The organism is Actinomadura kijaniata NBRC 14229, from assembly GCF_001552175.1.
GTDB classification, from domain to species: domain Bacteria; phylum Actinomycetota; class Actinomycetes; order Streptosporangiales; family Streptosporangiaceae; genus Spirillospora; species Spirillospora kijaniata.
Genome location: NZ_BCQR01000044.1, coordinates 1 through 52,744, shown reverse-complemented (window position 1 = coordinate 52,744; position 52,744 = coordinate 1). Strand labels below are relative to the sequence as shown.

Here is a 52,744-nt window from a genome sequence, read left to right as displayed (position 1 = left end):
TGCGCGAGGTGCACCCGGCCGACCCGCTGGGGCCGCTGCGCGACGACGAGGTGGACATGCTGCTGACGCGGCTGCCGGTGGAGGAACCGGACCTGAAGGTGGGGCCGATCGTGCTGTCGGAGCGGCAGGTGCTGGCCGTTCCGGCGGGGCACCGGCTCGCGCGGCGCCCGGCGGTGCGGCTGGAGGAGCTGGCCGAGGAGCGGACGTTCGGCCTGACGGGGTCCGCGCCGGAGTACTGGTGGGACGCGCAGACGCCCCGCCGGACGCCCGGTGGGCGGGAGATCCGGCGGGGCCAGTCGGTGGGGACGTTCCAGGAGATGATGACGCTGATCGCCGCGGGGCAGGGCGTGTCGCCGGTGGCGGCGTCGGTGTGCTGCTTCTACGCGCGGCCGGACGTGGCGTTCGTGCCGCTGGAGGACGCGCCGCCGACGGAGGTCGCGCTGGTGTGGCGGGCGGCGGGCGAGACCGAGAAGCACCGCGCGTTCCTGCGGGCGACGTGCGGGGTGGTGCGCGAGAACGGCGGCCCCGCCGACTCCTGAGGCCGGGGCGCGCGCCCCGGCCCCGGCGGGGTCTCAGGCGTTCAGCCGGGCGAACTGGTCGTCGGTGAGCTCGATGTCGAGCGCGGCGAGGTTCTCGTCCAGGTGGGCGATCGAGGTGGTGCCCGGGATGGGCAGGACGGTGGGCGAGCGGCGCAGCAGCCAGGCCAGCGCGACCTGGGACGGCGTGGCCCCGACCTCCTCGGCGACCCGCGCGGCCGCGTCGAGCCGCGCCCCCATCGCGATCGGGAAGAAGGGCAGGAACGCCATCCCCTCCGCCGCCGCGTGGTCCACGACCTCCTCGTGCTGGCGGGCCGCGAGGTTGTAGACGTTCTGCACGCTGGCGATGGGCGCGATCCCGGCGGCCTCCTTCAGCTGCTCGACCGTGACCTCCGACAGCCCGATGTGGCGGACCTTCCCCTCCTCCTGCATCTGCCGGAGGGCGCCCACCTGGTCGGCCAGCGGGTAGTCGGGGTCGATGCGGTGCAACTGGAGCAGGTCGATGCGCTCGACCCTGAGCCGCCGCAACCCCAGCTCGGCCTGCTGCCGCAGGTAGGCGGGGTGCCCGTGGGTCACCCACTCGGTCGGCGAGGGCCGCAGCACACCGACCTTGGTGGCGATGACGACGTCGTCGCGGTAGGGGTGCAGCGCCTCGGCGATCAGCTCCTCGTTGCCGCCCAGCGCGTAGGCGTCCGCGGTGTCGATCAGCTGGACCCCGGCCTCGACCGCGTGCCGCAGCAGCGCGACCGCGCCGTCCCGGTCGGCGGGCGGCTTCCAGATGTGCGCCGCGGCCGGGTCGGCGGGCCGCCCGGGCCCGTCCGCCAGCCGCATGGCCCCGTACCCGATCCGCCGCACCGTCAGGTCGCCGCCGATGGTCAACTCACGCATGGTCGTTCTCCCAGCTCAAAGCCGTTTCTCAGGAACACGACCACTCTGCCGGGCACCCCCTCCCCCAACAACGCCCGATCCCGGAAGAATCGATCACCCAGCCTTATGAATAGCCGACCCCGCCGTCACCAAGGCCCGGCGTCACATGGCCCCACCACCACGCGGCCCCACCACCACGCGGACCAAGCGCCACGCGGACCAAGCGCCACGCGGACCAAGCGCCACGCGGACCAAGCGCCACGCGGGCCCAACGTCGTGGACCCAGCGTGGCGGGCCAGACGTGGCGGGCCAGGCGTCACGCGACCCCACCACCACGCGGCTTCTGTGTCACGCGGGCTCTGTGTCACGCGGGCTCAGCGCCACGCGGGCTCGGCGTTGTGTGGGCTCGGCGTTGCGTGGGGTCAGGGTTGTGTGGGCCAGGTGGGTTAGGGCGGCGGTGATTCTTGTCGGGGGTAGGCCGCGTTCTCGTTGGTGGGCGTAGACCTCTGAGGCCAGGGGTGCCAGCAGGGTGTCCACCAGGGCGTCGGGGTCGGGGGCGTCCGCCGCCACCAGGAGCGAGCGGACGTGCGCCCGCCAGAAGCCGTACGCGCCCGTGGTCAGGCGGGCGCCGCCCGACTCCGCGCCCAGGGCCAGGTCGATGTGGGCTTCGAGGAGGTCGACCATCGCGGCGTAGAACGCGGCCAGGCGCTCGCCCGGAGGCGCGCCCGGTCCCAGGGGCGGGTCGCCGCCGAGGAGCTTCTCCTGGAGGTTCCGCTCGTGTTCGTCGAGGAGCGCGAGGGCGATCGACCGGACGTCCGGGTAGCGCCGGTAGAGGGTGCCGCGGCCCACGCCCGCGGCCTTCGCGACGTCGTCCATGGTCACGGTGCGCGGGTCGCGTTCGGCGAACAGCCCGGCGGCCGCCTCCAGCACCCTGGCGCGGTTGCGGGCGGCGTCGGCCCGTTCGCGGGGGCGGTGGGGGGAGTCATCGGCGAGCAGGTTCATGTCGACGACTCTATCCCCGCGCCGGAATATCTGGACAGCGTGTCCGCTTTGATCTAACGTAACCGGACACAACGTCCACTTGATCCGGAGGTCCCGACATGGCCGGTCTGCTCCATCTCGACGCCAGTGCCCGCAGCCGCTCGTTCAGCCGCGAGCTCGGCGACGTCTTCGCCGCCGCCTGGCGCGAGGCGCACCCCGACGGGGGTTACGTGCACCGGGACCTGGCGGCCGAGCCCGTCCCGTTCATCGACGAGGCGTGGACCGAGCTGTGCGACAACGTGCTGAGCTCCGGGATCACCGACCTGCACCGGCTGAAGGAGAACGTGCGCACCCCGCGGCAGGCCGCCGCGTGGGCGACGCTGGAGCCGCTGTTCGACGAGCTGGTCGCCGCCGACGTCGTGCTGATCGCGACGCCGATGTACAACTTCGGCGTCCCGGCCTCGCTGAAGGCGTGGATCGACCAGGTCACGTTCCCCAAGATGCGGCTGACCGGCCGGCGTTTCGTGGTGGCCTCGGCCCGCGGCGGCGCCTACGGGCCCGGAACGCCGCGCGAGCCGTTCGACCACCAGGAGCGCTACCTGCGCGACTTCTTCGCCGGGCACTTCGCGGTCGAGGACGTCGCGTTCCTCAGCGTCGAGCTCGTCAACTCGCTGATCGACCCCGGCCTGGCCGGGCGGCGCGCCGAGCACGGGGAGTCCCACGCGGCGGCGCTGGAGGCCGCCCGCACGCTCGCGAAGGAGTACTGACGATGGGCTGGCTCATCCTGCTGGCGGCCGGAGTGGTGGAGGTCGCCTGGTCGCAGAGCATCAAGCCGACCGAGAACTTCACCCGTCCCCTGCCCACCCTGCTGTGCCTGGTCCTGATGGCCGTCGCGGTGTTCCTGCTGTCGGTGGCGATGAAGACCGTCCCGGTGGGGACCGCCTACGCCGTCTTCACGGGGATCGGCGCGTTCGGCGCGGTCACGCTGGGCATCCTCATCCACAAGGACCCGATGAGCGTGGGCCGCGTCGCGGCCCTGGCCCTCATCCTCGGCGGCGTCGTCCTGGCCCGCGTCACCGACCCCGAGTGACCCCGCTCCCCGGCGCCGGGCCCGCTCCGGCGCCGGGGACCGCCGGGTCAGGCGGGCGCGGCCGCGCGGAGGAGACCGGCCCGGGCCCGTATCGCGGCCACGGCCTCGGGCTCGTGCCCGCCGGTGAACGTGGTGTTGCCCTCGTAGGTGACGCCGGCGGGCGGCGCCTCGGCGCCGACCGGGTCGGCGTCCCAGAAGTTGCCCCGGTAGACGACCTCCTCCAGCGGCGGTGACACGTGCAGGACGGCCGTGCTGTCGGCGCGGACGACCACGTTCTCCTCGACCGTCACCCAGGCCGCGCCGTAGTCGGTGTAGAGGCCGAAGTTGTACGGCGTGCGCGTGTCCTCGATGACGTTGCCCCGGACGACCGCGCCCGAGTCGTGGGAGTCCCCCTGCGTCCCGGCCAGGTAGACGCCCCCGCCGTCGGCCAGCGTCCGCATGGTGTCGGTGACCAGGTTGCGCAGGATGCGGGTCCCCTGGCCGGGCCCGGCGACGATGCCGCAGTGCGGCACCTCGGAGATGTGGTTGTGCGCGACGGCGCACCCGGTCGTCCCGCTCAGCGCGACGCCGGGCGAGCCGGAGAACTCCAGGCCGACGCGGTGGACCCGGTTGTCCTCCACGAGGACGGAACGGCCGCCCTCGACCACCAGGGCCCCGGCCGAGAGGGTGTCGAAGTCGCACCCGCGCACCGTGACGTCCGCGCCGCCGGACACGCCCAGCCCGGTGGCGCCCAGCCGGGTGAAGCGGCAGCCCTCGACCCGCACGCCGGACACGTCCTCCAGCACCACGCAGGCGGGGATCGTGGCGGACTCCCCGGGGATCGTGACCGAGCCGACGCCCTCGCCGAGCGAGACGGTCCGGACCGGGCCGCCGACGTAGAAGCCGCTCCCGTGGTAGTGCAGGAAGCCGTCGGGGCCGCTCGGCCGGAGCCAGGTGGCGTCGGCGAACGTCAGCCCCCGGAGGACCACGCCGCGCACGCCGGTGGCGCGCAGCAGCGTCTCCAGGACCGGCGCGACCACCCGCGTGCGGTCCGGGTGCTCGCCGGGACGGGGCAGGTAGCGCAGCAGATGGCGGCCCGGCCGCGACCGCTCCAGGACGAACGTCCCGGGCTCGGTGAGGAAGGCGGCGTCGTTCTCGACCCGGGTCGGCAGGCCGGGCCCCCGGGAGGTCTGCCCCTCCCAGGTGGAGTTGTACAGGGCGAGCGCGCGGTCGAACGCGGGCCGGGCCATGGTGATCGCGGCGCCGTCGCCGTCGGCCGCGACCGAGGCCACGCCGCAGCGGGCCTCCGTCCACGGGTAGACGCCCCGGTGGACGAACTCCACATCGCCCGGGCTGTGCCAGGACAGCGGCTCGGCGCTGTCGGTGACGTAACCGGTTTCGGTGGCGGTGACCTGGCCGGGGAGGCCGTCGATTCCCGCCCGCTCGACCCGGCGGCCGTCCACGTAGAGCTGCCGGGTGTCCAGGTCGCCGACCTCGGCCAGCCACACGCCGTCCTCCACCCGCCATCCGGTGACGGGGCGGCCGCCGCTGACGACGACGTCCTCCTGCTCGGCGGTGCCGTACCCGTAGGGCTGGTAGACGACGTTCCCCGAGTCGGCGTCGGTGAGTTCCAGGGGCTCGTCCAGCACGTGCGTGCCGCCCCTGAGCCGGACGGCGACCTCACCGGCGACGGCGCGCGCGGCGTCCCGCGCGCGGCCGAGGGTGGCGAAGGGGTGTTCCCGCGTGCCCGGGGCGGAGTCGTCCCCGTGAGGATCGACGAAGAGTTCGGTCATGGGCCTGCCATCTCCGGTAGTGTTTATGGCGTACACAAGGTGTATACCGTAGACCAAGGAGGGCGGGATGGCGCAAGGCGGGAAAGAGAATCCGGATCATGTGGTGGAGCTGCTGTGGCGCGCGCCGGAGGCGCGGCCGCGGCCGGGGCTGAGCCTCGACCGGATCGTGCGCGCGGGCGTCGAGCTGGCCGACGCCGAGGGCCTGGCCGGGCTGTCGATGCGGAAGGTGGCCGAGCGGCTGGGCTTCACCACCATGTCGCTCTACCGGCACGTGCCCGGACGCGAGCAGCTCGTCGACCTCATGTGCGACGCGGTGGCGGGCGAGACGGCGGTCACCGGGGACGCCGAAGGGGACGGCTGGCGGGCACGGCTGGAGGCGTGCGTCAGGAGCGGCTGGGAGCTGCGCCGCCGCCACCCGTGGCTGACGGAGGCACGCGGCGGCCGCCGCGTGCCCGGCCCCCACACCCTCGCGGTCTACGAGCGGATGCTGAACGCGGTCGCCGTCACCGGGCTGCCCCCCGCCGAGGTGATCGCCGTGGTCGGCCTCGTCGGCCGGTTCGTCGACTCCGAGGCGATGCTGCTCCTGGAGTCCGCCAGGGCCGAGCGGCGCAGCGGCGTCAGCGACGAGGACTGGTGGGGAGGCCGCGACGCGCTGTTCGAGCGGCTGCACGACTACCCCACGCTCACCCGGCTGTGGGAGGAGGGCGGCTTCGACCGGCCGGAGGACCCCTTCGAGTTCGGCCTCGCGCGCCTGCTGGACGGCATCGACCTGCTGATCCAGCAGCGTTACGAAACTCGTGACGAAAATGCGGGATGCGTCGTGTGCGGCACGCCGGTGGGACGCTCCGCCTCCGGGCGTCCCCGGACGTACTGCTCGTCCTCCTGCCGCCAGCGGGCCTACCGCCGGCGCAGGACCTCGTAGCCGGCGGCCGCCGCCCTCAGCGGAGGCAGGCGTCAGCGTCCACGATCTCGGCGTGCATGTTGAGCTCCATCATCCTCAGCGCCGCCTCGCCCAGGTCGGGGTGCAGGGCGGCGACGGCGTCGCGCGGCACCTGGACCTCGAAGTGCCGCACGTAGGCGTCCAGCGCGGTGTAGAGGACGCACTGCTCGGTGACCTGACCGGTCAGGACGACCCGCTCGATGCCGTTCCGCGACAGCACGTACTCCAGGGACGTGCCGTAGAACGCGCTGTGGCGGACCTTGGGCAGGAACGCACAGTCGGGCGCGGGCACGATCGGCTCCACCAGGTCCGGCCTCGCCCCCTCGCACGCCGCCGCCACCAGGTCCTCGCGCGTGGCCGAGAAGTCGCCGTGGTTGTCGTTGACGTAGACCAGCAGCGCCTCCTTCCCCTCGCCGCGGCGTACGCGGTCGATCAGGCGGCTCAACGGGCCGATCATGCCGGCCACGCTCTCGGCCAGCGGTTCGGCGTCCTCGTGCCGGTAGGGGTTCAACATGTCGATGACCACGACGGCGGTACCACCCATGATCGCCCTGTTCCCCCAGGACGCCGGACCATTCGCGCAGGTTAGACGACCTTGGTGATCCGGCACTCGATGCCCGCCGGGCCGGGCGGCGTCCGGGCCGGGGTGGAGCCGCCGAACGTCCTGGTGTCGCGGACGTCGAACGTCTGCTGCCCGATGCTCTGCCTGGTCGCGGCGTCGAGCACCTCGACGGTCACCTGGTAACGGGACGAGTCGCCTTCGATCGTGCCGTTGACCGAGACGGTCCCGGCCCCGTTGACGGTGTTCACCTGGCAGTCGACCTGGGCGTTGTAGGTCCGGCCGCCGGGCCGGGGCGGGCCCTCCCCGGTGAGCGCCGGGACGAGCGCGACCAACGCGATGAGGCTCGGCACGGCCACGGCGATGAGGAGCGCCCTCCGGTTCCTCCTGCGGCCGTCCCGCCCGTGGGGGTCGTGGGAAAGCGTCCACTCGTGCGTGGGCATGCCACCTCGCTAACTCTGTTCCGGGTGATCATAGTTGGGCGTGCAACCATGCCGTCAGGCGGGCCAGGCGCGGGTCGCGTTCGGGCGGGAGGCGGCTCAGCAGGTGGTAGCCGGTGCCGTCGGGGACGAAGCCGAACGGCGCGACGAGGCGGCCCTGCTCCAGGTCGTCGCGGGCCACGGCGTACGGCGCGATCGCGACCCCCACGCCGGCGGCCGCCGCCTGGAGGGTCAGGTAGAAGTGTTCGAGGGTCTGCTCGGTCGCGGACCTCGCCGCCGCTCCCGTGACGCGCCGCCAGTCGTCCCACGCCTCCGGACGTGACCTGGTGTGCAGCAGGGGCACCGCGCCCAGGTCGTCGGCCGTGACGCGGGACGCCAGGTCGGGGTGGCAGACCGGGCCGATCCGCTCGGGGAACAGGGGGACGCGGCTCACCCGGTCGGGGAACGGGAAGTCGTCGCGGCGGATCGCCGCGTCGATGCCGTCGCGTTCGAAGAAGACCGGTCCCCCCGCCGCCGACAGGTGGACGGTGATCTCCGGCGCGGCGGCGGCCAGGTCGGGCAGCCGGGGGATGAGCCAGCGCATCAGCAGCGTGGGCTCGCAGGACAGGGTGAGCGGCCCGGCGGGCGCGTGGCCCGAGATCTGCTGGGCGGCCGCGTCGATCTGGTCGAGCGCGTCCCTGACGACGGCGGCGAGCTGGCGGGCCTGGGGGGTGGGGTGCAGGGCCCGGGTCCGCCGTTCGAACAGCGGCGTCCCGAGCGCCTTCTCCAGCTTCCGCACCTGGCGGCTGACCGCGCCGTGGGTGAGGTGCAGCTCGCGCGCCGCCTCGGTCATGCTCGCGTGCCGGACGGTCGCCTCGAAGGGCAGCAACGTGTTCAGTGGGGGAAGCGCCGGCCATCGCATGCGTGAAGATTACTCACAGATGGCGTGAGAAGTAGTCGTTTGTCCTGCGCCTTCCCCCCCGTGGACGATTGCCGTCGTCACACCGGATCGTTCACGGGAGGTTGGTATGCCGATCGGCATCGCCGTGCTCGCCGACGACCTCACCAGCGCGGGCGACAGCGCCGCGCCGTTCCGGCGGGCGGGCCACCGGGCGCGGATCCTGCTGTCCGCCTCGGCCGGGACACCCGACGGGGTCACCGCGATCGACCTCGGCAGCCGCCTGCTGGACGAGGCGGACGCCGCCACGCGCGCCGGGGAGGCCGCGCGCCTGTTCGCCGGTTCCGAACTGCTCGTCAAGACCGTGGACTCCACCCTGCGCGGCCATGTCGCGGCGGAGGTCCACGCCGCGTGGAAGGGCTCGGGACGGCGGGCGGTCGTCGTCGCCCCGGCGTTCCCGGCGGAGGGCCGGGTGACGGTGAACGGCGTCCAGCACGTGGACGGGGTGCCGGTCCACCTGAGCGCCTACGCCCGCGATCCGGTGCATCCCGTCCGGTGCTCGGACCTGGCGCGGGTGTTCCCGGCGGCCGTGCTCGCGGAGCGGGCCGCCGACGTTCCCGCGCTGGTCGACGCCGGAGAGATGATCGTCTGCTCGGCTGCCGGCGACGCGGACCTCGATCGGCTCGTCGCCGCGGTTCCGCGTCCGGACGAGGTGCTGTGGGTGGGCTCGCCGGGGCTGGCCGCCGCGCTGGCCCGCGCGTACCCGCATCCGGACGGGGCGACGCCCGCCACTCCCCCGCCGGCGCGGCGGCTCCTGGTCGTCGCCGGGTCCGCCAACCCGGTCACCCGGCGGCAGGTGGCCGAACTCCGCGCGCTCGCCGGCGTCCCGGAGGTCGTCGTCGGCGACCCGGCCACGACGGCACGGCGACTGCGCGAGCTGTCCGCCCCCGTCCTCACCCTGCGGGCCCCCGCCGAGCGCCGCCCGCCCGACACCATCACCCGCGCGCTGGCGGCGGTCGTCTCCGACCTGGTCGAGGACGGCTTCGTCGACGCGCTCGTCCTCACCGGGGGCGCGACGGCGGTCGCGGTGCTCCGCGCCCTCGGCGTCACCGGCCTGCACCTGATCGACGAGCCCGAGCCCGGAGCGGCCCGGTGCCTCCCGCTCGAACGGCCCTACCCGTCCGTGCTGATGAAGGCGGGCGGCTTCGGTGACGACGCCATGCTCCACCGCCTGTCCCGAGTGAGGGAGTCCCTGTGAAACCGATCGCCATCACCATGGGCGACCCCTGCGGCATCGGCCCGGAGATCGTCGTCAGGGCGTGCGCCGACCCCCGGCTCACGTTGCCCGTCGTCGTCATCGGCGACGTCGGCGTCCTCCGCCGCGCCGACCGGGTCACCGGCGCGGGGCTGGAGTTCCGGCCGGTCGCGTCCGCCGGGCGGGCCGCGTACACGCCGGGCACGGTGGACGTCCTGCCCGAGAGCGACCTCCCGGCCGACCTGCCGTGGGGCGTGCTCGACGCCCGTGCGGGCGCGGCCTCGTTCCGCTACGTCCGGCGCGGCATCGAGCTCGCCCTCGCCGGGGAGGTCCGCGCCCTGGTCACCGCGCCCATCAACAAGGAGGCCCTGCGCCTGGGCGGCGTGCCCTACCCGGGGCACACCGAGATCCTGGCCGACCTGTCCGGCACCGGCGACTACGCCATGATGATGGCGAACGAGCAGCTGCGGGTCGTCCTGGTGACCGTCCACCTGTCGCTGCGCGACGCGATCGGCTCCCTCGACGTGGACCGCGAGCTCGCCATCATCCGGCTGGCCGACCGCACGCTGCGGCGCGGCGGCCTGGCGTCCCCGCGGCTGGCCGTCGCCGGTCTCAACCCGCACGCCGGGGAGAACGGCCTGTTCGGCGACGAGGACCTGCGGATCATCGCGCCGGCGGTCCGGGCGGCGCGGGCGGAGGGGATCGACGCCAGCGGCCCGTGGCCCGCCGACACGGTGTTCATGCGGGCCCGCGCCGGGGAGTTCGACGCGGTGGTCGCCCAGTACCACGACCAGGGCCTGATCCCCGTCAAGTACCTCGGGCTGGAGGACGGGGTCAACATCACGATCGGCCTGCCGTTCGTCCGCACCAGCGTCGACCACGGCACGGCCTTCGACATCGCCGGAACGGGCGCGGCCGACCACGCCGCCCTGCTCACCGCCCTGCGCCACGCCGCCGACCTGACCCGCCCCTGACCACCCGACCGGAGGACCCCCGTGGACTTCATCTTCATGCTCACCCGCGACGACCGCACGGTCACCGACTGCCTGGAGGTGGTCGACGCCGTCGCGGACCTGGGTGTCGCGCACATCGGCTTCAAGGACGTCGGCGTCGACCGCGACACGCTCGTCCGCCTGCACGCGCGGCTCCGGGACCTGGGCGTCACGACCTACCTGGAGGTCGTCAGCACCGACCGCGACCAGGCCCTGGCCTCGGTGCGGACGGCCGTGGAGCTGGGCGTGGACCGGCTGATGGGCGGCACCTGGATCGAGGAGACGCTCGGCCTGCTGCGCGGCACCCCCATCGGCTACCTGCCGTTCGCGGGCGAGCCCTCCGGCCATCCCACCCGTCTCGCCGGGAGCCCCGAACGCGTCGCCGCCGACTGCCGCGCGGCCGAGGCCGCCGGGTGCGCGGGGGTGGACCTGCTGGCCTACCGCGCCACCGACGCCGACCCCCTCGCCCTCGTCCGCGCCGCCCGCGCCGCCACGACCGGCCACCTGGTCGTCGCCGGTTCCATCACCGGCGACGACCAGATCCGCGCCCTCGCCGCGGCCGGGGCCGACGCGTTCACGATCGGCTCGGCCGCGTTCGACGGCTCCCTGCGGCCCCGCGCGGGAACGCTCCGCTCCCAGCTCGCCCCGGTGCTGGCGACCGCCGCCGAGGTCAGCTGAGCCGGGCGAAGAACGTCCGGACGTCCTCCACCAGGCCCTCCGGGTCGGCCATCGCGACCATGTGGCTCGCGCTGGCCCGGCCCGACCACTGGATGATCCGGTTGCCGCGTTCGGCGAGGCGGCGGAACAGCGGCGGGCCGCCGTGCGAGACGCCCGTGGGGACCTCGGCCTGGTCGACCGGCATGCCCGCCGCGCCCTCGTAGTAGGTCCACGAGGACGAGCCGCCGGTGCCGGTCAGCCAGTACAGCGTCGCGTTGGTGAGGAACTGGTCGAGGTCCAGGTACTCCTCCAGCGGCTTGTCGGTGCCGTGCCCCCGGTCGAACTCGCGGAAGCGCTCCACCAGGTAGGCCAGCTGGAAGACGGGCGAGTCGGCGAACGCGTGGGCGAGGGTCTGCGGGCTGCCCGCCAGGTACGGGCCGTAGCCGCTGGGGAAGTCCATCACCCCGGCCATCGCGGCCAGCTCGGCCTTCTCCTCCTCGGTGAGGCCCTCGGACTCGGCCGGGTCACCGGTGGGGAAGCCGAGGCCCGCGGTGATGTGCGCGCCGGTCACCCGGTCGGGGAAGAGGGCGGCCAGGCGCGGGGTGACCAGCGCGCCCGCGTCGTTGCCGTGCGCGCCGTACCGGTCGTAGCCCAGGCGTTCCATCAGCTCCGCCCAGGTGCGGGCGACGCGGTCGATGCTCCACGGGCGCTCGTCCGGCGGCTCGGGGAACGGCGAGAACGCGAACCCCGGCAGCGACGGCGCGACCACGTGGAACGCCGGGCCGTCGCCCCCGTGCGCGCGGGGGTCGGTGAGCGGGCCGATGACGCGCGTGAACTCGGCGATCGAGTTCGGCCAGCTGTGCGTGAGGACCAGCGGGACCGCGTCCGGCTCGGGGGAACGGACGTGCAGGAAGTGGATCGTCTGGCCGTCGATCTCGGTCGTGTACTGCGGGAGGCGGTTCAGCTCGGCCTCGTGCCGCCGCCAGTCGTAGCCGGTGCGCCAGTACTCGGCCATCCGGTGGAGGTGGTCGGTGGGGACGCCCCGGTCCCAGTCGCCGCCGGGCAGCCGCCGGGCCCATCGCGTCCGGGCCAGCCGGTCGCGCAGGTCGTCGAGGTCGGCCTGCGGGATGTCGATGCGGAACGGGGTGATCTCGGAACTCATGCTCTGACCGTACGGACCATGTAGGTCAGTTCCCGTCCTCGACTACCGGACACGGGGCACGCCCACCATGATCGTTAAAGGTCGTCCCGGCGGTGCGGCCGGACCAGCCCGGACTCGTAGGCGGCGATCACCAGCTGGGCGCGGTCGCGGGCGTGCAGCTTGGACAGCAGGTTGCCGATGTGCGTCTTGACCGTCGCGGGGCTCACCCGCAGCCGGTCGGCCAGCTCGGCGTTGGACAGCCCGCGCGCGACCAGCGTGAGGACCTCGCGTTCCCGGTCGGTCAGCCCCGCCAGGTCGGGCGCGGGCACGGCGGCCGGGACCTGGCGGGCGAACTCGGCGATCAGGCGGCGGGTGACCGACGGGGCCAGCAGCGCGTCCCCCGCCGCCACCACCCGGACCGCCTCCAGCAGGTCGGCGGGCCGGGTGTCCTTCAGCAGGAAGCCCGACGCCCCGGCGCGCAGCGCCGAGTACACGTAGGCGTCCAGGTCGAACGTCGTCAGGATCAGCACCCGCGTCGGGAGGGAGGCGCAGATCCGCCGGGTCGCCTCGATGCCGTCCATCTCCGGCATCCGCACGTCCATCAGCACGAGGTCGGGGCGGCGCTCGGCCGCCAGCGCGACGGCCTCCGCGCCCGTCCCGGCCTCGCCGACCACGGTCAGGCCGGGGGCGGTGTCCACCAGCAGGCCGAAACTGCCGCGCACCAACGCCTGGTCGTCGGCCACCAGCACACGCAGATCGCTCATGAACGCCTTTCGTAGGGGATGCGGGCCGCCACCGCGAAGCCGCCCTCGGGGCGCGGGCCCGCGGTGAACGTCCCGCCGTACATCGTCACCCGCTCGCGCATGCCGATCAGCCCGTGGCCCGGCGGGCCGGACGGCAGGACGCGGACGCCGGGCCCGTCGTCGGCGACGTCGATGCGCAGGACGCCGTCGCCGGCCTCCACCACGACCCGGCAGCGGGCCGGGGCCGCGTGCTTCACCACGTTCGTGATCGCCTCCTGGACGATGCGGTGCGCCGACACCGCGACGCCCTCGGGCAGGTCGGAGGCGTCGACGCGCAGGTCGACGCGGACCCCGGCGAGGGCGGCGCGGTCGGCCACCGCCGCCAGGCCGGACAGGCCGGGGGCCGGGGCCAGCTCGGGTTCGGCGGTGCGCAGCACGCCGAGCAGGTGGCGCATCTCGGTGAGGGCCGTACGGCTCGTCTCCTCGATCACCGCGAGGGCCTCGCGCACCTCCTCGGGGTGCTCGGCGGCCACGTGGTTGGCCACGCCCGCCTTCACCGCGATGACGCTCATGTTGTGGGCGACGACGTCGTGGAGCTCGCGGGCGATGCGCAGGCGCTCGTCGGCGGCGGCGCGTTCGGCCATCTCGCGGGCGGTGCGGCCGGCGTGGGCGCGGCGTTCGCGGACCGCGCGGCCGAACGTCCACGCCACCCCGAGCACCGCCAGCCCGAACAGCACCTCCCCGGTCCGGTCCCCGGTGTTCTCCTTGCCCATGACGCTGAGCACGCACATCGCCAGCACGCTGGTCCCGCCGATGACCGGCGTCGGCAGCCAGACGCGGCGCGGCTGCGCCAGCGCCACCGGGTAGAGCGCGAACGCCGCCCCCGCGCGGTAGTCGCCGACGTTCCCGAGCAGCGTCAGCGCCAGCACGCACAGGAACACCGGCACCGGCCGCACCCGGCGCAGCGGCAGCAGCGCCCCGGCGGCGAGCGCGGCGGTCATCGCGAGCGGGCCGCGGTGCAGGGACGCCAGCGGCGCGACGGACAGCACGTACACGCCGGCCGCCACCGCGTCCAGCGCGATCAGATGGTTCCGGTCGAGGCGTCCGGTGAGCAGGTCTCGCACGTCCCGACGGTATCCGCGGCGCGCGGCCGGGCGCCTCCGCCCCCGGTCTGACAGACCGCGCTCCGATGCGCGGGCCGGACGCGGCCGCCAGGGTGGGCCGCATGATCGAAGTACGGGAGCTGACCAAGCGGTACGGCGGCACGGCGGCGCTGGACGGACTGTCGTTCGAGGTGCGGCCGGGAACGGTGACCGGGTTCCTCGGGCCGAACGGGTCGGGCAAGTCCACCTGCATGCGGGTGCTGCTGGGGCTGGCCGCCGCCGACTCCGGCGCGGCCCTGGTCAACGGCCGCCGGTACCGGGAGCTGGAACGCCCCCTGCACGAGGTGGGGGCGCTGCTGGACGCCTCGGCCGGGCACGGCGACCGCACCGCCCGCGACCACCTGCGCTGCCTGGCGCGCACCCACGGGATCGGCGACCGGCGCGTCACCGGGCTGCTGGAACGCGTCGGGCTCGCCGGGGTCGCGCGGCGGCGGGTCGGCGGGTTCTCGCTGGGCATGCGCCAGCGGCTCGGGATCGCGGCGGCGCTGCTCGGCGATCCGGGGGTGCTGCTGCTCGACGAGCCGGTGAACGGCCTCGACCCCGACGGCATCCGGTGGATCCGGGAACTGATGCGGACGCTGGCCGCCGAGGGCCGGACCGTGCTGGTGTCCAGTCACCTGATGGGCGAGATGGCGCTGACCGCCGACCGGCTGGTCGTCGTCGGGCGGGGGCGGCTGATCGCCGACACGTCGGTGGCGGAGCTGGAGCGGCGCTTCCGGCGCGGCGTCCTGGTCCGCACGCCGCGCGGCGCCGAGCTGGCCGCCGCGCTCGCCGAGACCGGGGCCACGGTGAGCGCCGAGGACGGCGGGATCGCCGTCCACGGATCGACGGCGGAGGAGATCGGGGAGCTGGCGGCCGCGCGCGGGATCCCCCTCTACGAGGTCGCGACGCGCAGCGCGTCGCTGGAGGAGGCGTACATGGAACTGACGGCCGGCAGCGTCGCCCACCGCGCCGAGGAGGTCGCGCGATGATCCCCCTGCTGTCCGCGGAGTGGCTGAAGCTGCGCTCGGTGCGGTCGACGTGGCTGAACGCGGCCGCCGTCGTGGTGCTGCTGGCGCTGTGCGGGCTGTGGTCGTTCGCCGTCGCGGGGATCTGGGACGGCCGGCCGCCCGCCGAGCGGGCGGCGATGCGGGCCGCGCCGCCGGAGTACCCGATGTCGCTGGCGCTGCCGCTGTGCACGGGCGTGCTGGGCGTGCTGGCGATCACCGCCGAGCACGCCACCGGGATGATCCGCGTCAGCCTGGCGGCGGTGCCCCGGCGGGGACGGCTGCTGGCCGCCAAGGCGGGCGTGGTCGCGGCGGCGTCGCTGGCGGCGGGGCTGGTGGCGTTCACGGCGGCGGCGCTGCTGGGGCGGCTGATCGTGGGCGGGCGCGGGGTGGCGGAGTTCCACCGTCCGGTCGGCGAGGAGGCCCCGTGGATCGCGTCGCTGTGCCTGCTGGTGGTGGTGTCGGCGCTGGTCGGGCTCGGGCTGGGCGCGGTGCTGCGGTCCACGGCGGGCGGGGTGGCGGCGGTGACCGCGCTGCTGTTCGTGCTGCCGACGCTGGTCACCACGGTGGCGCCGGACCCGTGGAACGAGCGGATCGGCCGGCTGCTGCCGACGTCGCTGTTCGCGCAGCTCGCCGACCGGACCGGAACGATGCTGGACGACCCGCTGCCCCCGGCGGCCGCGGGCGCGCTGCTGGTCGGCTACGCCGCCGCCGCGCTGGCCGCCGGGGCGCTGGCCCTCGCCCGCCGGGACGTCTAGATCGTGTTTCAAAGCCCTGGCCCACGGCGCTCGCCCGGGGCTCGCGCCTCACCAGGTCTTGGCGAGCGCGCCATCGCTCCGCGATCTGACCTGCGGGCCCTCGCCTCCGGCTTCGGGCCCGCAGGTCAGGTAACGCGCTCGCGCGTGGCTGAGGCCCGCTTTGAAACAGGCCTAGGCCGTCTTCACCACGCCGCCGTCGATGAGGTGGTCGGAGCCGGTGACGCTGGCGGCCAGGTCCGACAGCAGGAACGTCACCAGCGCGGCCACCTCCTCCGGCTCGGCGATCCGCCCGGTGGTCATGCCCAGCGCGGCCGGGACCTGCTCCAGGAACGCCGCGTGCTCCACCCCGGCGGCCTCGGCGAGCTTGCCGCCGTAGTTGTCGGGGTCCTCCCAGATCGCGGTGCGGACCGGGCCGGGCGAGACGGTGGTGACGCGCACGCCCCGCGGCCCGAACTCCTCGGCCAGCGCCTTCCCGAACGCCGTGAGCCCCGCCTTGGCGACGTTGTAGGCGATGGGCCCGGCGCCGGGCAGGCGGGCCCCGATGGAGGAGACGTTGACGATCGCGCCCCCGCCCTCCAGCAGGGAGGGCAGGGCGGCGCGGGTGACGCGGACCGCGCTGAACAGGTTGACGTCGAAGGTGCCCCGCCAGTGCTCCTCGTCGACGGAGAGGAAGCCGCCGACCTCGACGCCGTCGCCGCCGCCGACGTTGTTGACGAGCAGGTCCAGGCCGCCCAGCGCGGCGACGGCCCGGCGCACCGCGTCGGCCGCGCCGTCCGGGGTGGCGAGGTCGGCGGCGAGGACGGTCGCGCCGGTGTCCTCGATCTCGGGGGTGACGGTGCGGGAGACGGCGGCGACGCGCACGCCCTCGGCGGTCAGGGCGCGGACGGTGGCCAGGCCGATGCCCCGGCTCGCGCCGGTGACGAGGGCGGTCTTGCCGGAGAGACGCAGGTCCATGGGGGTTCCGTTCTTTACCTAGAGGTACAAAAATGGGGCGCGCGAAGCCCCGCCGCGGCGGGCGGGCGGTATCACCCTGGGGGACGACCCCCAGGCCCCCGCGACCGATCCGAACCTCCTCCGTCGGACGTTCGGATCAGTTCGGGTCAGAGGGAGTCGAGGACGGCGTCCACCACGCGGTTCAGGCGCTCGGGCCCCTCCGCCGTCCGGGCCAGCAGCCGCATGCCGACGAGGGTGGTGAGCAGCAGGCTCCCCAGGGCGCGGGCGTCGCGCGCGGGGTCGATCTCGCCGTCGCGCTGCCCCTCCTCCACCAGCGTCCGGAACGCCTCCTCGGTGCGGTCGAACATGCGCCGCACCAGGTCGGTGGCGGCCCGGTCCACCCCGGCGCGCTCGGCGGCGGCGTTGATCGCCATGCAGCCCCGGCGGTCCGGGTCGGCCATGTCCATGTCCACCAGGAGCAGCAGCACGCCGCGCAGGCGTTCGCGGACCGGGACCGGCCGGTCGAGCAGGTCGACCAGCAGGGCGGCCTGACCGTCGCGGTACCGCTCCAGGGCCCGTTCGTACAGGCCGTGCTTGCTGCCGAACGCGTGGTAGAGCGACCCCTTGCCGATGCCGAGCGCGTCGACCAGGTCCTGCGGCGTGGTGGCGTTGTAGCCCTTGCGCCAGAAGACCTGCATCGCCCGCTCGACGGCGACGTCGGGATCGAACTGCTTCGGCCTGCCCATGCCCGGGACCCTAGCCGTTATTTGACCTGTAGGTCAAATAACGGCGGGCGGAATGACGGCGCACCGGAGGCGTTGTGATCGATATGGGTCTGCGCACGACACGGTTCTCGGTGCTCGATCGTTCCCGCACCCGGGCGGGTGAGGGGCATCCCGAGGCGCTGCGCGCGACGGTGGCGTTCGCGCGGGAGATCGAGGCGCTGGGGTACCACCGGTTCTGGGTGTCGGAGCACCACAGCGTCCCCGGCGTGGCCGGGTCCGCGCCGACGGTGCTGGCCGCCGCCGTCGCCGCCGCGACCTCGCGCCTCCGGGTCGGCACCGGCGGCGTCATGCTGCCCAACCACCGGCCGCTGGTCGTCGCCGAGCAGTTCGGCGTCCTGGAGTCGCTGTACCCGGGGCGGATCGACATGGGGCTGGGCCGGTCGGTCGGGTTCACCGGCGGCGTCCGCCGGGCGCTCGGGCACGACAGGGACGACGCCGAGGACTTCGCCGCGCAGGTCCGGGAGCTGCTCGGGTACTTCACCGGCGAGCAGCGGGCCCACCCCGGCGTCCACGCCTGGCCCGCCGAGGGGCTGCGGGTCCCGGCGTTCGTGCTGGCGACGGGCGCGGGCGCGGAACTCGCCGCCGAGCTGGGCCTTCCGCTGGTCATCGCCCCGGCGCGCGGCGTCGAGCGCATGGTCGAGGCGATCGGGCGCTACCGCGCGGCGTTCCGGGGCGACCGCCCCTACGTCGTCGTCTCCACCGGCGTCACGATCGCCGACACCACCGAACGCGCCCGCCGCCTGCTCCTGCCCGAGGCGTGGGCGAGCGCGCACACCAAGACGCACGGCGAGTTCCCGCCGCTGCTGCCGCCCGAGGAGATCGAGGCGCTGCCCCTCACCGACGTGGAGCGCCGCATGATGGAGCGTTCCCTGCACGGCCAGATCCACGGCACCGAGGACGAGGCCGCCGAGGCGCTGGAGGACCTGATCGAACGCGCCGGGGCCGACGAGATCCTCGTCCACACCAGCACCCACGACCGCGCGGCCCGGCTGGACTCCCACCGCCGCCTGGCCCGCCTGGTCGGCCTCGTCCCGCCGCTGCGCGCCGCCGGCTGAGCGGCGCGCGGCCGGTCAGCCCCGCGGCGGCGGGCCCTCGGACCAGCCGACGGACTCGTACGCCGTGTAGGAGACCAGCCGGCGGCCGCCCCCGTCCGTGTGGTCCATCCAGGTCAACAGCTGGCCGGTCGCCGGATCGACGATCAGGCGCCGGGTGACCCCGCCCCGCCCGCCGGGCACGTCCACGGCCAGCCCCGGACGGCCGAGGGGGTCGTGGACGTCCTCCGCGTAGCGCAGTCCGGGCAGCGAGGCGATCAGGCGGTACGCCGCGCCGCGCGTGCGGGGCGGCGCGGGCGTGCGCAGCAGGGCCGACACCTCCAGCAGGACCGTCTCCGCCTCGGAGGAGCCGTCCCCGCGCGGGCGGCGCCCCGCGTTCCCCTGGAGGATGGTGGTCCGGAGCGCCTGGGGGGTGGTCGGGAGCAGTTGCAGTTCCGCCAGGGTCATGGGCTTGCCCGCGCACATGAACGTGCCCTGCCCCCGCCGCCGGACGACGGGTTCCCGCCGGTCGGGCCGCGCCCGGAGGCGCGTGCCGTCGCCGGCCGGCCACTCGGTCGGGGATCCGGCCCGCTGCCACGCGGCCCGGTCGTCGGACGTGACCGGGCCCGCGCCGAAGTCCCGGCTGGAGGACACCGTGCCGTCCTCGGGGCTCCGCACCGGCGTCCACGACTCGCCGACGCCGCGCCGCTCGATGACGTACCGCTCGCCGTCCGCGCCGCGCACCCGGTACTGCCGCCCCGTCCGGAAGCGCTGGTGCCAGAACGCGCCGGACCGCACCGGTTCCCGTTCGGCGCGCTCGGCCACCGCGATCAGGAGCCGCCGGGGCGAGGGCGGCTGCGCGGGCCGGGTCCCCCGCATCTCGTTGAGGACCGGCGCCACCGCCACCGCGGCCGCCGCGCCGGCCACGGCCATCGCGCCGAGGGCGAGGGAGGAGCGTCGGCCCCGGCGGGCGCGCGGCCGGACGTCGGCGGCCGAACGCGACCGCCGCGCCTCGGTCGTCTCATCCATGGTCGGGCTCCTTGCCGAATGCGCCGCGCGGCTTCCTGAGTGCCCCGTCCCTTCACGAACGAACGGTCCCGCCCGGTTCCCGGGCCGTGGCGTCCTCCTTGCGGCCCGCCCGGTCCGGACGGTGGGCGGCGCCGCGTCGCGTGGCCGGAGGGCGGGCCGGGTCCCGGTATCGGCGCTTCGGCCCGACGCGTACCGCTGGGACCAGTATGGGCGGGAAGGCCGCCGAGATCCGCCCGATCACCACACTCGGTCGGACCCCGGTGACGCACCGGCCCGCGCCGGCCCGCGCCGAAGGGGAGGGGCCGCGGGGTAAAGGGCGGTCGATGCGCGCGTCCCGGGTGGTCATCGGACGGCGTGGCGAGGGGCGCGGGCGGGCGGCGCGACCAGCATGGGTGCGATGTTGGTGCGGACCCTCCTCTCCCTGCTGCTGACGACGCCGACCGCACCCGTCCCGCTCGTCCGGACGCCGGTGCCGGGGGTGACGTTCCGGACCTTCACGATCGCGACGCCGCGCGGACCGGCGTCGGGGGCGATGCTGGAGGTCACGGCCGCGCGGGTCGGGCCGCTGCGCCCGGCCGCGGTCGCCGAGCGCCGGACCGTCTCGGCCATGGTGACCGCCACGGGCGCGCTCGCGGGCGTCAACGGCGACTTCTTCGACACCGGCGCCGGGCGCCGCGAGCCGCCCCCGACCGGCTCGGCGGTCGGCCCCGAGATCGACGCCGGACGCCCGCGCAAGGCCGCCGTCCCGGTGGGCCAGCGGTTCGGCCCGCCGCTGCCCCCCGGCGGGGACGGCACGACCGCGATCGGCGTCGACACCCGGGGGCGCGGGCGGGTGGCCCCGGTGCGGCTGGCCGGCGCGGTGACCACCGGGCGGCGCCGCATCCCGGTCGCCGGGCTCAACCAGTACGCCCTGCCGGTCGGCGGCGTCGGCGTCTACACCCCCGCGTGGGGGTCGGCGTCCCGCGCCCGCGCCGTCTGCGGCACCGACGCCCGCCGCGACGCGCCCTGCTCCCGCGACGTCGCCGAGGTCCACGTCCGGGGCGGCGTCGTGTCCGGCCGGGGCGGGTCCGGCGGCGTTCCGCGGGACGGGGTCGTGCTGGTCGGGCGCGAACGCGGGGCCGCCGCCCTGCGCGGCCTGCGCCCGGGGCGGCGGGTGAGCGTCCGGTACCGGGCGGCCGGGCCCGTGCGGTTCCGGTTCGCGGTCGGCGGGCTGCCGATCCTCCGCGCGGGCGGTCCCGTTCCGGGGCTCGGCCGCAAGGCCCACCACCCCCGCACGGCCGCCGGGGTGAGCCGGAACGGGCGGCGGATGTTCCTGGTGGTCGTCAACGGCCGGTCCCGGCACGACGCGGGGCTCTCGCTCGCCGGGCTGGCCGTGCTGCTGCGGTACTTCGGGGCCGCCGACGCCGTGAGCCTGGACGGCGGCGGCTCCTCGGTCCTGGTCACGCGCTTTCCCGACGAGGCCGGGGCGACCGTCCGCACCCTCCCCTCCGACGGGCGGGAACGGGCGGTCGCCAACGGCCTCGGCGTCTTCTAGCGCACCGTGCGGAAGAACTCCCGGAGGTCGCCCACCAGCAGGTCGGGGGCGTCGTGCGCGGACCAGTGGCTCCCGCGGTCGAACTCGCTCCAGTGGACGATGTTCGCGTGGTCGCGCTCGGCGAAGCGCCGCAGCGGCCGGAAGTCGTAGGCGAACGACGCCAGCCCGATCGGGAACGACGTCGGCCCGGTCGCCTTCGGCTCGCGGTGGTTCTCGTAGTAGAAGCGCGCCGACGACGCGGACGTGTTCGTCAGCCAGTAGATCGTGGCGTTGGTGAGGATGATCTCCGGGTCCAGTCCGCCCAGGAGCTGCCCGATCCAGGCGAGCTGGCCGGAGGGCGAGTCGGCCAGCGCGTGCGCGAGGGTCTGCGGCTGCGCCTGCTGGGCGCGGTCGTGGATGGCGTGCTCGACGAACCCCTGGAGGAAGCCCAGGTACTCCATCTCCTCCGGCTTCATCCCCTCGAACTCGGCCGGGTCGCCGCTCGGGAACGAGAAGATCTGGTTGACGTGCACGCCGATCACCTCGGCGGGGTGGCGGCGGCCCTGCTCGGGCGCGACGATCGCGCCCGCGTCGTTGCCGTGCACGCCGTACCGCTCGTAGCCGAGCCGCCGCATCAGCTCCGACCAGGCGTCGGCGGTGCGGGCCGCGCCCCAGCCCCGGGTGCGGGTGGGGCCGGAGAACCCGAAGCCGGGCAGCGACGGGATGACGACGTGGAACGCGTCGGCCGGGTCCTCGGGCTCGGTGAGCGGGCCGACCAGGTCCAGGTACTCGACGAACGTGTTCGGCCAGCCGTGGGTGAGGATCAGCGGCGTGGCGTTCTCGTGCGGGGAGCGGACGTGCACGAAGTGGATCGTCTGGCCGTCGATCTCCGTGGTGAACTGCGGGTGGGCGTTGAGACGCTCCTCGACGGCCCGCCAGTCGAACTCGCGCCAGCGCGCCACCAGGTCGCGCACGAACGAGCCGGGCACCCCGTACTCCCAGCCGGGCTGGACCGGCCCCTTCTGGACGCCGTCGGTGACCTCGGACTCGGGCAGCTCGTCGGCGAAGCGGGTGCGCTCCAGACGGCTCTTCAGGTCGTCGAGGTCCGCCTGGGGGATCTCGATGCGGAACGGCTGGATCTCAGACATGTGCGGCCCTTCGTCGTTCGTTGTGCCTCTATTCTAACAGAACGAAGCATTCCGTTCCAGTATTGAAAGGCGGAGAACGGAACGCGGGGGCGCCGAACGAGGGGGGGGCGGAGTCCGTGGCGCGGCCACAGGTCGCGGGTCCGGCTTTGTCTACCAGTGAGTAGTTTGTCGCCGCTCCCGGCGGTTACGTTCGGGGGATGCGGCGACTCGGGCTTGTGATGCTGGCGGCGGTCCTGGTGCTGGCCGGGTGCAGTGACACCGGGCGGCAGGGCCGGGAGGGCGGCGGGAAGACCGGCGGGAAGCGGCCCGCGACCGTCGCCGGGATCCCGACCTCGACCGGCACGCACAAGCAGAAACTGGACGTGGACACGCCGGGGCACCGCGAGTACCTGATCCACGTCCCGCCGAAGCTGACGAAGGGCGGATGGCGGGGCGGCAGGCCCGCCGAGCGGCTGCCGGTGGTGATCGCGCTGCACGGCGGGCTGTCGAACATGGACGGGATGCGCAAGCTGACCGGGTTCGACGCGCTCGCCGACGACAAGGGGTTCCTGGCCGTCTACCCGGACGGGTTCATGACCACCTGGAACGCTGGGGACTGCTGCGGCCCGGCCAAGGCCGGCAAGATCAAGGACGTCGACTTCCTGAGCAGGCTCATCGACAGGCTGACCGACGCCGGGCTGGCCGACCCCCGGCGCGTGTACGTGACCGGGTTCTCCAACGGCGCGGGCATGGCCTACCGGGTGGCGTGCGAGGCCGCCGGCAGGGTCGCCGCGATCGGGGTGGTGGAGGGCGCGCTGGTCACGCCGTGCTCGCCGGAGCGGCCCGTGTCCGCGATGATCTTCCATGGGACCGCCGACCGGAACGTGCCCTTCCACGGCGGCGGCGAGCGCGACTTCAACGACAAGCGGCCGTTCCCGCCGGTGTCGCGGGCCGTGGACTTCTGGCGGAAGAAGGCGGGGTTGCCCGAGCCGCGCCGGAACGTGCGGGCCCTGGGCGCGGACGGCGCGGAGTGCTCGGCCACCGGCAAGGGCGCCGCGGGGGCCGAGGTGGTCTTCTGCAGGATCGAGGGTGGCACGCACCGCTGGCCGGACGGGGCGAGCGAGGCGCTGTGGTCGTTCTTCGCGGCCCACCCCGCCCCCCGCCAGTAACATGAATAGCTTTCATATTGCGGGCGCTTTGTGGCAGTGTGGCCCGCATGAACCTCCGGGAGCGATACGACGCCGCCACCGCCGCCCTTGAGGCCCCGTTCGCGGTCGTCGACCTGGCGGCCTTCCGCGCCAACGCCGCCGACCTCGTCCGCCGCGCCGGTGGCAAGCCCATCCGGGTCGCCAGCAAGTCCGTGCGGTGCCGCGCCCTCCTGGAGGAGGTCCTCGCGACAGACGGGTTCGCCGGGATCATGGCGTTCACGCTGCCCGAGGCGCTGTGGCTGGCCGAGCGGCGCACCGGCGACGACATCCTGGTCGCCTACCCCACCACCGACCGCACCGCGATCGCGGAACTGGCCGCCGACGAGCACGCCGCGGCCACGGTCACCCTCATGGTCGACTGCGCCGACCACCTCGACCTGATCGAGCAGGCCGCCGCCGGCGGCCACCCGGTCCGCGTGTGCGTCGACATCGACGCCTCCTACCGGCTGCTCGGCGGCAAGGTCAGCCTCGGCCCGCGCCGCTCCCCCCTGCACACCCCCGAGCAGGTGCGGGCGTTCGCCCAGCGGGTGCTGAAGCGGCCCTCCCTCCGGCTGGTCGGGCTGATGGCCTACGAGGGCCAGATCGCGGGCGTCGGCGACCAGCCGCCCGGCAAGCCGCTCATGGGCCGGGCGATCAGGGCGATGCAGCAGCGTTCCCGCCTGGAGCTGGCCCGCCGCCGCGCCGCCATCGTCGCGGCCGTGCGCGAGCTGACCGACCTGGAGTTCGTCAACGGCGGCGGCACCGGATCGGTCGAGACGACCGTCGCCGAACGCGCCGTCACCGAGGTCGCCGCCGGATCCGGCCTCTACCAGCCGCACCTGTTCGACCACTACTCCAACTTCACCGGCCGCCCCGCCGCCCTGTTCGCCCTGCCGGTCGTGCGCCGCCCCGGCCCCGGCGTCGTCACCTGCCTCGGCGGCGGCTACCTGGCCTCCGGCCCCGCCGACGAGATCCGCCTCCCCCGGCCCTACCTGCCGACCGGCCTGTCCTACAGCGGCACCGAGGGCGCGGGCGAGGTCCAGACCCCGCTGCTGGGCCGCGCCGCCGACACGCTGCGGATCGGCGACCGCGTCTGGTTCCGCCACACCAAGGCGGGCGAGCTGTGCGAGCGCTTCGCCGCCCTCCACCTGATCGACGGCGACCGGGTCGTCCGCACCGTCCCCACCTACCGCGGTGAGGGCCGGACTTTCCTGTAACGCTCCAGCGGCCGCACCGGATACGTTGGCTCGTATGAGCGACGCTCCCGTGATCAGTGTTCGGGGCGAGGCCCTGCTGGAGGTCGAGCCGGAGATCGCCCGGCTGTCGGTGCAGGTGCAGTCCCAGGAACGCGACCGGCGCACCGCGCTGGACCGGCTCGTCGAGCGCAACCAGCAGGCCCTCGACCTGGTCAAGTCCTACGGCGAGGCCGTGGAGAAGCTGGAGACCGGCGGCCTGTCGATCACGCCGCTGGTCAAGTACCGGCGGCGCGAGGGCGACATCCGCGCCTACCAGGGCACCGTGTGGATCAGGATCGTGGTGCGGGACTTCACCGTGCTCGGCGAGCTGGTCACCCGCCTCGGCGACCTGGAACGCACCGCCGTGCACGGCCCCTCGTGGGAGCTGCGCCGCGACAGCCCCGTGCACGCCGAGGCCGCCCGGCAGGCCGCGCAGGAGGCCGTCGCCCGGGCCCGCAGCTACGCCGACGCCCTCGGCTGCCGCATCACCGGGCTGGTCCACCTCGCCGACGAGAACCTCGGCCGGGGACCCGAGCCGTTCGACGCCGCGCCCGTCGCCTATGCCGCGTCGGCGGGCGTCATGATGGCCGCCGAGGAGGAACCGCCGTCGCTGGACCTGGAGCCGGAGACCCAGACCGTGCGGGCCGCCGTCGAGGCCCGGTTCACCGCCACCGCCCCGGACCTCGGCCGGCCATGACGGTGCCCGACCCCTGCGCCGAACGCGGCCCCGTCTCCCACGACCACGGCCACGACCTGGACGTCTTCCTGACCGGCCAGGTCTTCATGGACATGATCTTCACCGGGCTGCCGGGGCTGCCGCCGCCCGGCACCGAGCTGGTCACCGACGGCCTCGGCTCCGCGCCCGGCGGCGTCGCCAACATCGCCGTGGCCATGAGCCGCCTCGGGCTGCGCACCGGGCTGTCGGCGACGTTCGGCGACGACCTGTTCGGGGCCTACCTGTGGCGGACGCTCGCCGAGCAGGAGGCCGTCGACCTCACCTGGTCCCGGCGGGTGCCCGGCTGGTCGTCGCCGGTCACCGTGTCGCTCGCCTACGCCGCCGACCGCAGCATGGTCACCTACACGCGCCCGCCGCACGGGGAGCACCCCGTGCTCGCCCCGCCACGCGCCGCCACCTGCTTCGTCGACATCGACCGCCCCGTCCCCGCCTGGGCCCTGACGCTGCGGGACAAGGGCGCGCTGGTCTTCGCCGACCTCGGCTGGGACCCCACCGAGACCTGGTCCAGCGAGGTGCTGGACCGCCTGGCGCACGTGGACGTCTTCCTGCCCAACGCCGTCGAGGCCATGGCCTACACGCGCACCGCCTCCCCGGACGAGGCCCTGGACGCGCTGGCCGAACGCGTCCCCGTGGTCGTCGTCAAGCAGGGCGCGCGCGGGGCCATCGCCGTGGACTCCACCACCGGGGAACGCGCCTCGGCCGCCGCCCTGCCCGTCGAGGCGCTCGACCCGACCGGGGCCGGGGACGTGTTCGCCGCCGGGTTCGTGTTCGGCACCCTGGCCCGCTGGCCCCTCCACCAGCGGCTCCGCTTCGCCAACCTCGTCGCCGGACTGTCGGTGCGGCACTACAGCGGGTCGCTCGGCGCGCCCTGCTGGTCGGAGATCGCCGCGTTCGGCGAGTCGACCGAGGTCCCGCCCGAGGTGCTGGCCGAGTACGCGTTCGTCGTGCCGTTCATCCCCGAGACCGAACTGGCGCGCGGCACCGAGTCGGTCGCCCGCGCCGAGCCCACCCTGCGCTGAGGAGCTCCCTTGAAGATCGCGATCATCGGAGCGGGCAGCGGGTACATGCCCGGCGTCATCCGGGGTGTCCTGCACCGCGCCGCCGACCTCGCCGGAACCGAACTGGCCTGCCACGACATCGACGCCGCGCACCTGGAGGTCATGACCCGGCTGGCCACGCGCATGTTCGCCGCGCGCGGAGCCGACGTCTCGGTGAGCGTCCACCACGACCTCAAGTCGGCGGTGAGCGGCGCGGACTTCGTGTTCACCACCTTCCGGCCCGGCGGCCTGGCGGCCCGGCACCTCGACGAGTCGATCCCGCTCGGGCACGGCGTCGCCGGGCAGGAGACCGCGGGCCCCGGCGGGTTCCTGATGGCGCTGCGGTCGGTCCCCGTCCTGCTGGAGGTCGCCGAACACGCCGGGGACGCCTGGATCGTCAACTACACCAACCCCACCAACATCGTCACCGACGCCGTCACCCGCCACACCGGCGCCCGCGTCATCGGACTGTGCGACCAGAACATCGGCGACACCGAGATGTGGGCCGAGCTGCTGGACCTGCCGTTCGACCGCCTGGAGGCCGACTGGACCGGCCTCAACCACGCCACCTGGTGCGAACGCCTCCGCCTCGACGGCCGCGAACTCGACCTCCCCCGCCTCCTGGGCGACCTGGAGATCCCCGGCGGCGGCGCCACCCCCTGGCGCGACCCCGCCCGCATGGCCGAGCTCGCCAAGGCCCTCGGCTTCCTGCCCAACTCCTACGCCAAGTACTACTTCTTCCACGACGAGGTCGTCGCCGAGCTCCGCGCCAAGGGCACCACCCGCGCCCAGGACATCCAGGCCATGCTGCCCGCCTACTACGAGCAGGTCACCGCCGAGTCGTTCCGGGACGACCCCGACCCCAGCCGGGAACGCGGCGGCGGCGAGCACGGCGAGTTCGCCGTCGACGTCATCTGCGCCGTCGCCCGCGACGAGGGCCGCCGCATGATCGTCAACACCCGCAACAACGGCGCGATCGCCTCCCTGGACCCCGACGCGATCGTCGAGGTCCCCGCGATCGTCGGCCGCTCCGGCCCCGTCCCGCTCACCATGGGCGAGCTCCCCCGCCCCGTACGCGGTCTCACCCGCGCCATCCACGAGTACGAGCGCCTCGCCGCCGACGCCGCGGTCACCGGCTCCCGCCGCACCGCCCTCCAGGCGCTGATGGCGCACCCGTTCGTCCGCTCCAAGCACACCGCCGAGAAGATCCTGGACGAGGGCCTGGCCGCCCACCGCGCCCACCTGCCCCAGTTCGGCTGATCCGACGATCCGGCGAAGGAGGATTCTCGGATCAGGCGCCGGGGATCCGGGGGTCGTCCCCCAGAGGGCGGTACTGAACGAGGAGGGAACGCCGGCCGTACCAACCGACGTGACGGCACCCTGCTCCTACCGCCTCGACCTCGGCGTCTACGCCCTCGGCGCGCTCCCCGGCCCCGAGGCCGCGGTGCTGCGCGCCCACCTGGCCGGCTGCCCGGACTGCCGCGCCGAGCTGGAGGGGTTCCGGCGCGTCACCGCCCTGGTCCGGACAGCACGAAGCGCCGGTCCCCGTCCGAGGACCGGCGCTCCGACCAGGCTCATCGGCGCCTGCGCCGCAAGAGGACCAGCGCCGTGAGCGCCACCACCGCCACGGCGCCCGCCACCACCACGCGCTGGTCGAGCTGACCGGGGCCGCCGTCCCCGTCCGGCACCGTCACCATCGACCGGACCGTCCGCACGACCTGGTCGGCCTCCTCTTTCAGCCGTTCCTTGCCGCGGTCGACCACGTTGCGGGGGTTGACCCGGTCGGCGAGTTCGTCGATCGTGCGCGCCAGCTCCTGGCGAGTGCGCTCGATCTCCCGCTCCAGCGCCTCCGGATCACGGGACCTGTCAGCCATTCGAACTTCCTTGTCGCTCAGCGCCGCATGATCCGCACCAGTGTGGCAGGTCTCGGCGGCGAACGCCCGCGCCACCCCAGCCGGTACGGTGGACACCGACCACCGGAACGAAAGGCGGAACTGGTGTCCGAGCGACTGGAGCCCGGCGACATCGCCCCGGAATTCGAGCTTCCCGACGCCGACGGCAACCCCGTCTCCCTGGCGTCCCTGCGCGGCAAACGGGTGATCCTCTACTTCTACCCGGCGGCGCTGACGCCCGGCTGCACCAAGGAGTCGGTCGACTTCCAGAGCAGCCTGCCCGACCTGGAACCGCACGGCGTCACGGTGGTCGGCGTCTCCCCTGACAAGCCCGAGAAGCTGGCCAGGTTCCGTGACAAGGAGGGCTTGACCTTCCCGCTGCTGTCCGACCCCGACGCCAAGATCCTCCAGGCGTACGGCGCCTACGGCGAGAAGAAGCTGTACGGCAAGGTCGTGGTGGGCGTCATCCGCTCGACGTTCATCATCGACGCCGAGGGCAGGGTCGAGAAGGCGTACTACAACGTGAAGGCCACCGGCCACGTCGAGCGCCTCCGCCGCGACCTGTCCCTGTGACCTGACGGCCCTCTGGCCGGAACCGGCCCGCCCCGACCCCGGGGCGGGCCGTTTCGCGTCGTGCGGCCGGGACCTTCAGCGGAAGGAGCGGCGGTAGGCGGCCGGGGTGGTGCGCAGGGCGGTGTGGAAGCGGCGGCGGAGGTTGACCGCCGAGGAGAGGCCGACGCGGGTGGCGATGGTCTCCACGGGCAGGTCGGTCTCCTCCAGCAGGGCGCGGGTGGCGGCCAGGCGGCGTTCCAGCAGCCAGCGGGCGGGTGGGACGCCGAGCTGCTCGGTGAACTGGCGGGTCAGGGTGCGGCGGGAGACGCCCGAGTAGGCGGCCATGTCCTCCACGGTGATCGGGTCGGCCAGGCGCGACAGCAGCCATTCGAGCAGGGGAGCCAGGGAGTCCGGCATCGGGCCGGTGGTGGGGAGCGGAGGGTACTGGCGCTGGCAGCCCTCGCGGTGCGGACCGGCGGCGAGCTGGCGGCCGACGCGCATGGCGTGGGCCGCGCCGTGCTCCTGGAGGACCTGGTGGAGGCAGAGGTCGAGGGTGGCGGCCGAGGCCCCGGCGGTGGCGACGTCGCCGTGGTCGACGTAGATGACGGTGTCGTCGGGGATGACGCGGGGGTGGCGGGCGGCGAGCTCGCCGGAGAGCTCCCAGTGGACGGAGGCGCGGCGGCCGTCCAGCAGGCCCAGGGCGGCGGGGATGAAGATCCCGGCGCAGACGGCGACGATGCGGGCGCCCCGGGCGTGGGCCCGGGACACCGCGCGGAGCACGGCGGGCGAGGGGGCGAGGGTCCAGCCCGCGACGAGCACGGTGTCGGCGTCGTCGAGGGCTTCCAGGCCGCTGTCCACCCGGACGGGGGCGCCGAGGGTGGTGGGCAGGGAACCGGGGCGTTCGGCGCACAGGCCGAAGCTGTAGTGCTGGGGGATGTCGGGGCCGTGGTAGCCGAAGACGGCCGAGGCGGAGGTGACCGGGTAGAACTCCTGGTTCTCGGCGACCAGGGCGACCACGCGATGCGGGGCGGAAGGCGCGGGGGGCACCGGCGGGCAGTCCACGGGCATGACCCAAATGTACTCAATGATGTCTTTTGGGACACCGGCGCTCTGATCTGGAAAAACCCAGAATCGGAGCCCATGTGGACGAGGAGCTTCACCCTCTACTTCGGGGCCCGCACGATCTCGCTGCTCGGCGACGCGATGATGCCCGTCGCCTCGGCGCTGGCGATCGGCAGAGTCTACGGGATCGCGGGCGTCGGCTACGTGCTGGCGCTCTGGACCACGTCGGCCGTGCTGGTCATGGTGTTCGGCGGGGTCGTCGCCGACCGGATCGGCGCCCGGCGCCTGATGATCGGCGCGGACGCGGTCCGGGTCGTCACCCAGGGGGTCGTGGCCGTCGCGTTCCTGGACGGCACCCCGCCGTACGCCCTGCTGCTGGCGATGGCGTGCCTGTCGGGGGTGGCCGCCGGGGTGTTCGAACCGTGCGTCAACGGCATGGTCCCCCTGGTCGCCCGGGATCCGCAGCGGGCCAACGCGACGCTGAAGATCGCCGAGGCGGTCACCCAGCTCACCGGCCCCGCCCTGGCCGGGGTCCTCATCGTCGCCGCCGGACCGGTCGTCGTCTACACGTTGGACGCCGCGACGTTCCTGGTCAGCGGGGTGTGCCTGCTGCTGGTCCGGGTCGCCGTCCCCCGGCCGGAGCCCTCCGACACGCTGAGCGACCTGCGCCGGGGCTGGCAGGAGTTCAGGGCCCGGAGCTGGATGTGGTCGGTCATCCTGGTCTGGGTGTTCTGGGGCGTCCTCGTGATCGGGCCGTCCGTGCCGCTGTCGTCGCAGGTCATCGGGGCCGACTACGGCTGGGTGATGGCGGCGCTCGGCCTCGGCACCGTGCTCGGCGGGCTGGTGGCGATCAGGGTCAGGCCGCGCAGGCCGCTGGCGGCCGGGGCGGTGGCGCTGAGCGGGTACGTGGCGGTGCCGCTGACGGTCGCGCTCGGCCTGCCGCTGCCGCCGCTGATGGCCGGGCACCTGCTCGGGGGCTGCGCGCTGGCGTTCTGGTCGGTGATGTGGTCGACCAGCGTGCAGACGCAGATCCCGCCGGACGTGGTGAACCGGGTCAACGCCTACCAGGTGGCCGGTTCGGTCGCGGGCATGGCGGTCGGGCAGGCACTGGCCGGCCCGGCCACCACGCTGGTCGAACCACGCACCTTCATGCTGGGCTCGGCCCTGGTGACGGCCGGCGTGGCGACGGCCCTCCTACTGATCAAACCGGTCCGGCGACTGGACCGCGACCCAGCCCCGGAAACCCCCGGAACGGAGCTCCCCCCGACCGGGCCGGTTGGTGTGGTGCGGACGGGGGGAGTCGAACCCCCACGGTGTTTCCACCAATAGGACCTAAACCTATCGCGTATGCCGATTTCGCCACGTCCGCGCGTCTCGTCCAGGTTCTCTGGATATCGGAGACCGAGATCAGCTTAGCGTCCCCGTCCGGGTCGGCGGGATCGGCTTTCCCCGTGGCAAGGGGGTTGTGGGCCGTGTCGCCACTATGTGAAAACCGGTCTCGCCCGGGGGCTCTACAGGGCGGGGGCGGCGGCTTACGCTGGATGGGTCCGCTCGAAGAGGGGGGCGGAGCGCAGGGCACCGGTAACTGACGCAGGTGGGGCCACGGTGAACGACGCGTTCACTCATCGCGTGCTGTCGTACAGGGGAATGGACGAGTTCCTGGGTGCGGCCGTGCCGTTTCTGTCCGGTGGCGTGGCCGAGGGGGACCATGTGGTCGCCGTGGCCAAGCTCGCGAACCGGACGCTGCTCCAGGAGGCGCTCGGGGACGCGGCCGAGAAGGTCGAGTTCGTGGACGCCGTGGAGTGGTACGACCATCCCGCGCGGCGGCTGGCCGACTGCCTGACCGACGCCGAGCGGGCGCAGCGGGAGGGCCGGCGGCTGCGGGTCCTGGGCGATCCCGGCGAGTGGGCCCGGCGGGACCCCGCCGAGGTGGTGGAGTGGCAGCGGATCGAGGCGCTGTCGAACGTGGCGTTGCGGGGCACCGGCGCGTTCGTGCTGTGCCCGTACGCGCGGTCGCTGCCCAGCGGGGTCGTCGCGGCGGGACGCAGGACGCATCCGGAGACCGTCGCCGGGGCGGCGAACCCGTCGTATGTCGATCCGTGGGAGTTCAGCCGGCGGTGTGACAGCGGGCCGTTGCCGGAGCCTCCGGAGGACGCCGAGGTCATGCCGATCGAGACGCCCGACCTGTACTGGCTGCGGATGTACGTCGGCTACCACGCGAAGGCGTGGGGGATGCCCGAGGACGACGTGCAGCGCCTGCTGGTGGCGGTCACCGAGGTCATGACCAACGCCGTGCGGCACGGCAAGCCGCCGTACGAGCTGCGGATGTGGGTGGACGGCGGTGACGTGGTCACCGAGGTCACCGACGGCGGGAGGTGGGCGGACGGGGCGTCGTTCGGGCTGCTGCCGCCACGTCCGGCGGGGCGGTTCGGGTTGTGGGCGGTCCGGTTGCTGTGCTCGGCGTTGCAGATCCGTACGGGTGACGACGGTTCGACCGTGCGGCTGCGGCTCCGGCTGCCCGCGGTGCCCGCCGTTCCGGTGAACACAGGGTGAGGGACTCCATGCGTTGGGCTTCCAATTCATCGCGCGCGGCGTACTCTGGTCGGACCCGCACCCACGTTGATGGGCACGACATGGAACCCACCTGGTTCGACAAGCGGCCGGTCGGCGAGGTCCGCCCCGGAGACCACGCCTGGCTGGCCTATGGCACTCCCGAGGAGCGCGACCGTGTGATCGGGGCGTTCGTGGCGGACGCGTTGCGCACCGAGGAGAAGGTCGTCTACGTCACCGACGCGCCGCCGGAACGGCTGCCCGGTCTGACCGGTCCCCGCACCAGGCTGGACCTGTGCACCTACACCGCGTCGGGGCAGTTGCGCGTGATCCCGCGTTCGCGGGCGTGCCTGGACGGCGGTGGCCGGTTCGATCCCCAGCGGATGCTGGAGACGCTGAACACCGAGGTCGAACGGGCCTTCGACGAGGGGTTCCGCGCGGTGCGGCTGACCACCGACCACAGCTGGCTGATGCGCGAGCCCGGACGGCCGGACCTGCACCGGGTGCTGGGATGTGAGCACCAGGTGGGCGACGCGGTCTCGCCGAGCACCATGGCGATGGCGATCTGCCAGGTGGACCGCAGGCTGTGCCCGCCCGACCAGCTGGCGGCCCTGCGCGACACGCACGAGGTCCTGGTGGAAGTGAACCCCGAGTTCGACGACGGCATCCTGCGCATCACCCGCACCTTCGAGCCGCACGGCCTGCGGATCGAGGGCGAGCTGGACGCGGCGCGGCACTCGGTGTTCGCCCAGCAGCTGTCGCTGGTGGCCCACGGGCGGCGCCGCGTCCACCTGGACTTCTCCCGGCTGGGCTTCATCGACCTCGGCACGCTGAACCTTCTGGCCGAGCACGCCACCGGGCTGGACGAGCGGGACGCGCTGGTGCTGGACAACCTCCCGCCGGATGTGGAGAACGTGATCGAGATGGTGGGCTGGCACCGTCTGCCCGGACTGGCGCGCGGCCGGAGCGGCGCGGCGGACGGCCCCTTCCCCGGACCGGAGGGCGTGGCCTGATGGCGTTGAGACGACACGGCCTGGAGCACAGGGCGTTCCTGTACAGCGGTGTCGAGAACTTCCTGAGCACCACGGTGCCGTTCCTGATCAAGGGGTTGGAGGCCGACGACGCCGTGGTCGCGGTGGTGCGCAGGCCGAACCTCGACGCGTTGCGCGACGTGCTGGGCTCCGACGGCGACGTCGGCTTCTACGACTCCGCCGAGTTCTACGACCATCCGGTGCGGACGTTGAAGCGTTACCTGGAGCTGGTCGACAGCATGCGGCCCCGGCGGGTGGTGGCGCTGGCCGAGCCGGTGTGGCACTGGACCGACCAGCGGCAGACGCTGGAGTGGGCGCGCTACGAGTCGTTGATCAACGAGGTGTTCGCGGATTCGGGGGCGCGGGCGTTGTGCCCCTATGACCGCAACGGGCTGTCGTCGGCGGTGCTCGACTTCGCGCGCCACACCCATCCGGTGCTGTTCGACGGGCGGATCGACCACGAGAACGACCGGTACATGGATCCGCAGGTGTTCGGCGCGGGCTGCGACGTGGGACGCCGGTTCGAGGTGCGTCCGGACACGGCGGAGTACATGGCGTTCCACGACGAGGACCTGCATCCGCTGCGGGTGTTCGTGGGCAAGCACGCCGAGGCGCACGGGCTGGACCGGCAGCAGGCGCAGAACCTGGTGACCGCCGCGAACGAGGTCGCCGCCAACGCGTTGCAGCACGGTGTCCCGCCGATGGGGGTGTGGGTGTGGCGGGACGGCGACGAGCTGGTCTGCGAGGTGGGCGACAACGGGTTCTGGCAGCCGAGTCCGCTGATCGGGTTCATCCCGCCCGAGTCGGCGCGGGAGCGCGGGTTCGGGTTGTGGACGGTCCGGTTGCTGGTGGACCTGATGGAGCTGCGGGCCGGTTGGGACGGAACGTTCGTGCGCCTGCACGTGTCCCGCTGATCCCGTGATGACGGGGGCCGGGCACGCCGTGGGCCGTCCGGGCGGATGAGGCCGTGATGGACGACCTGCTGGAGTCGCTGTGGTCAGTGGAGCGGCCGGTGAGCGAGCTGCGCCCCGGCGATCACGCGTGGCTGTGCTACGAGACGCCTGAGGAGCAGTCCCTGGTCACGGTTCCGTTCGTGGACGAGGGGCTGGCACTCGGGCATCGGGTGATCTGCCTGGCCGAGCGGGTCGGCGGGCCCGTTCCGGGGCTGGGGTGGCCGCCGGCCGGGGGCCCGGCGCCGAGGGTGGTCGCGCTGGCGGACCTGCCGGGTCCGGTGGGACCGGCGGTGGCGCTGGAGGCCCTCGCCAAGGAGATCATGCTGGCGGAGGAGCAGGGCTGCCCGGTGGTGCGGGTGACGGCCGACATGACGTGGGCGTTGCGCGCGCCGGGCGGGCTGGAGGAGCTGCTGGCGTGTGAACGGCAGCTGGAGGGCGAGGTCGGGCCGAGCACGACGGTGATGGCGGTCTGCCAGTTCGACCGGCGGCGGTGCGGGGCCGAGGAGCTGCCGCGGCTGTTCGCCACGCACAGCGTGCGGGTGGTGCCGGATCCGGTGTTCGACGATCCGGTGCTGCGGATCGCGTGGACGTTCCGGCCGCGGGGGCTGGCGCTGGCGGGCGAGCTGGACGCGTCGCGGCACACGCGGCTGGACGAGGCGCTGTGCCGGGTGATGGAGGCCGGCCACGGCGACGTCCACCTGAACATGTCGGGTCTGCGGTTCATCGATCTGGGCGCGCTGAACCTGCTGGCCGAACGCGCGGCCGAGCGCCCGGCGGCGGTGTCGTCGCTGGTGCTGGACCGGATCCCGGCGCAGTTGTTCTCGGTGGTGGAGCGGGTGGGCTGGCACATGCTGCCGGGCCTGCGGCTGGGCCACCCGGCCTGACCGGCCGGGCCCGGTCAGTCGAGGGCGGCGACGAAGCGTTCGGCCTCGGCGCGGGTCATGCCGGTCTCGGCGCGCACGAGCGCGACGGCGGAGGCGTGGTCCTCGGCCGCCTTGAACGCCCGGACCCGTTCCGACAGGGGCGCGCCCGGCGCCCGGTGCTCCGGCGGCGCCTCCCCGGCCAGGACGTGCGGCGCGGACTCCTTCTGCTGCTGGAGGAGGGCGTCCACGTAGCGCTTGGCGTCCTTGAGGGGCAGGCCCGTGTCCTCGCGGACCGCCTTGACGGCGTGGATCATCTTGCCCTCCAGGGCGAAGACGAGGGCCCGGCGGCGGGTGTGCGGCGGGACGCGGGGTCCCAGGTCGGCGAGCCAGGCGGGCCACTCGCGGCGTGCCCGGTCGGCGTCCCTGCGCACCAGCAGGGAGTACAGCGCCATCAGCCCGCCGAGCACCGCGACGACGGCGCAGGCCGCGAGGATCGCCTCCATCCCGGGGGCCTACCGCTCCGGGGAGGAGTGGGCGGCCAGCGCCTGGGGGATCAGTTCGGCCAGGGCGCGGAACGCCCGGCCGCGGTGGCTGATGGCGTCCTTCTCCTCGGCGGTCAGCTCCGCGGTGGTGCGGGTCCCGCCGTCGGGCAGGAAGATCGGGTCGTAGCCGAAGCCGCCGGAGCCGCGCGGGGCCTCGATGATGCGGCCGTACATGCGGCCCTCCACCACGTGCTCGGGGCCGCCGGGCACCACCAGCGCGGCGGCGCAGACGAAGTGGGCGCCGCGGTGCTCGGCGGGGACGTCGGCGAGCTGGTCGAGGACGAGCTCCAGGTTGGCGCGGTCCTTGTCGCCGGAGGCGTCGCCGAAGCGGCCGGACCAGCGGGCCGACAGCACGCCGGGCATGGCGTTGAGGGCGTCCACGCACAGGCCCGAGTCGTCGGCGACGGCGGGCAGGCCGGTGTGGGCGGCGATGGCGCGGGCCTTCAGCAGGGCGTTGCCCTCGAACGTCAGCTCGGTCTCGGGGACGTCGGGGGCGCCCGGGTAGGCGTCCAGCCCGACGACCTCGATGGCGTCGAGGATCCGGCGCAGCTCGATGATCTTGCCGTTGTTGCGGGTCGCCAGGACGATCGTGCTCACCGCGCCAGGGCCTCCTTCTGGAGGCGGGTCAGCTCGGCGCAGCCCGCGGCGGCCAGGTCCAGCAGCGCGTCCAGCTCGGCGCGGTCGAACGGGGCGCCCTCGGCGGTGCCCTGCACCTCCACGAAGCGGCCGTCGCCGGTGCAGACCACGTTCATGTCGGTCTCGGCGACCGAGTCCTCCAGGTAGGCGAGGTCGAGGCGGGGCTCGCCCTCGACGACGCCGACGCTGACGGCGGCGATCGAGGTGGTGAGCGGGTCCCTCTTGATCAGCTTGCGGTCGCGCATCCAGGACACGGCGTCGGCGAGCGCGATGTAGGCGCCGGTGATCGCGGCGGTGCGGGTGCCGCCGTCGGCCTGGAGCACGTCGCAGTCGAGCTGGACGGTGTTCTCCCCGAGCGCCTTGAGGTCCACGCAGGCCCGCAGGGAGCGGCCGATCAGCCGGGAGATCTCGTGGGTGCGCCCGCCGATGCGGCCCTTGACGGCCTCGCGGTCGTTGCGGGTGTTGGTGGCGCGCGGCAGCATCGCGTACTCGGCGGTGATCCAGCCCAGGCCGCTGTCCCGACGCCAGCGCGGCACCGAGTCGGTCACGGACGCGGCGCACAGCACCCGCGTGCCGCCGAACTCGATCAGCACCGAGCCCTCGGCGTGGTCGAGCCAGCCCCGTTGGATGCGGACGGGCCGGAGCTGGTCGGGTGCGCGATCGTCAGGACGTGCCATGCCCCAAGCCTAGTGCCCCCGGCGGGCGGGCGCCGTCCACCGTCCGGTGGACCGGGAGGTCACAGGTCGTAGACCGCGCCGACGTGGGCCCGGTCGATGGGGCCGTCGTAGCCGCTGCCCTTGGCCTCGGTCAGGGAACGGTCCGCGTCGTTCCACGGCACCAGGTGGGTCAGCACCAGCCGGCCGACGTCGGCGCGGGCGGCGTGCTCGCCGGCCTCGCGGGCGGTCAGGTGCAGGTCGGGCGGGTTGCCCGGCCCCTCCAGGAACGACGCCTCGCACAGGAACAGGTCCGCGCCGCGGGCGACCTTCACCAGCTCGTCGGCGGGCCCGGTGTCGCCGGAGTAGGCCAGGACCCTGCCGTCGTGCTCGACGCGGAACGCGAACGCCTCCACCGGATGCGGCATCAGCGACGTGGTGACCCGGAACGGTCCCAGCTCGAACGTCCGCTCCAGCTCCCGGAAGTCGAACGTGTTCGTCATGCCCGGCTCGGGGTCCAGGTCGTAGGCGCGCGCCATCCGCGCGGCCGTGCCCGTCGGCCCGTACACCGGCAGCCTCGGCAGCGGCCCGGTCGGACAGTAGGTCCGCGCGACCCAGTACCCGCACAGGTCCAGGCAGTGGTCGGCGTGCAGGTGCGAGACGCACACCGCGTCGATCTCGTACAGCGACGCGTGCTGCTGCAACGTGCCGAGCGCGCCGTTGCCCAGGTCGATGACCAGGGAGTAGCCCTCGGCCTGGACCAGGTAGCTGGACGCGGGGCTGTCCGGCCCCGGATAGCTGCCGGAGCAGCCGATCACTGTGACCCGCACGCTCACTCCTCCTCTTCCGTCCCCCGAGGGCTCAGACGGTCAGCGCCGTGCCGCTCGACGGCGCGTCCGTGGTCTCCACCGCACCGATCTCCGGTCCCAGGAACCGGCGGCCGAGCGCGGCGAACACCTCGGGGTCCCCGGTCACGCGGAAGCGGCGCTCGGGCGGCGTGGAGTCCCCGGCCCGGGCCAGTCCCCGGTCGTGCAGCACTCGGTACACATCCTTGGCGGTCTCGTCGGCGCTTGAGACCAGTGTGACCCCGTCTCCGACGACATACGAGATGACGCCGGTCAGCAATGGGTAGTGCGTGCAGCCGAGGATGAGCGTGTCGCATCCGGCGGCCACGACGGGCTCCAGGTAACCGCGGGCGACCTCCATCACCTCGTCCCCACCGGTCACCCCCGCCTCCACGAACGGCACGAACCGCGGGCAGGCCACGCTGACCAGCTCGATGTGGGGGGCGGCGGCGAACGCGTCCTCGTAGGCGCGGCTGGTGACGGTGGCCTGGGTGGCGATGAGGCCGACCCTGCCGTTGGCGGTGGCGCGGGCGGCCCGCCGCGTCGCCGGGTTGATCACCTCGACGACGGGGACGTCATAGCGTTCGCGGGCGTCGCGCAGCATCGCCGAGCTGGCGCTGTTGCAGGCGATCACCAGCATCTTCACACCCTGGTCCACCAGCTCGTCCAGCATCTCCAGCGCGAACGCCCGCACCTCCGCGATCGGCCGCGGCCCGTAGGGCTGGCGCGCCGAGTCCCCCAGGTACACCACGGACTCGTGCGGGAGCTGGTCGATGATCGCGCGGGCCACGGTCAGTCCGCCGAAGCCGCTGTCGAAGATGCCGATGGGCGCGTCCGGAGACGTCGGGGTGGGATGTGGCATGGTCCCCAAGGCTAGGCGAGATCGACTGTCGACAAGACGTCATGCGCCCAACATCACACGCTCACACGCGTGAAACCCGCCACCGTCACGGGTTTCCCGGCGCCCTCCGGCGCGTCAGGCGCCGCCCCGGCCGAGCCGGGCGATCTGCCGGGACTGGGCGACCAGGCGGCCGGCGGAGTCCCACACCTCGACCTCCTCGTCGAACCAGCCGTCGGCGACCATGCGGCCCGAGCCGTGCAGGGCCAGCCAGCCGGGGGCCGGGAGGGCGCGCAGGTGCCAGGTGAGCTCGACGGTCGGGGACCAGCCGCGCGCCCCGGCGTTGAGGGCGACCGGCGGCATCGCGTCCACGGCCAGCGCCAGGGCGAACGGGTCGGGCGCGTAGCCGTCGCGCAGCCGGAACCAGCCGCGCAGCTCGGGGCGTCCGCTGGGCGCGCCGTCCAGCCAGCCCATCGTGGCCTTGTCGAAGCGCAGGTCGACGTGCTGGGCGAAGCCCCGGTCGCTCTGGCCGCCGGCGAAGTCCAGGCACTCCTCGACGGCCGGGAGCTCCGGGGCGGGCGGCGCGCCGAGGTAGGTCGGGGCGGCGCCCGGGTCCAGCGTCCCCAGGGTGATCAGCGCGTCCACCACCGGCCGGTCCCCCTGCACCAGGGACACCAGCGCGGTGGCGGCGGTCCGGCCGGCCTTGCGGACGTCCACGTGGATCTCGGCGCGGCCGGGCTGGGCGACGCGCAGGAAGTGCGTGGCGGTGGAGACCGGGTGGGCGTGCGGGCAGGCGTCCACGGCGGCGCGGGCGAGCACGGCCATCAGGTACCCGCCGTTGATCGCCTCGGCGAACCCGAAGTCGGGGTCCAGGTCGATCTCGTAGCGGCCCTCGCCCACCCGCGCGACGGCGGTCGCGTCCCCGAACCCGGCCATGCGGCACTCCCCACCCTTACTAGAATCCCGTTCGAGAATGAACTGTACCCGGATGCGCGAACCGCGCGCCGCGCCGGGTTCGGCGCGACGCGCGGCCTGGGCGCGGGAGAACGGGGATCAGGCCCAGAGCTGGCCTTCCAGGCGCTCCTCGGCCTCTTCCAGGGTGCCGTCGTAGGCGCCGGTGGACAGGTACTTCCAGCCCCCGTCGGCGACCACGAACGCGATGTCGGCGCGCTCCCCCGCCTTCACCGCCTTGGCCGCCATGCCCAGCGCGGCGTGCAGCGCCCCGCCGGTGGAGACGCCCGCGAAGATCCCCTCCTGTTCGAGGAGCTCGCGGGTGCGGCGCAGCGCGTCGTGCGAGCCGACCGAGAACCGGGTCGTCAGCACCGAGTCGTCGTACAGCTCCGGAACGAAGCCCTCGTCGATGTTGCGCAGGCCGTAGACCAGCTCGCCGTACCGGGGCTCGGCGGCCACGATCTTGATGCCGGGCCGCTGTTCCCGCAGGTAGCGGCCGACCCCCATCAACGTGCCCGTCGTGCCGAGGCCCGCGACGAAATGGGTGATCGTCGGCAGGTCCGCCAGCAGCTCGGGGCCGGTCGTCTCGTAGTGGGCGCGGGCGTTGGCCTCGTTGCCGTACTGGTAGAGCATCACCCAGTCGGGGTTCTCGGCCGCCAGCCTCTTGGCCACCCGCACCGCCTCGTTGGAGCCGCCCGCCGCCGGCGAGGAGATGATCTCCGCTCCCCACATCCGCAGGAGCTGGCGGCGTTCGGCCGAGGTGTTCTCCGGCATCACGCAGACCATCCGGTAGCCGCGCAGCTTGGCCGCCATGGCCATGGAGATGCCGGTGTTGCCCGAGGTGGGCTCCAGGATGGTGCTGCCGGCTGACAGCAGCCCGTCCTTCTCCGCCTGCTCGATCATGTACAGGGCGGGGCGGTCCTTCACGGACCCGGTCGGGTTGCGGTCCTCCAGCTTGGCCCACAGCCGCACCTCGGGGCTCGGCGACAGCCGGGGCAGGCCGACCAGGGGCGTGCGCCCCAGCGAGTCCAGCAGATTGTCGAAACGCATGGCACGGACGTCCGACGCTCAGCCGCCGGCGACGGCCGGGAGGATGGTGACGTTGTCACCGTCGGAGACCTGCGTCTCCAGGCCGCCGAGGAAGCGCACGTCCTCGTCGTTGAGGTACACGTTGACGAACCTGCGCAGGCCCTTGTCGTCGACCAGGCGGCCGCGCAGACCCGGGTGGCGCACGTCCAGGTCGGCGAACAGCTCGTCCAGGGTCGAGCCCTTGCCCTCGACCGACTTGGCGCCGTCGGTGAGGTTGCGCAGGATGGTGGGGATGCTGACCTTGATGGCCATGGCGGTTTTCTCCTAGAAGCTGGGTTCGTACGGCTCCCCGCCCACGCGGCACGGCAGGCGGGGCGTGGGGATCTCTCGGGCAGGGGGAAGTCGCGCGTCAGCGACAGTCGTAGACGACCTCGGCGCGCGTGTGCCCGAACAGGAAGCTCTGTACGGGAGAAAGCCGAACGGGGCGAGCACCGCGCACGGCGCGCGTCCAGCCCTCGTTCCTCGACATGACCATCAGTTTACCGACCCGGTCGTCAGTGGGAATCGACCACGGTGACCTCTTCCTCGGTCACCTCGCCGTCCACGATCCGGAACGAGCGGAACTCCGCCTTCTCGGGGTCCCGCGTGGACACCAGCACGTAGTGCGCGTTCGGCTCGGAGGCGTAGGAGATGTCGGTGCGCGAGGGGTAGGCCTCGGTGGCGGTGTGCGAGTGGTAGATCACCACCGGCTCCTCGTCGCGGTCGTCCATCTCCCGCCACACCTTCAGCTGCTCCAGCGAGTCGAAGCGGTAGAAGGTCGGGGAGCGTTCGGCGTTGGTCATCGCCACGTACCGGGTGGGGCGGTCCGAGCCGATCGGGCCGGCGATGATCCCGCAGGCCTCGTCGGGGTGGTCGGCGCGCGCATGCGCGACGATCTTGTCGACCAGGGCACGTTCGATCGTCAGCATGCCCGCAGGCTACCCGGCGCGACCCGCACCGCCCTCCGGGGGACGTTCGAATCGGGTCAGCGCCACCTGGGGGACGACCCCCAGACCCCCGGGCCCGACCCGAACATCCTCCTCCGTCGGAAGTTCGAATCGGGTCAGCAGCACCACCTGGGGGGCGACCCCCAGACCCCCGGGCCCGATCCAAACATCCTCCTTCGTCGGACGTTCGAATCGGGTCAGCGCAGTTTCAACCGCGTCCGGATGCGTGTCCCGGCGTCCACGCCGCGGAACCCGATGCCGCCGCCCGAGCCCTTCCCGGTGCGGATCTCCACGATGTGGCACAGCCGCCGCACCGCCCACATCGCCGCCTCGACCTGCTGGTGGGCGCGCGGCGGCAGGTGGCCCAGGAACCGGTCGGCCAGGTGCCCGGACGGGTCGGTGACGTCGCAGACCAGGTCGCCCTCCTCCGACCACACCCACACCGCGCCGTGCCCGCCGCCCTCCCGGATGATCAGGGTGGCGACCTCGTTGACGGCCAGCACGAACGGCAGGACGCGTTCGGGCGCCAGGTCCAGCCGCCGGGCCTCGGCCTCCAGGAACGTCCGCAGCGCCGGCAGCTCCCCGCTGGCGAACGCCCGGCGCGCGGCCGTCAGCGGCGGCGGGTCGAGCGGGACGGCGTTGCACTCGGCGTAGAAGTCGGCGGGGTCGGTGAAGCGGGGGCTGGGGCGCAGGCCGCCCTCGTCGAGGAGTTCGGGATGGGTGCGCAGCGCGCCCTCGACGATCCCGGCGGGCAGCGCGGCGTCGTAGAGGCACAGGAACGCCGAGGGGGTGCCCGCCATGATCTCGTTGAGCAGCGCCTCGTGCCGCAGCCACTCGCGGACCTCCAGCTCGCCGCGGCCCTCCCAGACCGGCTCGGCCAGTACCCGCAGCCGCCCGTGCGGCCACCAGTGCTCGCGGGCCCGCTCGTGGTAGGCCGACATGGTCTGCACCGGGCCGGTGAACCACGCGGCGGAGTCGTGGAACTCGATCGGCGCGGCGGACTCCGCGCCGAGCTGGCCGCGCACCAGGTCCGCGACGGCGGGCGAGGCGATCACCACGGTGGCGTCGCCGACCATCAGCCCGGCCCGCAGCCACCCGACGGCGACCTTGGTCAGCTCCTCTCCGGTCCGGTACACCAGCGCCTGGTGCGTCAGGACGTCGCGGCCCCGGCGCGCGTGGGCGGCCGGCGCGGCCCCGCCGCCCGTCTCGGGGTCGGTCATCGCCGCACCCCCTCCCGGTAGATGTCGGGCATCGAGTCCCAGCCGGAGATCCGCAGCATCAGGTCCAGGTAGTCGGGCACGCCGCGCAGGATGACCTGCCGGTGCACGCCGCCGGACCGGCCTGCGCCGATCAGCGTGCGCAGCCCCTCCATGTCGCAGAACTCCAGGCCGGACAGGTCCAGGCAGAAGTGCGAGGCGCGGGCGGCCATGCGTTCCAGCGCGTCGCCGACGGCCTGGACGGTGGACTCGTCGACCGCGCCGTCCAGCGCCAGGCCCGGCGGGGTGAACAGCGGTGTGATCCGCAGCACCCCGTCGTCGTACAGGTCGTCCACCCGCACCCGGCCGCCGTGGCAGAGCTCCAGTTCCTCCAGCTGCGCCCGGCTGAACCAGCGGCTGTCGTACTGGCACAGCGCCATCGCCTTGAGGCCGGGTGTCTGGAACGCCGCCTGGCAGCGCTGCTCGAAGTCGGCGAACCGGTCGGTGCCGGGCCAGCCGCGCAGGCTGAACGACGTCTCCCCGCTGATCCGCACCCCCGCGTAGCCCTGCACCAGCGCCACCTCGATCTCGGTGGCCAGCAGCGCCACGGTCTCGTCGGGGTCGAACCGGCCGGTCGCCATGAACGCGTCGACGATCGGCCGGATCGCCAGCCGCCCCTCGGCGACGGCGGCGTCCAGGTCCAGCCGTTCGGTGCCGGGCACCCACGCGCCCGCGATCCCGTCGCCGAGCCGCCGCAGCACGGCGCCGGCGTCGTCCTCGTCCGCCAGATAGATGATCTTGTGGTGGAGGGCCAGGCCGTCCCGGATGTAGGCGCCGAGGATGGCGTAGCGCTCGGGGTCGTTGTCGAACGTCAGGCACAGGTGGTCGCCGAACGTCACCTCGCTGACCGGCTTGGCCCCGCCCCGCGAGGTCGCGGGCCCGTGGGGGCGGCCGTCGGCGGCGGAGGTCACCGCGCCCCCTCCTCGATCTCCACCCCCGGCGTCCGGTGCAGGTCGGCCGCGCGCAGCCGCGCCAGGACCGCGCCGGACACGCCGCGCAGCAGCACCTGGCGCCGGATGCCGCCCTGGACCCCTTTGCCGACCACCAGCCGCAGACCCTCCTCGTCGGCCTCGTCCAGCGCGGACAGGTCCACGCAGACGAGCCCGGCGGTGCGGGGCAGCGAGTCCAGGGCGCGCTCCAGGGCGGTGTGGCCGTCGGGGGTGAGCGTCCCGGCCAGGCCCAGGCCGGGCGGGCCGAACAGCGGCACGACGCGGAACGTCCCGTCGTCGTGCAGCGGGTCGGGGCGGACCCGGTCCACGTGGTGGGCCTCCAGGCGGTCCAGGCGTTCGGCGTCGAACCAGCGGCGGTCGTACTGGCAGATCGCCATCGCGTTGACCCGCGAGGTGCGGAACACCTCGTCGATCTTGCGTTCGAACTCGGCGAAGCGTTCGGTGCCGGGCCAGCCGCGCAGGCTGAACGTCTCCTCGCCGGTGACCCGCACGCCCTTGTAGCCCTGCACCAGCGCCATCTCGATCTCGGTGGCGAACAGCCCGATGATCTCGTCGGGGTCGAACCGGCCGGTGGCCAGGTAGGCCTCCTCGGCGGTGCGCACCACGAACCGCCCGTCCTCCAGCGCCCGCACCAGGTCGGGGCCCAGGCCGGGCGCGGGGTCGAACCCCGCGTACCCGCCGGTCCCGGCCTCCCGGGCGCCCAGCCAGCCCAGCACGGTCTCCGGCGGGTCCTGGTCCGACAGGTAGATGATCTTGTGGTCGGCGGCCAGCCCGTCGCGGACGTAGGCGCGCAGCACGGCGAGGCGTTCGTCGTCGTTGTCGTAGGAGAGGCACAGGTGGTCGCCGAACTCCATCCGGCCGACCGGCCTGCCCTCGGCGGAAGCGGACATCGTGCCTCCCAGCGGCGCGCACGGCTACGCTTCCGCCAACGTACCAACGCGCTCCGCGACAGCGAGGGAACATCCCGCGATCGTCTGGCCTAACGCGGCCACCGGCCGCCGGCTACCAGATGGCCCGGACCATGCTCTCCTGGAGCATCGTCAGCCAGTCGTAGGCGGCGAACATCGCCATCCGCGGGTCGCGCGGGTCCAGTTGCTCCGCCTCGTCGTACCACTCCTCGCTGATGTCCAGGCGGGTGCCGAGGGCGAGGCGGACGTCGTTGAGCGCCCGCAGCCACGCCTGCGCCTGCGGCACGTCCAGCACGGCCTCCACGCCGTCGGCGGTCGCGCCCTCCAGCGCGCCCAGCACGATGTCGGCGGCCTCACGCTTGCCCTCGCGCAGGCCCATCTCGGTGTAGCGGCGGAACTCCCCCGACGCCTCCCCGTCGTCGCGGTAGGCGTCGGGGAACAGCCGCGCCAGCACCGGGTCGTCGGGCCTGCGGGCCTCGGCGGTGATCCCGAGCGAGGCCAGCTCGTCCCCGCCGTCCGGCGGGGCGCCCAGCAGCTCCTGGAGCTGCTCCATCAGCGCCCGGACGAGCGCGGCCTCCTCGGGTCCCAGCCGGACCCGGACGCCCTTGTCCACCTTCTCGACGGTGCTCATGCGCTCGCTCCGCTCGCGGGCCCGAAGACGCCCGGACGCGCCGTCTTCCCTCGTCGCTCCGGTCGCGAGCTCCCGCTTCGCTCGCTCCGCGTGTACGCAGTGCCCATACGGTTCAGTCGTCTCGCTTCACGGTCGCCCACAGCCCGTAGGAGTGGAGGATCTCCACGTCGCGCTCCATCTCCTCGCGGGTGCCGTTGGCGACCACCGCGCGGCCCTTGTGGTGCACGTCCAGCATGAGCTTCTCGGCCTTGGTCTTCGAGTATCCGAACACCGTCTGGAAGACGTAGGTCACGTAGGACATCAGATTGATCGGGTCGTTCCAGACGATCGCCAGCCACGGCCGGTCCGCGCTCTGGTCCTCCGCGATGTCCGGCCGCTCGAGTTCGACCGGTGCAGGTGCGGTCGCCATCGCGTGCCCTCCCCCTTTCGCGCCGGGTCGCTCCTCCCAACTGCCTCCGATGCTATTCGCCCGCTGCGTCCCCGAGTGTCACCGCATCGCCCGGGCATGTGGCGGCCTGCGCGTTCGGGACGCGCGGGAAGGTCGTAGGGTGCCCTTTGTGGACCTTGGGAACGACACCACCGCGCTGCTCACCGACCGCTACGAGCTGACCATGCTCCAGGCCGCGCTGCGCAGCGGCACGGCCGGGCGGCGCGCGGTGTTCGAGGTGTTCGCGCGGCGGCTGCCCAACGGGCGCCGCTACGGCGTGGTCGCCGGGACGGGGCGGCTGCTGGACGCGGTCGAGGCGTTCGGCTTCGACGCCGGCACGCTGGAGTTCCTCACCGGCAACGGCATCGTCGACGAGCCCACGGCGGAATGGCTGGAGAAGTATCGCTTCTCCGGGAACGTCTGGGGTTATCCGGAAGGCGAGTGCTACTTCCCGGACTCCCCGATCCTGACGGTCGAGGGGACGTTCGCCGAGGCCGTGCTGCTGGAGACGCTGGTCCTGTCGATCCTCAACCACGACTGCGCCATCGCCTCGGCCGCGTCCCGGATGGCGCGCGCCGCCGGGGACCGGCCGCTGATCGAGATGGGGTCGCGGCGCACCCACGAGCAGGCCGCCGTCGCCGCCGCCCGCGCCGCCTACGTCGCGGGGTTCACCACGACGTCGAACCTGGAGGCGGGCCGCCGCTACGGCGTCCCCACGGCGGGGACGAGCGCGCACGCGTTCACGCTGCTGCACGACAGCGAACGCCACGCGTTCCGGGCCCAGCTCGACTCCCTCGGCGAGAGCACCACGCTGCTCGTCGACACCTACGACGTGGAACGCGCCGTCCGCACCGCCGTGGAGCTGGCGGGCCCGGAGCTCGGCGCGGTCCGCATCGACAGCGGCGACCTGGCCGTGGTCGCCAAGCGGGTGCGCGACCAGCTGGACGAGCTCGGCGCGACGGGCACCCGGATCGTGGTCACCGGCGACCTGGACGAGTACGGCATCGCGGCGCTGGCCGCCACCCCCGTGGACGGCTACGGCGTGGGGACGTCCCTGGTCACCGGCTCGGGCGCGCCCACCGCGTCGCTGGTGTACAAGCTGGTCGCCCGCGCCGACGGACCCGAGCCCGACGCCCCCATGCGCCCGGTCGCCAAGCGGTCCACCGGCAAGCCCAGCCGGGGCGGCCGCAAGTCGGCGGTCCGCCGGTTCGACGGCCACGGCACCGCCTGCGCCGAGGTGGTCACCACCGGCGAGCCGCAGCCCGGCGTCCGCGACCGGATCCTCCAGATCCCGCTGGTCCGCGACGGCGAGGTCGTCGGCCGCGAGCCGCTGGCCGCCGCCCGCGAGCGGCACCGCGCCGTGGTCGACGAGCTGCCCCCGACCGCCCTCCAGTTGTCGCAGGGGGAACCGGCCCTGCCCACCGAGTTCGTCAACGGCGGTCCGCGCCGCTGACGCGAGTAGCGTCCCGGATGTCCGGGGAGATAACGGGGAACCGAGGCTAGGAGCGATCATGGGCAAGGCTCTGATCATCGTTGACGTGCAGAACGACTTCTGCGAGGGCGGCTCGCTCGCCGTCACGGGTGGGGCCGCGGTGGCCGGTGCCATCTCCGAGCACGTGATCGCGCACCGCTCCGCCTACGACCACATCGTGGCCACCCGCGACTTCCATCTGGACCCCGGCGACCACTTCGCCGCCGAGCCCGACTACGTGGACTCCTGGCCGCCGCACTGCGTGATCGGCACCCCCGGCGCCGACTTCCACCCCGACCTGCGGCTGGCCGAGATCGAGACGGTCTTCAGCAAGGGCCGCAACACCGCCGCCTACAGCGGTTTCGAGGGCGTGAACGACGACGACGTCCCGCTGGGCGACTGGCTGCGGAGCCACCATGTGGACGCGGTGGACATCGTCGGCATCGCCACCGACCACTGCGTGCGCGCCACCGCCGTGGACGCGGCCCGCGCGGGGTTGCGCACGACCGTCCTGCTGGACCTGACGGCGGGCGTGGCGCGGGAGACCACCGACGGCGCGTTGAAGGAGCTGGCGGAGGAGGGCGTCACGCTGACCGGCAGCCCGGTGGTGCGTTCCTGACATGACCGCCGGAGAACCGCCGCTGGTCGTCATCGTCATGGGCGTGTCGGGCAGCGGCAAGACCACCGTGGGACGGCTGCTCGCCGACCGCCTCGGCTGGGAGTACGCCGAGGCCGACGGCTTCCACTCCGAGGCCAACATCGCGAAGATGCGCGAGGGCACGCCCCTGACCGACGAGGACCGCCGCCCCTGGCTGAGCTCCATCGCGGCCTGGATCGACGCGCGGCTGGCCTCCGGCGAGCCCGGCGTGGTGACCTGCTCGGCCCTCAAGCGCTCCTACCGCGCCCTGCTCGCCGACGGCCGCCCCCGCGTCCGCCTGGTGTACCTGGCGGGCGACCGCGACCTGATCGCGGACCGCATGGCGGCGCGCGGGGACCACTTCTTCAAGCCCGCGATGCTGGACAGCCAGTTCCGCGACCTGGAGCCGCCCGCCCCCGACGAGAACGCCCTCCACGTCCCCGTCACCCTGACCCCCGAGGAGATCGTCCAGCAGGTGCGGGCGGCCCTCGGCCTCTAGACCGTGTTTCCAGGCCCTGGCCCACGGCGCTCGCCTGGGGGCTCGCGCCTCACCAGGTCTTGGCGAGCGCGACATCGCTGCGCGATCTGACCTGCGGGCCCTCGCCTCCGGCTTCGGGCCCGCCGGTCAGGTAACGCGCTCATGTGCGTGGCCGGGGTCCACTTTGGAACAGGCCCTACACCCTGGCGGGGCGGCGGGTGAGGGCGCGGTCGAGCAGCACGACCAGGGCGGTGGCCGCCGCCAGCCCGGCGCCGATCCAGGCGACCGCCGTGACGGCGGCCCCGGCGTCGAAGGCGATCCCGGCGAGCGCGGGCACCAGGCTGATGCCGAGCTGGAACGCCGAGACGGTCGTGGCCCCGGCCAGCGTCGGCGCCTGCGCCGCGATGCCGAACACCCGCGCGTAGATGGCCGGGTTCAGCACGAACCCGGCGACGCCGAGCAGCAGCACCAGCGGCACCACGGCCCAGGCGTGCCGGGCCAGGAGCCCCAGCAGCACCGAGCAGGCCCCGATCCCGACCGCCCCGGCCGCCAGCGCGTGGAAGGGCCACCGGTCGGAGATCCGGCCGCCGACCGACAACCCGGCGAACGCGCCGACGCCGAACAGCGCCAGCACCGCCGGGACCCACACGCCGGGCACGCCGGTGACGTCCGTCAGGAACGCCGCCAGGTAGTTGAACGAGACCATGTAGGCCGCGGTGCTCAGCAGGGTGACGCCGTACACGACCCACAGCTGCGGCCGCCCCATGACGCGCAGCTCGCGCCGCACGCTCGGCTCCGGGCCGCCCCCGGTCTCGGGCAGCGCGAGCCGGGTCGCGGCCGCCCCGGCGACGGTGAGGACGACCACGCCCCAGAAGCCGCCCTCCCAGCCCGTGAAGTAGCTGAGCAGCGCCCCCGCCGGTCCCCCGGCGACCATCGCGAGGCTGAGCCCGCTGACGACCACCCCCGAGGCCCGCCCGGCGCGGTCGGGCGCGACCAGCCCGACCGCGGTGACCGCCGCGACCGCCCAGAACCCCGCGTAGGCCAGCCCGCACAGGAACCGGCTGGCCAGCAGCACCGGGTAGCTGTCGGTGACCAGCCCGGCCGCCACGCACCCGGCGAACAGCAGCTGCGTCGCCACCAGCGTGGTGCGGCGCGGCAGCCGCAGCGTCAGCACGGCCGCCGGGGGCCCGCCGACCACGACCCCGACGGCGAACGCCGAGATCAGCGCCCCGGCCGACGCCAGCGAGATCCGCAGGTCACCGGCGACCGCGGGCAGCACGCCCGCCAGCAGGAACTCCGCGCTGCCCATCGCGAACAGGCTGAACGACAGCAGATAGACCCCGAACGGCAGCCGCCCGCGCGGGCTCGGAACCCGCGCCTCGTCCCCGGCCACCGTGTCGTGTTGCGTCTTCATGACCACCTCCGCGCAGGAGGGTCACATCCGGGGCGCGGCGGGGGGAACTTTCGTTGCCGGAACCGGGAAGGGCGGCGCTCAGGAACGCCCGTGTTCAGGAACGACGGGCTCAGGAACGCCCATGTTCAGGAACGACGGCGGGCCGCCCACTCGCGGATCTTGTCGATCCGCCGCCGGACCTCCTCCGCCGACGCCTGCGCCAGCTGCGGGCCGCCACAGGTGCGGCGCAGCTCGTTGTGGATCACGCCGTGCGGCTGGCCGGTCCGGTGGCTCCACGCGCCGACCAGGCCGTTCAGCTCCTTGCGCAGCGCGTGCAGGTCCTCGGCGGCGGTGCGGTCCTCGCGGGGGTCGCCGGTCTTGCGCCTGCGCTCGTTGGCGATCTGCTGGGCCTGGCGCTTGCGCAGCAACTGCGACACCTGCTCGGGCTCCAGCAGGCCCGGGATGCCGAGGAACTCCTCCTCCTCGACCGAGCCGGGCGCGGCCTGCATGCCGAACTCGCCGCCGTCGTACAGGACCCGGTCGAACGTCGCCGACGCCTCGACGGTCTCGAACGCGAACTCGTCGCCGCCCACCTCGTCGGGGGTGTCGCGCTCCCGGTTGGCCTCGGCGAGCAGCTCGTCGTCCAGGCCGTCCTCGCGGACCGGGCGGTCCAGGACGTGGTCGCGCTCGGTCTCCATCTCGGCGGCGTGGCCGAGCAGCGTCGGAACGGTCGGCAGGAACACCGACGCGGTCTCGCCGCGCCTGCGGGCACGCACGAAACGCCCGATCGCCTGGGCGAAGAACAGCGGCGTGCTGGTCGAGGTCGCGTACACGCCCACGCACAGCCGGGGGATGTCGACGCCCTCGGACACCATGCGGACCGCGACCATCCAGCGGTCCTCGGTCTGGCTGAACTGCTTGATCTTCTTGGACGCGGTCGGGTCGTCCGACAGCACGATCGTCGCGCCCTGACCGGTGATCGCGCGCAGCATCCTGGCGTAGGCGCGCGCCGTCTCGTGGTCGGTGGCGATCACCAGGCCGCCCGCGTCGGGGATGACGCGCCGCAGCTCGGTGAGGCGCTTGTCGGCGGCGCCCAGCACCTGCCGCATCCAGTCGCCCTTGGGGTCCAGCGCCGCGCGCCACGCCTGCGACATCTGGTCCTGGGTCAGCGGCTCGCCCAGCGTCGCGGTGATCTCGTCCCCGGCGCGGGTCCGCCACCGCATCTCCCCGGCGTACGCCAGGAAGATGACCGGCCGGACGACGCCGTCGGCCAGCGCCGGGCCGTACCCGTAGGTGTAGTCGGCGCTGCTGCGGCGGATCCCGTCCGGGCCCTCCTCGTACCGCACGAACGGGATCGGGTTGATGTCGGTGCGGAACGGGGTGCCCGACAGGCACAGCCGGCGCGTCGCGGGCTCGAACGCCTCCCGCACCGCGTCGCCCCACGACAGGCCGTCGCCCGCGTGGTGGACCTCGTCGAAGATCACCAGCGTCTTGCGGGACTCGGTGCGGTTGCGGTGCAGCGCGGGCCGGGCCGCCACGGTCGCGTAGGTGACGGCGATCCCGTGGAACTCCTTGCCGACCTTGCCCTGGGAGTTCTGGAACTCGGGGTCGATCCTGATGCCGACGCGGGACGCCGACTCGGCCCACTGCCGTTTGAGGTGCTCGGTCGGGCACACCACCGTCACCTGCTGCACGATGTGCCGGTCCAGCAGCTCGCGGGCCAGGCGCAGCGCGAAGGTCGTCTTACCGGCGCCGGGCGTCGCGACGGTGAGGAAGTCCCGGGGCCCCGGTGCGGTCCCGTCCTCGCCGAAGTACGCCTCCAGCGCCTGCTGCTGCCAGGCGCGCAGGGACGACGCGGTCCCCCAGGCGGCCTTCTGCGGGAAGGCGGGGGGCATGTCCGGTGCGGCGAAAGTGCTCACGGTCATCGAAGGCTACCGAGCCCCACCGACAGTTCGCGCCCCACGGGTCGCCGTCGCGTCCTTCCTCACATTCCTCCCGGACGCCCGGTACGCCGCCCACGCACCGCGGATCCGCCGCGCCTGGTCGGGGGTGAACTCGTGCATGCAGTCGTCCCATCCGTAGTCCATGAAGTTGTGCACCGGGTCGGGTCCCGGCTGCGAGCAGGTGTCGCGCGGCGGGCAGCCCTCCGCCGGAACGGCCTCGTAGGGGGTGTCGGCGATCCCGTCGCCGGGCTGCTCGCACCCGTTCTCGAACGTGTGGAACAGCCCCAGCCAGTGCCCGATCTCGTGGACCGCCGTGAAGCCGTGGTTGTAGTTGCGGTGGGGGCCGCCCGGCAGGGTGCGGTAGTCGACCACCACCCCGTCGTTCGCCGGCCGTCTCGCGTACCACTGCGGGAACGTGGAGAACCCCAGCATGTCGGTCCCCACGGCGGCGCTGTAGAGGTTGAGCGTACCGGGCCCGCCCGCGTGCAGGGCCCGCTTCATCGCCGACTCGTTCCGCAGCGGCCGGTGGAACCAGGCGGGCCGGTCGGTCACCCCGTAGCCCGTCAGATGGAACCGCACGCCGGTGTCCACCCCGCCCCTCTCCCCGCCGTAGGTGCCGTTCAGCGTGGCGATCTGCCGCTCGACGACCTCCCTCGGCACCCTGCCCTCGTCCCCGTCGGTGATGACGTGGAAGCGCACCGGGATCCGGATCGGCCCGCCGCGCCGCCGCGTGGCCTCCCAGGCGCGCTCGTCGTCGGTGCCGAGCCGCTCCCGCATCCTGGCCCGCAGGTCCGCCAGCATCGCCGTGACCTCCCGCCGGTCCAGGTCGGCGTGGTCCCGCCGGGGCCCGCCGCCCCGCGTCCGGGCGTTCGCGGCGGCGCCGTCCGGCGCGCAGTC

The 52,744-nt window shown here is 73.9% G+C and carries 58 protein-coding genes and 1 tRNA gene (1 of these 59 cut by a window edge); 26 read left to right on the top strand and 33 right to left on the bottom strand.

The genetic code is table 11. From position 1 onward, the window contains the following. On the top strand, window positions 1-539 hold the 3' portion of the coding sequence (locus AKI01S_RS15930; protein WP_169813967.1) for a LysR family transcriptional regulator. 370 nt of this gene lie to the left of the window's left edge; only the last 539 of its 909 coding nucleotides appear in the window; its start codon lies off the left edge, out of view; the stop codon is at window positions 537-539. A 33-nt stretch (window positions 540-572) separates the two neighbouring features. Here the strand turns inward: AKI01S_RS15930 and AKI01S_RS15925 are convergent, their stop codons facing one another. Together AKI01S_RS15925 and AKI01S_RS15920 are read right to left on the bottom strand one after the other, a co-directional pair. Further along, window positions 573-1,424 carry an aldo/keto reductase gene (locus tag AKI01S_RS15925; RefSeq protein WP_067817365.1) on the bottom strand — a complete coding sequence of 284 codons (852 nt, stop codon included), beginning with the start codon at window positions 1,422-1,424 and terminating at the stop codon, window positions 573-575. A gap of 327 nt (window positions 1,425-1,751) precedes the next feature. Further along, the gene (locus tag AKI01S_RS15920; protein ID WP_083999651.1) at window positions 1,752-2,405 is read right to left on the bottom strand and encodes a TetR/AcrR family transcriptional regulator; all 654 of its coding nucleotides are present in this window, start codon (window positions 2,403-2,405) and stop codon (window positions 1,752-1,754) included. A gap of 98 nt (window positions 2,406-2,503) precedes the next feature. Here AKI01S_RS15920 and AKI01S_RS15915 point away from each other — a divergent pair, with 98 nt between their 5' ends. Further along, window positions 2,504-3,151: an FMN-dependent NADH-azoreductase gene (locus tag AKI01S_RS15915; RefSeq protein ID WP_067817362.1), complete on the top strand. Its 648-nt coding sequence runs from the start codon at window positions 2,504-2,506 to the stop codon at window positions 3,149-3,151. A 2-nt stretch (window positions 3,152-3,153) separates the two neighbouring features. Beyond that, on the top strand, window positions 3,154-3,474 hold the full coding sequence (locus AKI01S_RS15910) for a DMT family transporter (protein WP_067817360.1): 321 nt from the start codon (window positions 3,154-3,156) through the stop codon (window positions 3,472-3,474). Between the two features lie 47 nt (window positions 3,475-3,521). Here AKI01S_RS15910 and AKI01S_RS15905 read toward each other — a convergent pair whose 3' ends face one another. Next, complete coding sequence (locus AKI01S_RS15905) at window positions 3,522-5,246, bottom strand: right-handed parallel beta-helix repeat-containing protein (RefSeq protein WP_067817357.1); 1,725 nt, start codon at window positions 5,244-5,246, stop codon at window positions 3,522-3,524. A 67-nt stretch (window positions 5,247-5,313) separates the two neighbouring features. Between AKI01S_RS15905 and AKI01S_RS15900 the strand changes: the two genes are divergently transcribed. Next, the gene (locus AKI01S_RS15900; protein ID WP_067817354.1) at window positions 5,314-6,168 is read left to right on the top strand and encodes a TetR/AcrR family transcriptional regulator; all 855 of its coding nucleotides are present in this window, start codon (window positions 5,314-5,316) and stop codon (window positions 6,166-6,168) included. Between the two features lie 16 nt (window positions 6,169-6,184). Here AKI01S_RS15900 and AKI01S_RS15895 read toward each other — a convergent pair whose 3' ends face one another. Genes AKI01S_RS15895 through AKI01S_RS15885 form a run of 3 tightly spaced genes read right to left on the bottom strand, consistent with a single transcriptional unit; the run spans window position 6,185 to window position 8,086 of the window. Next, entirely contained in the window at window positions 6,185-6,730 is a 546-nt protein-coding gene (locus AKI01S_RS15895; RefSeq protein ID WP_067817351.1) for a cysteine hydrolase family protein, read from the bottom strand. A gap of 41 nt (window positions 6,731-6,771) precedes the next feature. After that, on the bottom strand, window positions 6,772-7,188 hold the full coding sequence (locus AKI01S_RS15890) for a hypothetical protein (RefSeq protein ID WP_067817348.1): 417 nt from the start codon (window positions 7,186-7,188) through the stop codon (window positions 6,772-6,774). 28 nt (window positions 7,189-7,216) lie between these two features. Beyond that, complete coding sequence (locus AKI01S_RS15885) at window positions 7,217-8,086, bottom strand: LysR family transcriptional regulator (protein ID WP_067817345.1); 870 nt, start codon at window positions 8,084-8,086, stop codon at window positions 7,217-7,219. Between the two features lie 106 nt (window positions 8,087-8,192). Between AKI01S_RS15885 and AKI01S_RS15880 the strand changes: the two genes are divergently transcribed. The 3 genes from AKI01S_RS15880 to AKI01S_RS15870 are packed head-to-tail and all read left to right on the top strand — an operon-like array spanning window position 8,193 to window position 10,987. Then, on the top strand, window positions 8,193-9,320 hold the full coding sequence (locus tag AKI01S_RS15880; RefSeq protein ID WP_067817342.1) for a four-carbon acid sugar kinase family protein: 1,128 nt from the start codon (window positions 8,193-8,195) through the stop codon (window positions 9,318-9,320). Beyond that, entirely contained in the window at window positions 9,317-10,291 is a 975-nt protein-coding gene (gene pdxA, locus AKI01S_RS15875; RefSeq protein ID WP_218009696.1) for a 4-hydroxythreonine-4-phosphate dehydrogenase PdxA, read from the top strand. Before AKI01S_RS15880 ends, pdxA begins: the two co-directional genes overlap by 4 nt. 21 nt (window positions 10,292-10,312) lie before the next feature. Further along, the gene (locus AKI01S_RS15870; RefSeq protein ID WP_083999649.1) at window positions 10,313-10,987 is read left to right on the top strand and encodes a hypothetical protein; all 675 of its coding nucleotides are present in this window, start codon (window positions 10,313-10,315) and stop codon (window positions 10,985-10,987) included. Here AKI01S_RS15870 and AKI01S_RS15865 read toward each other — a convergent pair. The 3 genes from AKI01S_RS15865 to AKI01S_RS15855 form a co-directional block, all read right to left on the bottom strand. Further along, entirely contained in the window at window positions 10,980-12,128 is a 1,149-nt protein-coding gene (locus AKI01S_RS15865; protein ID WP_067817340.1) for an epoxide hydrolase family protein, read from the bottom strand. The genes AKI01S_RS15870 and AKI01S_RS15865 overlap by 8 nt on opposite strands. Before the next feature lie 74 nt (window positions 12,129-12,202). Beyond that, complete coding sequence (locus AKI01S_RS15860) at window positions 12,203-12,871, bottom strand: response regulator (RefSeq protein WP_067817337.1); 669 nt, start codon at window positions 12,869-12,871, stop codon at window positions 12,203-12,205. Next, on the bottom strand, window positions 12,868-13,974 hold the full coding sequence (locus tag AKI01S_RS15855; protein ID WP_218009695.1) for a sensor histidine kinase: 1,107 nt from the start codon (window positions 13,972-13,974) through the stop codon (window positions 12,868-12,870). The genes AKI01S_RS15860 and AKI01S_RS15855 overlap by 4 nt, the downstream gene beginning before the upstream one ends. Window positions 13,975-14,075: 101 nt before the next feature. On the opposite strand from AKI01S_RS15855, the gene AKI01S_RS15850 reads away from it, so the two are divergent. Both AKI01S_RS15850 and AKI01S_RS15845 read left to right on the top strand, forming a co-directional pair. Further along, window positions 14,076-14,984 (top strand): ATP-binding cassette domain-containing protein, encoded by a 909-nt coding sequence (locus AKI01S_RS15850; RefSeq protein WP_067817429.1) that lies wholly within the window; start codon window positions 14,076-14,078, stop codon window positions 14,982-14,984. Continuing rightward, on the top strand, window positions 14,981-15,757 hold the full coding sequence (locus tag AKI01S_RS15845) for an ABC transporter permease (protein WP_067817334.1): 777 nt from the start codon (window positions 14,981-14,983) through the stop codon (window positions 15,755-15,757). The genes AKI01S_RS15850 and AKI01S_RS15845 overlap by 4 nt, the downstream gene beginning before the upstream one ends. Before the next feature lie 171 nt (window positions 15,758-15,928). On the opposite strand, the gene AKI01S_RS15840 is transcribed toward AKI01S_RS15845, so the two are convergent. Next, window positions 15,929-16,711 (bottom strand): oxidoreductase, encoded by a 783-nt coding sequence (locus AKI01S_RS15840; RefSeq protein ID WP_067817330.1) that lies wholly within the window; start codon window positions 16,709-16,711, stop codon window positions 15,929-15,931. Window positions 16,712-16,857: 146 nt separating this feature from the next. Continuing rightward, complete coding sequence (locus AKI01S_RS15835) at window positions 16,858-17,436, bottom strand: TetR/AcrR family transcriptional regulator (RefSeq protein WP_067817327.1); 579 nt, start codon at window positions 17,434-17,436, stop codon at window positions 16,858-16,860. A gap of 83 nt (window positions 17,437-17,519) precedes the next feature. Between AKI01S_RS15835 and AKI01S_RS15830 the strand changes: the two genes are divergently transcribed. Further along, complete coding sequence (locus AKI01S_RS15830) at window positions 17,520-18,530, top strand: LLM class flavin-dependent oxidoreductase (protein WP_067817324.1); 1,011 nt, start codon at window positions 17,520-17,522, stop codon at window positions 18,528-18,530. Window positions 18,531-18,545: 15 nt separating this feature from the next. Here AKI01S_RS15830 and AKI01S_RS15825 read toward each other — a convergent pair whose 3' ends face one another. Beyond that, window positions 18,546-19,535 carry a CU044_5270 family protein gene (locus tag AKI01S_RS15825; protein WP_067817321.1) on the bottom strand — a complete coding sequence of 330 codons (990 nt, stop codon included), beginning with the start codon at window positions 19,533-19,535 and terminating at the stop codon, window positions 18,546-18,548. A gap of 397 nt (window positions 19,536-19,932) precedes the next feature. On the opposite strand from AKI01S_RS15825, the gene AKI01S_RS15820 reads away from it, so the two are divergent. Next, entirely contained in the window at window positions 19,933-21,069 is a 1,137-nt protein-coding gene (locus AKI01S_RS15820; RefSeq protein WP_218009694.1) for a phosphodiester glycosidase family protein, read from the top strand. Here AKI01S_RS15820 and AKI01S_RS15815 read toward each other — a convergent pair. Beyond that, complete coding sequence (locus AKI01S_RS15815) at window positions 21,066-22,196, bottom strand: epoxide hydrolase family protein (RefSeq protein WP_067817315.1); 1,131 nt, start codon at window positions 22,194-22,196, stop codon at window positions 21,066-21,068. The genes AKI01S_RS15820 and AKI01S_RS15815 overlap by 4 nt on opposite strands. 197 nt (window positions 22,197-22,393) lie before the next feature. Between AKI01S_RS15815 and AKI01S_RS15810 the strand changes: the two genes are divergently transcribed. The 6 genes from AKI01S_RS15810 (at window position 22,394) to AKI01S_RS49205 (ending at window position 27,982) form a co-directional block, all read left to right on the top strand. After that, window positions 22,394-23,344: a CE1 family esterase gene (locus tag AKI01S_RS15810; RefSeq protein ID WP_067817313.1), complete on the top strand. Its 951-nt coding sequence runs from the start codon at window positions 22,394-22,396 to the stop codon at window positions 23,342-23,344. Between the two features lie 47 nt (window positions 23,345-23,391). Further along, window positions 23,392-24,579, top strand: a complete 1,188-nt coding sequence (locus AKI01S_RS15805; protein WP_067817426.1) for an amino acid deaminase/aldolase — start codon at window positions 23,392-23,394, stop codon at window positions 24,577-24,579. Between the two features lie 34 nt (window positions 24,580-24,613). Continuing rightward, window positions 24,614-25,294: an SIMPL domain-containing protein gene (locus AKI01S_RS15800; protein ID WP_067817310.1), complete on the top strand. Its 681-nt coding sequence runs from the start codon at window positions 24,614-24,616 to the stop codon at window positions 25,292-25,294. Further along, window positions 25,291-26,352: a carbohydrate kinase family protein gene (locus AKI01S_RS15795; RefSeq protein ID WP_067817307.1), complete on the top strand. Its 1,062-nt coding sequence runs from the start codon at window positions 25,291-25,293 to the stop codon at window positions 26,350-26,352. Before AKI01S_RS15800 ends, AKI01S_RS15795 begins: the two co-directional genes overlap by 4 nt. Window positions 26,353-26,361: 9 nt before the next feature. Beyond that, entirely contained in the window at window positions 26,362-27,630 is a 1,269-nt protein-coding gene (locus AKI01S_RS15790) for a family 4 glycosyl hydrolase (RefSeq protein WP_067817304.1), read from the top strand. A gap of 109 nt (window positions 27,631-27,739) precedes the next feature. Then, entirely contained in the window at window positions 27,740-27,982 is a 243-nt protein-coding gene (locus AKI01S_RS49205) for an anti-sigma factor family protein (RefSeq protein ID WP_083999647.1), read from the top strand. On the opposite strand, the gene AKI01S_RS15785 is transcribed toward AKI01S_RS49205, so the two are convergent. Beyond that, the gene (locus tag AKI01S_RS15785) at window positions 27,945-28,244 is read right to left on the bottom strand and encodes a DUF3618 domain-containing protein (RefSeq protein ID WP_067817303.1); all 300 of its coding nucleotides are present in this window, start codon (window positions 28,242-28,244) and stop codon (window positions 27,945-27,947) included. The two genes, AKI01S_RS49205 and AKI01S_RS15785, sit on opposite strands and share 38 nt — an antisense overlap. Window positions 28,245-28,367: 123 nt before the next feature. Here AKI01S_RS15785 and bcp point away from each other — a divergent pair, with 123 nt between their 5' ends. Continuing rightward, a complete protein-coding gene (bcp, locus tag AKI01S_RS15780; protein ID WP_067817302.1) occupies window positions 28,368-28,835 on the top strand; it encodes a thioredoxin-dependent thiol peroxidase in 468 nt (155 codons plus the stop codon). A 75-nt stretch (window positions 28,836-28,910) separates the two neighbouring features. Here the strand turns inward: bcp and AKI01S_RS15775 are convergent, their stop codons facing one another. After that, entirely contained in the window at window positions 28,911-29,882 is a 972-nt protein-coding gene (locus tag AKI01S_RS15775; RefSeq protein ID WP_174567385.1) for a GlxA family transcriptional regulator, read from the bottom strand. Here AKI01S_RS15775 and AKI01S_RS15770 point away from each other — a divergent pair. After that, the gene (locus tag AKI01S_RS15770; protein WP_369688724.1) at window positions 29,835-31,205 is read left to right on the top strand and encodes an MFS transporter; all 1,371 of its coding nucleotides are present in this window, start codon (window positions 29,835-29,837) and stop codon (window positions 31,203-31,205) included. The genes AKI01S_RS15775 and AKI01S_RS15770 overlap by 48 nt on opposite strands. On the opposite strand, the gene AKI01S_RS15765 is transcribed toward AKI01S_RS15770, so the two are convergent. Then, window positions 31,159-31,245: transfer RNA gene (locus tag AKI01S_RS15765), tRNA-Leu, on the bottom strand. The genes AKI01S_RS15770 and AKI01S_RS15765 overlap by 47 nt on opposite strands. Window positions 31,246-31,481: 236 nt before the next feature. Between AKI01S_RS15765 and AKI01S_RS15760 the strand changes: the two genes are divergently transcribed. From AKI01S_RS15760 to AKI01S_RS15745, 4 genes are all read left to right on the top strand, one after another. Continuing rightward, window positions 31,482-32,429 carry a sensor histidine kinase gene (locus tag AKI01S_RS15760; RefSeq protein WP_067817299.1) on the top strand — a complete coding sequence of 316 codons (948 nt, stop codon included), beginning with the start codon at window positions 31,482-31,484 and terminating at the stop codon, window positions 32,427-32,429. 80 nt (window positions 32,430-32,509) lie between these two features. Beyond that, window positions 32,510-33,439 (top strand): MEDS domain-containing protein, encoded by a 930-nt coding sequence (locus tag AKI01S_RS15755; protein ID WP_067817296.1) that lies wholly within the window; start codon window positions 32,510-32,512, stop codon window positions 33,437-33,439. Then, window positions 33,439-34,371 carry a sensor histidine kinase gene (locus AKI01S_RS15750; RefSeq protein ID WP_067817293.1) on the top strand — a complete coding sequence of 311 codons (933 nt, stop codon included), beginning with the start codon at window positions 33,439-33,441 and terminating at the stop codon, window positions 34,369-34,371. The genes AKI01S_RS15755 and AKI01S_RS15750 overlap by 1 nt, the downstream gene beginning before the upstream one ends. A 56-nt stretch (window positions 34,372-34,427) precedes the next feature. Further along, complete coding sequence (locus tag AKI01S_RS15745; protein WP_067817292.1) at window positions 34,428-35,294, top strand: MEDS domain-containing protein; 867 nt, start codon at window positions 34,428-34,430, stop codon at window positions 35,292-35,294. 14 nt (window positions 35,295-35,308) lie between these two features. On the opposite strand, the gene AKI01S_RS15740 is transcribed toward AKI01S_RS15745, so the two are convergent. The 14 genes from AKI01S_RS15740 to clpS form a co-directional block, all read right to left on the bottom strand. Then, window positions 35,309-35,776, bottom strand: a complete 468-nt coding sequence (locus tag AKI01S_RS15740) for a hypothetical protein (protein WP_067817290.1) — start codon at window positions 35,774-35,776, stop codon at window positions 35,309-35,311. A 9-nt stretch (window positions 35,777-35,785) separates the two neighbouring features. Further along, the gene (rdgB, locus tag AKI01S_RS15735) at window positions 35,786-36,412 is read right to left on the bottom strand and encodes an RdgB/HAM1 family non-canonical purine NTP pyrophosphatase (RefSeq protein ID WP_067817286.1); all 627 of its coding nucleotides are present in this window, start codon (window positions 36,410-36,412) and stop codon (window positions 35,786-35,788) included. Then, entirely contained in the window at window positions 36,409-37,128 is a 720-nt protein-coding gene (gene rph, locus AKI01S_RS15730) for a ribonuclease PH (protein ID WP_067817283.1), read from the bottom strand. Before rph ends, rdgB begins: the two co-directional genes overlap by 4 nt. A gap of 59 nt (window positions 37,129-37,187) precedes the next feature. After that, complete coding sequence (locus AKI01S_RS15725; protein ID WP_067817420.1) at window positions 37,188-37,934, bottom strand: MBL fold metallo-hydrolase; 747 nt, start codon at window positions 37,932-37,934, stop codon at window positions 37,188-37,190. 31 nt (window positions 37,935-37,965) lie between these two features. After that, entirely contained in the window at window positions 37,966-38,811 is an 846-nt protein-coding gene (gene murI, locus AKI01S_RS15720; RefSeq protein ID WP_067817279.1) for a glutamate racemase, read from the bottom strand. A gap of 114 nt (window positions 38,812-38,925) precedes the next feature. Beyond that, window positions 38,926-39,723: a thioesterase family protein gene (locus AKI01S_RS15715; RefSeq protein WP_067817277.1), complete on the bottom strand. Its 798-nt coding sequence runs from the start codon at window positions 39,721-39,723 to the stop codon at window positions 38,926-38,928. A gap of 117 nt (window positions 39,724-39,840) precedes the next feature. Continuing rightward, window positions 39,841-40,788 (bottom strand): PLP-dependent cysteine synthase family protein, encoded by a 948-nt coding sequence (locus tag AKI01S_RS15710; RefSeq protein WP_067817274.1) that lies wholly within the window; start codon window positions 40,786-40,788, stop codon window positions 39,841-39,843. Window positions 40,789-40,806: 18 nt separating this feature from the next. Then, window positions 40,807-41,079, bottom strand: coding sequence for a MoaD/ThiS family protein (locus AKI01S_RS15705; protein ID WP_067817270.1), 273 nt, complete (start codon window positions 41,077-41,079; stop codon window positions 40,807-40,809). 242 nt (window positions 41,080-41,321) lie between these two features. Further along, window positions 41,322-41,735 (bottom strand): M67 family metallopeptidase, encoded by a 414-nt coding sequence (locus AKI01S_RS15700; RefSeq protein WP_067817267.1) that lies wholly within the window; start codon window positions 41,733-41,735, stop codon window positions 41,322-41,324. 215 nt (window positions 41,736-41,950) lie between these two features. Next, on the bottom strand, window positions 41,951-42,973 hold the full coding sequence (locus AKI01S_RS15695) for a sensor histidine kinase (RefSeq protein WP_067817264.1): 1,023 nt from the start codon (window positions 42,971-42,973) through the stop codon (window positions 41,951-41,953). After that, window positions 42,970-43,920 carry an MEDS domain-containing protein gene (locus tag AKI01S_RS51705; RefSeq protein ID WP_067817261.1) on the bottom strand — a complete coding sequence of 317 codons (951 nt, stop codon included), beginning with the start codon at window positions 43,918-43,920 and terminating at the stop codon, window positions 42,970-42,972. The genes AKI01S_RS15695 and AKI01S_RS51705 overlap by 4 nt, the downstream gene beginning before the upstream one ends. Next, window positions 43,917-44,849, bottom strand: a complete 933-nt coding sequence (locus tag AKI01S_RS15685) for an MEDS domain-containing protein (RefSeq protein WP_067817258.1) — start codon at window positions 44,847-44,849, stop codon at window positions 43,917-43,919. Before AKI01S_RS15685 ends, AKI01S_RS51705 begins: the two co-directional genes overlap by 4 nt. Window positions 44,850-44,961: 112 nt before the next feature. Further along, window positions 44,962-45,498, bottom strand: coding sequence for a DUF2017 domain-containing protein (locus AKI01S_RS15680; protein WP_067817255.1), 537 nt, complete (start codon window positions 45,496-45,498; stop codon window positions 44,962-44,964). 112 nt (window positions 45,499-45,610) lie between these two features. After that, window positions 45,611-45,907 (bottom strand): ATP-dependent Clp protease adapter ClpS, encoded by a 297-nt coding sequence (gene clpS, locus AKI01S_RS15675; RefSeq protein ID WP_067817252.1) that lies wholly within the window; start codon window positions 45,905-45,907, stop codon window positions 45,611-45,613. A 148-nt stretch (window positions 45,908-46,055) separates the two neighbouring features. Here clpS and AKI01S_RS15670 point away from each other — a divergent pair, with 148 nt between their 5' ends. From AKI01S_RS15670 to AKI01S_RS15660, 3 genes are read left to right on the top strand one after another with little or no spacing between them, the layout of a single operon-like run. After that, window positions 46,056-47,378: a nicotinate phosphoribosyltransferase gene (locus AKI01S_RS15670; RefSeq protein ID WP_281186078.1), complete on the top strand. Its 1,323-nt coding sequence runs from the start codon at window positions 46,056-46,058 to the stop codon at window positions 47,376-47,378. A gap of 58 nt (window positions 47,379-47,436) precedes the next feature. Next, on the top strand, window positions 47,437-48,015 hold the full coding sequence (locus AKI01S_RS15665; protein ID WP_067817249.1) for an isochorismatase family protein: 579 nt from the start codon (window positions 47,437-47,439) through the stop codon (window positions 48,013-48,015). Between the two features lies 1 nt (window position 48,016). Further along, window positions 48,017-48,532, top strand: a complete 516-nt coding sequence (locus tag AKI01S_RS15660; RefSeq protein WP_067817246.1) for a gluconokinase — start codon at window positions 48,017-48,019, stop codon at window positions 48,530-48,532. 175 nt (window positions 48,533-48,707) lie between these two features. Here the strand turns inward: AKI01S_RS15660 and AKI01S_RS15655 are convergent, their stop codons facing one another. The 3 genes from AKI01S_RS15655 to AKI01S_RS15645 form a co-directional block, all read right to left on the bottom strand. Then, on the bottom strand, window positions 48,708-49,925 hold the full coding sequence (locus AKI01S_RS15655) for an MFS transporter (RefSeq protein WP_067817244.1): 1,218 nt from the start codon (window positions 49,923-49,925) through the stop codon (window positions 48,708-48,710). Window positions 49,926-50,050: 125 nt separating this feature from the next. Then, a complete protein-coding gene (locus AKI01S_RS15650; protein WP_067817241.1) occupies window positions 50,051-51,799 on the bottom strand; it encodes a DEAD/DEAH box helicase in 1,749 nt (582 codons plus the stop codon). Between the two features lie 36 nt (window positions 51,800-51,835). Beyond that, window positions 51,836-52,744, bottom strand: a 909-nt coding sequence (locus AKI01S_RS15645) for a zinc metalloprotease (RefSeq protein ID WP_067817238.1), incomplete at its 5' end; no start/stop codon positions are given.

Excerpts from the sequence above, each read along its gene's own strand:
- AKI01S_RS15665 (WP_067817249.1), top strand. The coding sequence starts at position 47,437 with ATGGGCAAGGCTCTGATCATCGTTGACGTGCAGAACGACTTCTGCGAG.
- AKI01S_RS15650 (WP_067817241.1), bottom strand. The coding sequence starts at position 51,799 with ATGCCCCCCGCCTTCCCGCAGAAGGCCGCCTGGGGGACCGCGTCGTCC.
- AKI01S_RS15705 (WP_067817270.1), bottom strand. The coding sequence starts at position 41,079 with ATGGCCATCAAGGTCAGCATCCCCACCATCCTGCGCAACCTCACCGAC.
- AKI01S_RS15800 (WP_067817310.1), top strand. The coding sequence starts at position 24,614 with ATGAGCGACGCTCCCGTGATCAGTGTTCGGGGCGAGGCCCTGCTGGAG.
- AKI01S_RS15775 (WP_174567385.1), bottom strand. The coding sequence starts at position 29,882 with ATGCCCGTGGACTGCCCGCCGGTGCCCCCCGCGCCTTCCGCCCCGCAT.
- AKI01S_RS15810 (WP_067817313.1), top strand. The coding sequence starts at position 22,394 with ATGCGGCGACTCGGGCTTGTGATGCTGGCGGCGGTCCTGGTGCTGGCC.
- AKI01S_RS15860 (WP_067817337.1), bottom strand. The coding sequence starts at position 12,871 with ATGAGCGATCTGCGTGTGCTGGTGGCCGACGACCAGGCGTTGGTGCGC.
- AKI01S_RS15695 (WP_067817264.1), bottom strand. The coding sequence starts at position 42,973 with ATGACCGACCCCGAGACGGGCGGCGGGGCCGCGCCGGCCGCCCACGCG.
- AKI01S_RS15835 (WP_067817327.1), bottom strand. The coding sequence starts at position 17,436 with ATGGGCAGGCCGAAGCAGTTCGATCCCGACGTCGCCGTCGAGCGGGCG.
- AKI01S_RS15785 (WP_067817303.1), bottom strand. The coding sequence starts at position 28,244 with ATGGCTGACAGGTCCCGTGATCCGGAGGCGCTGGAGCGGGAGATCGAG.
- AKI01S_RS15905 (WP_067817357.1), bottom strand. The coding sequence starts at position 5,246 with ATGACCGAACTCTTCGTCGATCCTCACGGGGACGACTCCGCCCCGGGC.
- AKI01S_RS15715 (WP_067817277.1), bottom strand. The coding sequence starts at position 39,723 with ATGGCCGGGTTCGGGGACGCGACCGCCGTCGCGCGGGTGGGCGAGGGC.
- AKI01S_RS15685 (WP_067817258.1), bottom strand. The coding sequence starts at position 44,849 with ATGTCCGCTTCCGCCGAGGGCAGGCCGGTCGGCCGGATGGAGTTCGGC.
- AKI01S_RS15795 (WP_067817307.1), top strand. The coding sequence starts at position 25,291 with ATGACGGTGCCCGACCCCTGCGCCGAACGCGGCCCCGTCTCCCACGAC.
- murI (WP_067817279.1), bottom strand. The coding sequence starts at position 38,811 with ATGCCACATCCCACCCCGACGTCTCCGGACGCGCCCATCGGCATCTTC.
- AKI01S_RS15745 (WP_067817292.1), top strand. The coding sequence starts at position 34,428 with ATGGACGACCTGCTGGAGTCGCTGTGGTCAGTGGAGCGGCCGGTGAGC.
- AKI01S_RS15895 (WP_067817351.1), bottom strand. The coding sequence starts at position 6,730 with ATGGGTGGTACCGCCGTCGTGGTCATCGACATGTTGAACCCCTACCGG.
- AKI01S_RS15740 (WP_067817290.1), bottom strand. The coding sequence starts at position 35,776 with ATGGAGGCGATCCTCGCGGCCTGCGCCGTCGTCGCGGTGCTCGGCGGG.
- AKI01S_RS15910 (WP_067817360.1), top strand. The coding sequence starts at position 3,154 with ATGGGCTGGCTCATCCTGCTGGCGGCCGGAGTGGTGGAGGTCGCCTGG.
- AKI01S_RS15840 (WP_067817330.1), bottom strand. The coding sequence starts at position 16,711 with ATGGACCTGCGTCTCTCCGGCAAGACCGCCCTCGTCACCGGCGCGAGC.
- AKI01S_RS15750 (WP_067817293.1), top strand. The coding sequence starts at position 33,439 with ATGGCGTTGAGACGACACGGCCTGGAGCACAGGGCGTTCCTGTACAGC.
- AKI01S_RS15660 (WP_067817246.1), top strand. The coding sequence starts at position 48,017 with ATGACCGCCGGAGAACCGCCGCTGGTCGTCATCGTCATGGGCGTGTCG.
- AKI01S_RS15890 (WP_067817348.1), bottom strand. The coding sequence starts at position 7,188 with ATGCCCACGCACGAGTGGACGCTTTCCCACGACCCCCACGGGCGGGAC.
- AKI01S_RS15845 (WP_067817334.1), top strand. The coding sequence starts at position 14,981 with ATGATCCCCCTGCTGTCCGCGGAGTGGCTGAAGCTGCGCTCGGTGCGG.
- AKI01S_RS15680 (WP_067817255.1), bottom strand. The coding sequence starts at position 45,498 with ATGAGCACCGTCGAGAAGGTGGACAAGGGCGTCCGGGTCCGGCTGGGA.
- AKI01S_RS15655 (WP_067817244.1), bottom strand. The coding sequence starts at position 49,925 with ATGAAGACGCAACACGACACGGTGGCCGGGGACGAGGCGCGGGTTCCG.
- AKI01S_RS15815 (WP_067817315.1), bottom strand. The coding sequence starts at position 22,196 with ATGTCTGAGATCCAGCCGTTCCGCATCGAGATCCCCCAGGCGGACCTC.
- AKI01S_RS15850 (WP_067817429.1), top strand. The coding sequence starts at position 14,076 with ATGATCGAAGTACGGGAGCTGACCAAGCGGTACGGCGGCACGGCGGCG.
- AKI01S_RS15865 (WP_067817340.1), bottom strand. The coding sequence starts at position 12,128 with ATGAGTTCCGAGATCACCCCGTTCCGCATCGACATCCCGCAGGCCGAC.
- AKI01S_RS15825 (WP_067817321.1), bottom strand. The coding sequence starts at position 19,535 with ATGGATGAGACGACCGAGGCGCGGCGGTCGCGTTCGGCCGCCGACGTC.
- AKI01S_RS15830 (WP_067817324.1), top strand. The coding sequence starts at position 17,520 with ATGGGTCTGCGCACGACACGGTTCTCGGTGCTCGATCGTTCCCGCACC.
- AKI01S_RS15770 (WP_369688724.1), top strand. The coding sequence starts at position 29,835 with ATGCGGGGCGGAAGGCGCGGGGGGCACCGGCGGGCAGTCCACGGGCAT.
- AKI01S_RS15820 (WP_218009694.1), top strand. The coding sequence starts at position 19,933 with ATGTTGGTGCGGACCCTCCTCTCCCTGCTGCTGACGACGCCGACCGCA.
- AKI01S_RS15880 (WP_067817342.1), top strand. The coding sequence starts at position 8,193 with ATGCCGATCGGCATCGCCGTGCTCGCCGACGACCTCACCAGCGCGGGC.
- rph (WP_067817283.1), bottom strand. The coding sequence starts at position 37,128 with ATGGCACGTCCTGACGATCGCGCACCCGACCAGCTCCGGCCCGTCCGC.
- AKI01S_RS15755 (WP_067817296.1), top strand. The coding sequence starts at position 32,510 with ATGGAACCCACCTGGTTCGACAAGCGGCCGGTCGGCGAGGTCCGCCCC.
- AKI01S_RS15700 (WP_067817267.1), bottom strand. The coding sequence starts at position 41,735 with ATGCTGACGATCGAACGTGCCCTGGTCGACAAGATCGTCGCGCATGCG.
- AKI01S_RS15925 (WP_067817365.1), bottom strand. The coding sequence starts at position 1,424 with ATGCGTGAGTTGACCATCGGCGGCGACCTGACGGTGCGGCGGATCGGG.
- AKI01S_RS15710 (WP_067817274.1), bottom strand. The coding sequence starts at position 40,788 with ATGCGTTTCGACAATCTGCTGGACTCGCTGGGGCGCACGCCCCTGGTC.
- AKI01S_RS15805 (WP_067817426.1), top strand. The coding sequence starts at position 23,392 with ATGAACCTCCGGGAGCGATACGACGCCGCCACCGCCGCCCTTGAGGCC.
- AKI01S_RS15885 (WP_067817345.1), bottom strand. The coding sequence starts at position 8,086 with ATGCGATGGCCGGCGCTTCCCCCACTGAACACGTTGCTGCCCTTCGAG.
- AKI01S_RS15900 (WP_067817354.1), top strand. The coding sequence starts at position 5,314 with ATGGCGCAAGGCGGGAAAGAGAATCCGGATCATGTGGTGGAGCTGCTG.
- AKI01S_RS15915 (WP_067817362.1), top strand. The coding sequence starts at position 2,504 with ATGGCCGGTCTGCTCCATCTCGACGCCAGTGCCCGCAGCCGCTCGTTC.
- clpS (WP_067817252.1), bottom strand. The coding sequence starts at position 45,907 with ATGGCGACCGCACCTGCACCGGTCGAACTCGAGCGGCCGGACATCGCG.
- AKI01S_RS15920 (WP_083999651.1), bottom strand. The coding sequence starts at position 2,405 with ATGAACCTGCTCGCCGATGACTCCCCCCACCGCCCCCGCGAACGGGCC.